General features: G+C 51.1%; 57 protein-coding genes, 2 tRNA genes and 1 other RNA gene (1 of these 60 running past the window's edge). 17 read left to right on the top strand and 43 right to left on the bottom strand.

Annotated elements, in window-relative coordinates; all coding sequences use genetic code 11:
- Window positions 1-46 carry the start of a hypothetical protein gene (locus tag HPY52_07685; GenBank protein ID NPV80146.1) on the bottom strand. Its footprint begins 233 nt before the window's first position, so the window shows 46 of its 279 coding nt (coding positions 1-46); its start codon is at window positions 44-46; its stop codon lies beyond the left edge, outside the window.
- 107 nt (window positions 47-153) lie between these two features.
- Between HPY52_07685 and HPY52_07680 the strand changes: the two genes are divergently transcribed.
- From HPY52_07680 to HPY52_07670, 3 genes are all read left to right on the top strand, one after another.
- Entirely contained in the window at window positions 154-558 is a 405-nt protein-coding gene (locus HPY52_07680) for a NusG domain II-containing protein (protein ID NPV80145.1), read from the top strand.
- Between the two features lie 65 nt (window positions 559-623).
- Window positions 624-1,229 carry a Gx transporter family protein gene (locus HPY52_07675; protein ID NPV80144.1) on the top strand — a complete coding sequence of 202 codons (606 nt, stop codon included), beginning with the start codon at window positions 624-626 and terminating at the stop codon, window positions 1,227-1,229.
- A 2-nt stretch (window positions 1,230-1,231) separates the two neighbouring features.
- A complete protein-coding gene (locus tag HPY52_07670) occupies window positions 1,232-2,041 on the top strand; it encodes a tRNA 2-thiocytidine biosynthesis protein TtcA (GenBank protein ID NPV80143.1) in 810 nt (269 codons plus the stop codon).
- A gap of 40 nt (window positions 2,042-2,081) precedes the next feature.
- Here HPY52_07670 and rnpB read toward each other — a convergent pair.
- From rnpB to ruvC, 18 genes are all read right to left on the bottom strand, one after another.
- Window positions 2,082-2,433: RNase P RNA component class A (rnpB, locus tag HPY52_07665), an RNA gene on the bottom strand.
- A gap of 104 nt (window positions 2,434-2,537) precedes the next feature.
- On the bottom strand, window positions 2,538-2,720 hold the full coding sequence (locus tag HPY52_07660) for a hypothetical protein (GenBank protein NPV80142.1): 183 nt from the start codon (window positions 2,718-2,720) through the stop codon (window positions 2,538-2,540).
- A gap of 182 nt (window positions 2,721-2,902) precedes the next feature.
- A complete protein-coding gene (locus HPY52_07655) occupies window positions 2,903-3,229 on the bottom strand; it encodes a hypothetical protein (GenBank protein ID NPV80141.1) in 327 nt (108 codons plus the stop codon).
- Window positions 3,230-3,474: 245 nt separating this feature from the next.
- A tRNA-Ile gene (locus HPY52_07650) sits at window positions 3,475-3,549 on the bottom strand.
- Between the two features lie 7 nt (window positions 3,550-3,556).
- Window positions 3,557-3,631: transfer RNA gene (locus HPY52_07645), tRNA-Asn, on the bottom strand.
- Between the two features lie 65 nt (window positions 3,632-3,696).
- Window positions 3,697-4,854, bottom strand: a complete 1,158-nt coding sequence (gene rpoD, locus HPY52_07640; protein NPV80140.1) for an RNA polymerase sigma factor RpoD — start codon at window positions 4,852-4,854, stop codon at window positions 3,697-3,699.
- Between the two features lie 52 nt (window positions 4,855-4,906).
- The gene (locus HPY52_07635; protein NPV80139.1) at window positions 4,907-6,757 is read right to left on the bottom strand and encodes a DNA primase; all 1,851 of its coding nucleotides are present in this window, start codon (window positions 6,755-6,757) and stop codon (window positions 4,907-4,909) included.
- A gap of 476 nt (window positions 6,758-7,233) precedes the next feature.
- The gene (locus tag HPY52_07630; GenBank protein ID NPV80138.1) at window positions 7,234-9,936 is read right to left on the bottom strand and encodes a pyruvate, phosphate dikinase; all 2,703 of its coding nucleotides are present in this window, start codon (window positions 9,934-9,936) and stop codon (window positions 7,234-7,236) included.
- 188 nt (window positions 9,937-10,124) lie between these two features.
- Complete coding sequence (locus tag HPY52_07625) at window positions 10,125-12,209, bottom strand: glycine--tRNA ligase subunit beta (protein ID NPV80137.1); 2,085 nt, start codon at window positions 12,207-12,209, stop codon at window positions 10,125-10,127.
- Window positions 12,210-12,234: 25 nt separating this feature from the next.
- Complete coding sequence (gene glyQ, locus HPY52_07620) at window positions 12,235-13,107, bottom strand: glycine--tRNA ligase subunit alpha (GenBank protein ID NPV80136.1); 873 nt, start codon at window positions 13,105-13,107, stop codon at window positions 12,235-12,237.
- Between the two features lie 23 nt (window positions 13,108-13,130).
- Window positions 13,131-13,787, bottom strand: coding sequence for a stage II sporulation protein M (locus tag HPY52_07615; protein ID NPV80135.1), 657 nt, complete (start codon window positions 13,785-13,787; stop codon window positions 13,131-13,133).
- 96 nt (window positions 13,788-13,883) lie between these two features.
- Complete coding sequence (locus HPY52_07610; protein NPV80134.1) at window positions 13,884-14,312, bottom strand: DUF4342 domain-containing protein; 429 nt, start codon at window positions 14,310-14,312, stop codon at window positions 13,884-13,886.
- Window positions 14,313-14,327: 15 nt separating this feature from the next.
- Entirely contained in the window at window positions 14,328-15,101 is a 774-nt protein-coding gene (gene recO / locus HPY52_07605; GenBank protein NPV80133.1) for a DNA repair protein RecO, read from the bottom strand.
- A gap of 92 nt (window positions 15,102-15,193) precedes the next feature.
- Complete coding sequence (locus tag HPY52_07600; GenBank protein ID NPV80132.1) at window positions 15,194-15,418, bottom strand: DUF2905 domain-containing protein; 225 nt, start codon at window positions 15,416-15,418, stop codon at window positions 15,194-15,196.
- Window positions 15,419-15,447: 29 nt separating this feature from the next.
- On the bottom strand, window positions 15,448-15,987 hold the full coding sequence (locus HPY52_07595) for an epoxyqueuosine reductase QueH (GenBank protein ID NPV80131.1): 540 nt from the start codon (window positions 15,985-15,987) through the stop codon (window positions 15,448-15,450).
- Entirely contained in the window at window positions 15,984-17,069 is a 1,086-nt protein-coding gene (gene ruvB / locus HPY52_07590) for a Holliday junction branch migration DNA helicase RuvB (protein NPV80130.1), read from the bottom strand. The genes HPY52_07595 and ruvB overlap by 4 nt, the downstream gene beginning before the upstream one ends.
- Window positions 17,070-17,149: 80 nt before the next feature.
- Window positions 17,150-17,764, bottom strand: coding sequence for a Holliday junction branch migration protein RuvA (gene ruvA / locus HPY52_07585; GenBank protein ID NPV80129.1), 615 nt, complete (start codon window positions 17,762-17,764; stop codon window positions 17,150-17,152).
- Entirely contained in the window at window positions 17,761-18,336 is a 576-nt protein-coding gene (gene ruvC / locus HPY52_07580; GenBank protein NPV80128.1) for a crossover junction endodeoxyribonuclease RuvC, read from the bottom strand. The genes ruvA and ruvC overlap by 4 nt, the downstream gene beginning before the upstream one ends.
- 242 nt (window positions 18,337-18,578) lie before the next feature.
- Between ruvC and HPY52_07575 the strand changes: the two genes are divergently transcribed.
- From HPY52_07575 to groL, 5 genes are all read left to right on the top strand, one after another.
- Window positions 18,579-19,274: a PrsW family intramembrane metalloprotease gene (locus tag HPY52_07575; GenBank protein ID NPV80127.1), complete on the top strand. Its 696-nt coding sequence runs from the start codon at window positions 18,579-18,581 to the stop codon at window positions 19,272-19,274.
- A 77-nt stretch (window positions 19,275-19,351) separates the two neighbouring features.
- Window positions 19,352-20,113, top strand: a complete 762-nt coding sequence (locus HPY52_07570; GenBank protein ID NPV80126.1) for a YebC/PmpR family DNA-binding transcriptional regulator — start codon at window positions 19,352-19,354, stop codon at window positions 20,111-20,113.
- A gap of 137 nt (window positions 20,114-20,250) precedes the next feature.
- Window positions 20,251-20,877 carry a hypothetical protein gene (locus tag HPY52_07565; protein NPV80125.1) on the top strand — a complete coding sequence of 209 codons (627 nt, stop codon included), beginning with the start codon at window positions 20,251-20,253 and terminating at the stop codon, window positions 20,875-20,877.
- 154 nt (window positions 20,878-21,031) lie between these two features.
- Complete coding sequence (gene groES, locus HPY52_07560) at window positions 21,032-21,313, top strand: co-chaperone GroES (protein ID NPV80124.1); 282 nt, start codon at window positions 21,032-21,034, stop codon at window positions 21,311-21,313.
- 103 nt (window positions 21,314-21,416) lie between these two features.
- Window positions 21,417-23,042 (top strand): chaperonin GroEL, encoded by a 1,626-nt coding sequence (gene groL, locus HPY52_07555; GenBank protein NPV80123.1) that lies wholly within the window; start codon window positions 21,417-21,419, stop codon window positions 23,040-23,042.
- 133 nt (window positions 23,043-23,175) lie between these two features.
- Here the strand turns inward: groL and yunB are convergent, their stop codons facing one another.
- Together yunB and HPY52_07545 are read right to left on the bottom strand one after the other, a co-directional pair.
- Window positions 23,176-23,913 carry a sporulation protein YunB gene (gene yunB, locus HPY52_07550; protein ID NPV80122.1) on the bottom strand — a complete coding sequence of 246 codons (738 nt, stop codon included), beginning with the start codon at window positions 23,911-23,913 and terminating at the stop codon, window positions 23,176-23,178.
- Between the two features lie 161 nt (window positions 23,914-24,074).
- A complete protein-coding gene (locus HPY52_07545; protein NPV80121.1) occupies window positions 24,075-25,304 on the bottom strand; it encodes a tyrosine--tRNA ligase in 1,230 nt (409 codons plus the stop codon).
- Window positions 25,305-25,430: 126 nt separating this feature from the next.
- Between HPY52_07545 and HPY52_07540 the strand changes: the two genes are divergently transcribed.
- On the top strand, window positions 25,431-27,818 hold the full coding sequence (locus HPY52_07540) for a penicillin-binding protein 1A (protein NPV80120.1): 2,388 nt from the start codon (window positions 25,431-25,433) through the stop codon (window positions 27,816-27,818).
- Here the strand turns inward: HPY52_07540 and HPY52_07535 are convergent.
- From HPY52_07535 to HPY52_07460, 16 genes are all read right to left on the bottom strand, one after another.
- A complete protein-coding gene (locus HPY52_07535) occupies window positions 27,796-30,237 on the bottom strand; it encodes an endonuclease MutS2 (GenBank protein NPV80119.1) in 2,442 nt (813 codons plus the stop codon). The two genes, HPY52_07540 and HPY52_07535, sit on opposite strands and share 23 nt — an antisense overlap.
- Window positions 30,238-30,344: 107 nt before the next feature.
- Complete coding sequence (locus tag HPY52_07530) at window positions 30,345-30,977, bottom strand: hypothetical protein (GenBank protein ID NPV80118.1); 633 nt, start codon at window positions 30,975-30,977, stop codon at window positions 30,345-30,347.
- Between the two features lie 102 nt (window positions 30,978-31,079).
- Window positions 31,080-31,757: a DUF421 domain-containing protein gene (locus HPY52_07525; GenBank protein ID NPV80117.1), complete on the bottom strand. Its 678-nt coding sequence runs from the start codon at window positions 31,755-31,757 to the stop codon at window positions 31,080-31,082.
- 86 nt (window positions 31,758-31,843) lie between these two features.
- Entirely contained in the window at window positions 31,844-33,571 is a 1,728-nt protein-coding gene (gene polX / locus HPY52_07520; GenBank protein NPV80116.1) for a DNA polymerase/3'-5' exonuclease PolX, read from the bottom strand.
- Between the two features lie 12 nt (window positions 33,572-33,583).
- A complete protein-coding gene (locus HPY52_07515; GenBank protein NPV80115.1) occupies window positions 33,584-33,766 on the bottom strand; it encodes a hypothetical protein in 183 nt (60 codons plus the stop codon).
- A gap of 18 nt (window positions 33,767-33,784) precedes the next feature.
- Window positions 33,785-34,615, bottom strand: a complete 831-nt coding sequence (locus tag HPY52_07510; protein NPV80114.1) for a CvpA family protein — start codon at window positions 34,613-34,615, stop codon at window positions 33,785-33,787.
- Between the two features lie 53 nt (window positions 34,616-34,668).
- On the bottom strand, window positions 34,669-34,971 hold the full coding sequence (locus HPY52_07505) for a cell division protein ZapA (protein ID NPV80113.1): 303 nt from the start codon (window positions 34,969-34,971) through the stop codon (window positions 34,669-34,671).
- Between the two features lie 41 nt (window positions 34,972-35,012).
- Entirely contained in the window at window positions 35,013-37,082 is a 2,070-nt protein-coding gene (locus HPY52_07500; GenBank protein ID NPV80112.1) for a phenylalanine--tRNA ligase subunit beta, read from the bottom strand.
- A gap of 34 nt (window positions 37,083-37,116) precedes the next feature.
- Entirely contained in the window at window positions 37,117-38,136 is a 1,020-nt protein-coding gene (gene pheS / locus HPY52_07495; GenBank protein NPV80111.1) for a phenylalanine--tRNA ligase subunit alpha, read from the bottom strand.
- A gap of 148 nt (window positions 38,137-38,284) precedes the next feature.
- Window positions 38,285-38,374, bottom strand: coding sequence for a YqzL family protein (locus HPY52_07490; GenBank protein NPV80110.1), 90 nt, complete (start codon window positions 38,372-38,374; stop codon window positions 38,285-38,287).
- Between the two features lie 40 nt (window positions 38,375-38,414).
- Entirely contained in the window at window positions 38,415-39,284 is an 870-nt protein-coding gene (locus HPY52_07485) for an RNA methyltransferase (GenBank protein ID NPV80109.1), read from the bottom strand.
- The gene (gene rplT / locus HPY52_07480) at window positions 39,259-39,618 is read right to left on the bottom strand and encodes a 50S ribosomal protein L20 (GenBank protein NPV80108.1); all 360 of its coding nucleotides are present in this window, start codon (window positions 39,616-39,618) and stop codon (window positions 39,259-39,261) included. The genes HPY52_07485 and rplT overlap by 26 nt, the downstream gene beginning before the upstream one ends.
- A 97-nt stretch (window positions 39,619-39,715) precedes the next feature.
- Window positions 39,716-39,913 carry a 50S ribosomal protein L35 gene (gene rpmI, locus HPY52_07475; protein ID NPV80107.1) on the bottom strand — a complete coding sequence of 66 codons (198 nt, stop codon included), beginning with the start codon at window positions 39,911-39,913 and terminating at the stop codon, window positions 39,716-39,718.
- A gap of 69 nt (window positions 39,914-39,982) precedes the next feature.
- Window positions 39,983-40,555, bottom strand: a complete 573-nt coding sequence (locus HPY52_07470) for a translation initiation factor IF-3 (protein ID NPV80106.1) — start codon at window positions 40,553-40,555, stop codon at window positions 39,983-39,985.
- A 314-nt stretch (window positions 40,556-40,869) separates the two neighbouring features.
- Window positions 40,870-42,678 carry a threonine--tRNA ligase gene (gene thrS, locus HPY52_07465; protein ID NPV80105.1) on the bottom strand — a complete coding sequence of 603 codons (1,809 nt, stop codon included), beginning with the start codon at window positions 42,676-42,678 and terminating at the stop codon, window positions 40,870-40,872.
- Between the two features lie 162 nt (window positions 42,679-42,840).
- Window positions 42,841-43,743 carry a hypothetical protein gene (locus tag HPY52_07460; GenBank protein ID NPV80104.1) on the bottom strand — a complete coding sequence of 301 codons (903 nt, stop codon included), beginning with the start codon at window positions 43,741-43,743 and terminating at the stop codon, window positions 42,841-42,843.
- Between the two features lie 173 nt (window positions 43,744-43,916).
- On the opposite strand from HPY52_07460, the gene HPY52_07455 reads away from it, so the two are divergent.
- The 5 genes from HPY52_07455 to HPY52_07435 all read left to right on the top strand — a co-directional run bounded on the left by HPY52_07455 (window position 43,917) and on the right by HPY52_07435 (window position 51,146).
- The gene (locus tag HPY52_07455) at window positions 43,917-46,625 is read left to right on the top strand and encodes a UPF0182 family protein (protein ID NPV80103.1); all 2,709 of its coding nucleotides are present in this window, start codon (window positions 43,917-43,919) and stop codon (window positions 46,623-46,625) included.
- A 32-nt stretch (window positions 46,626-46,657) separates the two neighbouring features.
- On the top strand, window positions 46,658-47,608 hold the full coding sequence (locus HPY52_07450; GenBank protein NPV80102.1) for an 8-oxoguanine DNA glycosylase: 951 nt from the start codon (window positions 46,658-46,660) through the stop codon (window positions 47,606-47,608).
- 425 nt (window positions 47,609-48,033) lie between these two features.
- Window positions 48,034-49,251 carry a homocitrate synthase gene (gene nifV / locus HPY52_07445; GenBank protein ID NPV80101.1) on the top strand — a complete coding sequence of 406 codons (1,218 nt, stop codon included), beginning with the start codon at window positions 48,034-48,036 and terminating at the stop codon, window positions 49,249-49,251.
- A 103-nt stretch (window positions 49,252-49,354) separates the two neighbouring features.
- Window positions 49,355-50,611 carry a 3-isopropylmalate dehydratase large subunit gene (locus HPY52_07440; GenBank protein ID NPV80100.1) on the top strand — a complete coding sequence of 419 codons (1,257 nt, stop codon included), beginning with the start codon at window positions 49,355-49,357 and terminating at the stop codon, window positions 50,609-50,611.
- 34 nt (window positions 50,612-50,645) lie between these two features.
- Window positions 50,646-51,146, top strand: a complete 501-nt coding sequence (locus tag HPY52_07435; protein NPV80099.1) for a 3-isopropylmalate dehydratase small subunit — start codon at window positions 50,646-50,648, stop codon at window positions 51,144-51,146.
- An 83-nt stretch (window positions 51,147-51,229) separates the two neighbouring features.
- On the opposite strand, the gene HPY52_07430 is transcribed toward HPY52_07435, so the two are convergent.
- Window positions 51,230-51,415 carry a hypothetical protein gene (locus HPY52_07430; GenBank protein NPV80098.1) on the bottom strand — a complete coding sequence of 62 codons (186 nt, stop codon included), beginning with the start codon at window positions 51,413-51,415 and terminating at the stop codon, window positions 51,230-51,232.
- Between the two features lie 197 nt (window positions 51,416-51,612).
- Between HPY52_07430 and HPY52_07425 the strand changes: the two genes are divergently transcribed.
- The 3 genes from HPY52_07425 to HPY52_07415 are packed head-to-tail and all read left to right on the top strand — an operon-like array spanning window position 51,613 to window position 52,501.
- Window positions 51,613-51,864 (top strand): hypothetical protein, encoded by a 252-nt coding sequence (locus tag HPY52_07425; protein ID NPV80097.1) that lies wholly within the window; start codon window positions 51,613-51,615, stop codon window positions 51,862-51,864.
- 19 nt (window positions 51,865-51,883) lie between these two features.
- Window positions 51,884-52,216 (top strand): hypothetical protein, encoded by a 333-nt coding sequence (locus HPY52_07420; protein ID NPV80096.1) that lies wholly within the window; start codon window positions 51,884-51,886, stop codon window positions 52,214-52,216.
- Window positions 52,217-52,219: 3 nt separating this feature from the next.
- A complete protein-coding gene (locus tag HPY52_07415; protein ID NPV80095.1) occupies window positions 52,220-52,501 on the top strand; it encodes a hypothetical protein in 282 nt (93 codons plus the stop codon).
- On the opposite strand, the gene yajC is transcribed toward HPY52_07415, so the two are convergent.
- The 5 genes from yajC to sigI form a co-directional block, all read right to left on the bottom strand.
- A complete protein-coding gene (gene yajC / locus HPY52_07410) occupies window positions 52,493-52,735 on the bottom strand; it encodes a preprotein translocase subunit YajC (protein NPV80094.1) in 243 nt (80 codons plus the stop codon). The two genes, HPY52_07415 and yajC, sit on opposite strands and share 9 nt — an antisense overlap.
- 68 nt (window positions 52,736-52,803) lie before the next feature.
- Window positions 52,804-54,012, bottom strand: a complete 1,209-nt coding sequence (gene tgt, locus HPY52_07405) for a tRNA guanosine(34) transglycosylase Tgt (protein NPV80093.1) — start codon at window positions 54,010-54,012, stop codon at window positions 52,804-52,806.
- Window positions 54,009-55,046, bottom strand: a complete 1,038-nt coding sequence (queA, locus tag HPY52_07400) for a tRNA preQ1(34) S-adenosylmethionine ribosyltransferase-isomerase QueA (protein ID NPV80092.1) — start codon at window positions 55,044-55,046, stop codon at window positions 54,009-54,011. The genes tgt and queA overlap by 4 nt, the downstream gene beginning before the upstream one ends.
- Window positions 55,047-55,246: 200 nt before the next feature.
- Window positions 55,247-56,575, bottom strand: coding sequence for a hypothetical protein (locus tag HPY52_07395; protein ID NPV80091.1), 1,329 nt, complete (start codon window positions 56,573-56,575; stop codon window positions 55,247-55,249).
- A gap of 34 nt (window positions 56,576-56,609) precedes the next feature.
- The gene (gene sigI, locus HPY52_07390; GenBank protein ID NPV80090.1) at window positions 56,610-57,368 is read right to left on the bottom strand and encodes an RNA polymerase sigma-I factor; all 759 of its coding nucleotides are present in this window, start codon (window positions 57,366-57,368) and stop codon (window positions 56,610-56,612) included.
- Between the last annotated feature and the right edge of the window lie 303 nt (window positions 57,369-57,671).

The raw sequence follows: 57,671 nt of genomic DNA, 5'->3' as shown, positions 1-57,671 counted from the left end.
CCAAGCCCTCGATTCCCCCATGCTTTATGTCTATTATCTCCCTCATAAGGTTCCTCTCTTGCCCTTCCCTTATGGATATAAAAGAAGTAAAATTATAGCATGGTCTCATTCTCGTAGCGAAGCGTTCTGTTTTCCGGGGAGGAATTCGAGCTCGTGCTGAAAAAGGGCGACATCATACTTATTTCGATATTCATTATTCTAGCCTTGTGCGGATTTGCCCTTTCATCCATAAAAACGGCTAGCGGCCGGGGGAACCGAGTGGTGATAAAAGTCGATGGCAAGGAATATGCTAGGCTATCTCTAAGTTATCCATCGCAGTCCAAGACTCTGCTGGTGAAGACCCGTGATTCCCATGGCAAAGATTCGTATAACCTGGTGGAGATCCAAAATCAGCGTGTCCGGATAAAGGATGCAGACTGTCCAGGCAAGATGTGTGTCAAAACGGGATGGATCTCAAAGCCGGGGCAGACTATAGTATGTGCGCCACACAAGGTGGTTGTCATGGTAGAATCTGATTTCATCCAACAGAGGGATGAGCCTGACCTTGTGGCCTATTGACCATCCACTCTGCTATGGCGTCGTGGCCATTGATATTCATCATCGTCTAAGGAGGTTATTGATCATTGGCGCTTTCAGGAGATCATAATCAGATAAAACGCCTTACATCTATAGCCATACTCATATCCTGTAGTCTGATCCTCTACCTGGTAGAGGCCATGATTCCGGTCCCACTGCCGGTTCCTGGCGCGAAACTCGGGCTTGCCAATGTGGTCACTTTGATCTCTATAGTGCTGCTCAGGCCATACGATGCATTGCTGGTAGTCGCCGTCCGCTGCCTCCTTGGCTCACTTTTGAGCGGCAATCTTGCCAGCTTTTGGTTCAGTATAGCTGGCTCCACCCTGGCCACCATCGTGATGAGCATAGCATTTTCACGCTTCAACTCTTATTTGAGCCTTGCCGGGATAAGCGTCCTGGGCGGGGTATTTCACAATATAGGACAGCTGTTTGTTGCTGCCATAATGGTACAGAGCTTTGGTATATACTTCTACCTGCCTTTCCTGATCATAGCCGGTGTAATCTCAGGATATCTGGTTGGTCTCATAGCCCAGATGACACTGCGAGGACTCGCAAAGGCAGGTGCATGGCTCGGACCTGTGAAAATTATGGGGCCCGCCCGAGTCGAAATAGCGGGAAAGGACCCTCAAGGAGCGCGTAGTACTGGACTGTAACCATGAAGATCGAACCTATAAAGGAAGGCAGACAGAGCCTGCCGAAACGATATGTGCGGCGACTCTGGAGAGCCATCGTGGAGTTTGAACTACTCAAGCCTGGTGACCGTATACTCGTGGGTTTCTCCGGGGGGAAAGACAGCGCATTTCTGCTTTATGCGCTGTCCGTGATCCGGAATTCGGGCCCCATCCCCTTCGACTTGGGCGCCCTTACCGTTGACCTTGGATTTGACGAGCCTTTTGATAGAGATCGCCTGCATGAATTCTGCACAAGGCTCGATGTGCCTTTTAATATCGAAATGACGCAGATCTCACGGGCCGCCCTTTCGCCCGAGAGCAAACAAAATCCATGTTCACTGTGTGCGCACTTAAGGCGCGGCGCAATCAACGGCTTCGCCAAGATGCAGGGATATAATAAAGTAGCCCTCGCTCATCATCATGACGATGCGGTAGTGACATTTCTCATGAGCATAATCTATTCCGGCCAGATTCAGACATTCAGTCCTGCCACTTATTTAAGTGACACAGGGCTGACTGTCATAAGGCCTCTCGTTTACTTCCGCGAATATGAGATCCAGAAGGCTGTAGCCCTTACGGGTTTTGAACCTCTCACGAGCCCCTGTCCAGTCACAAAAGTAAACAAACGAAGAGAGATATCCGATCTCATCAGAAATCTCGTGAGAAAGGATGCCTCGATATATCAGAAACTTTCCAGGGCTATAAGGCGCGACGCCGTCAAGGAACTCTGGCCGCCGGTTCCATCGCGGGAACAGATGAGACTGCTTCATCTCAAACTTTTTGGGACACTTTGAGGATGGTCTGAAACGCTTTGAGGATCGCTTGACGAAAGCAGGAACAAGCAGGTCTGTAAGCCGAGTTCTGTCGAGGATGACCATCTATCTAGGACGCCGGTCACCCGGCGCCTCCAGCGACCATACCCGAGGGAAAAGCGGGCCACTTTATCTCCCTCCTATTTGGTCTTGCTCCAGGTGGGGTTTGCCTAGCCAACCAGTCGCCTAGTTGCTGGTGCGCTCTTACCGCACCGTTTCAGCCTTACCGGACGGATGATTCATGCCGGCGGTTTGATTTCTGTTGCACTTTCCTTGGGGTCGCCCCCACTGGGTGTTACCCAGCACCCTGCCCTGTGGAGCTCGGACTTTCCTCAGGCCGGCGTCAGCCAGCCCGCGGCCATCCGGCCTGCTTGTTCCACCAAAAAACCAGCGAATCTCCCTGGATGATTATATACCTGAAAACCCTCATGATCAATGGAAACTCTGAACTCGTGATCCAGGAGCATCCCAAAGGAGCTCAGCTTCTCATGGCCCCGAGGAGATCCTTATAGGTATCTATATCCATGCCAACATCGGTCTTTCTGGCGTGGATATCTGTCCCGTTCTTTCGAGCGCACTCAACACATCGCTTGGTGCTCGGCAGGATCTCGAGCCGCTCCTTAGGAATCGCTCTTCCACATATCTCGCACTTACGCTCCATTCTCCCCTACCCCACCTATCCAAACAAATGACAGGCAATCCTGGGTGAGTCCGCCATGCCTCCCCCTACACTCACATAGATATATTATTTCGGCGCCGTAAGGGGAGTTCCTTCCATTTGCCGGAATCAAATATCGAGACCTTGCCAGGAAAAACTGACAAGGCCTCCCATTATGAATTGCCCTAGAGTTTGATCTTATCTGCTAGATCTGCGATGAGAGGTATCCTCCAGTAGCGCCCAAGTAGGGCCTGGACTATCCCGATGATGGCTATTATCACGATGATGGGTTCGAGGATGACCCATCCAATCACCGGTATTATGCCCGCGATTAGGCTTGCTATGAATAACAGAAAAGCCTGTTTCGCATGAAAGATGGCGAATTTGTTCTCCCTTTGTGTCATGAAAGTAACAATCCAGAGTATCCAAAGGTAACTTGTTGCCGCCCAAACTTTTCCTTCTTCAACGATCTGCTCGTCGGTCTTTGTGACATCAGTTCCTGGTTCCGCCAAGATGCCTTCACCCTCCTTTCAAAAATCCAGCCTCATGCCCACGGGAGAACCCCGGCATAAGTTCTATTATTTACCTTATATTCGCCAAAACGGAGGGTATTCCTTTGCAGGTGCCGATGAGCGATCAAAATTTTCAGACTTGGCAGCTCTAATTGCAGCAAGACAAAAAAAACAACGCAATCACATACTGGACTGCGTTGCCACTTCACCGTATTGGTATTGACGCTGCTACCGCTCGATCGACCTGGTGGGCCCACCCGGATTCGAACCAGGGACCAACCGGTTATGAGCCGGTCGCTCTACCGCTGAGCTATGGGCCCATAAAGATGGCTCCCTGGGCAGGTCTCGAACCTGCAACCTACCGGTTAACAGCCGGTTGCTCTACCGTTGAGCTACCAGGGAACTCAGCGTTACACAATTTATTATAGTCTGTGCATCCCGGCAAGTCAACCCCCTAGAGCGAAATTTTATTCGAGGAAGTCCTTGAGTTTCTTGCTCCTGCTGGGGTGTCTCAACTTCCGCAATGCCTTCGCCTCGATCTGCCTTATGCGTTCACGGGTAACGCCAAACACCTGCCCTACCTCTTCGAGGGTCCTCGATCTCCCGTCATCTAGGCCGAACCTCAGGCGGAGGACTCTCTCCTCCCTGGGGGTGAGGCTATCTAAGACACCTTCGAGCTGTTCCCGCAACAGAAGGTGCGATGCAGCCTCAGCGGGGGCAGGCGCATCCTCGTCTTCAATAAAATCTCCCAGATGGCTGTCTTCTTCTTCCCCGATGGGAGTCTCGAGGGAGACAGGTTCCTGCGCGACTTTTGTGATCTCCCTCACCCTATCGGCACTAATTCCCATCTCGGCAGCGATCTCCTCTGGGGTGGGTTCCCGGCCGAGTTCCTGCAGGAGTTGACGCTGCACGCGAATTAGCTTGTTTATGGTCTCCACCATGTGAACCGGAATACGAATGGTGCGAGCCTGGTCCGCGATGGCGCGGGTAATGGCCTGCCTGATCCACCATGTAGCATAAGTACTAAACTTATACCCTTTCCGGTAATCGAATTTTTCGACAGCCTTGATCAACCCTAAATTTCCTTCCTGGATGAGGTCCAAAAAAAGCATCCCGCGCCCCACATAACGTTTGGCGATACTTACCACCAACCTGAGATTTGCCTCGGCAAGCTTACGCTTGGCCTCCTCATCCCCTTTTTCGATCCTCTTTGCAAGCTCGATTTCCTCCTCAGGCGTAAGGAGAGGAACTCTCCCGATTTCCTTGAGGTACATCCGGACGGGGTCATCGGTGGCGATACCTTCAGGCGCAGTCAAGTCAATCTCTATAGGTTCATGCGCCCCTCCATCCTGGTGCTCTATAGCTTCTATCTCTGCAGCATCGGGTTCGACAACCTCACCAGGTTCATTTGGCTCAGGCACTATATCTATGCCCTTTTCTGCCAGCAACTCATATATATCATCAATCTGTTCGGGCGTAAGATCAACCTTATGCAATGAATCCATGACCTCTTGGTAAGTGAGGCTGCCTTTCTTCAATCCTGTCTCTAACAGTTGCTTTACCTCGGGAATATCGCGTTCTGGATGCTTCGCCACTTTTCTCCCCCCTTCCTCTGACACCGAAATTGCAGCATTTCAAAAAAACAACACTGACTGGTGTTCCTGCCGTTCTCCCCGATCAGGTATGCGGCAATTCCCGGCTTAGTCTCTCGGCTAATTGCTGAAGTTCTAGCAAAAGTTCGTTTGATTTCTCAGTCTCCCCCTTTTTCTCTGCCAGACGCATCTTTTCTTCGAGAGACGCGATCTTCAACCGCAACTGCCTCTCGCGCACGAGACGTATACAATCCTTCATGACACGTTCCCTGAGCCCTGGTTCCTCGCAAGGCAGCTCCCTGGAGAAAATGTCTTGAGCGAGATTTCGCTCGCGGCCTTCCCCCAGGATTGCAAGGGCGCGCGCTGCATGGCCCGAGGCTTCGAGAATCGCGCTATATATCTTCTGGTGCTCAGGGTAATGAAAACCTTCTACGCCAATCTCCTCCTCGATCCTTGCGAGAATCTCAGGATCCTCGATGGCAAGATGAAGCAAGGTAGCTTCTGCTTCCCGGTAAGCTTTCCCCAGGTTATCTCGCCTGGAGATAGTATTTCCGTTTTCTCCATTTTTATCCTTTAGAGGGGCCATATACCTTCTGGGTCCTGCCCCTTCTTGTTGCCGGACAGCGCTTCCGGGCATTCTGTGCTGATAACCTAAGACATCGTTCCATAAAGAATCTTCTGCAAGGCCCAGTCTTGAAGCAACCATTGCTACATACTCTCTGCGAGCAACAACTCCGGGCAACGATGCCAGGACAGGTACCATCTCCCTGGCAATTGCCACACGATCCTCGGTGGAGTCCAGGCTTCTTTTTTCGAGCGAGACTCGCAGCCGATAATCTATATAACCTACGGCATTGTCAATGATCCCGGCGAAGAACTCTCTACCCTTATTGCGAATTACTTCATCTGGATCGAGGCCTTCTGGCAATTCCGCCACCTTGACGGTCAAGCCAGCCTGGAGGAGCAACTCAAGCCCCCGCAAAGTGGCCATCTTACCAGCTACATCGGGATCATAAGCTAAAACCACTTCCCTGGCCAACATCCCCAGCAGCTTCGCCTGTTCAGGAGTAAGGGCGGTCCCAAGCGATGCTACGGCGCAGTCAAAACCGGCCTGATGCAGCGCTAAAACGTCGGTATATCCTTCGACCAAAATAGCCCTGCCATGCTTAGAGATGGATTCATGAGCATGATATAGACCATAGAGATTATGCCTTTTATTGAAAACCGGCGACTCTGCTGAATTAAGGTACTTTGGCTGGGTATCATCCAGCACCCTACCGCCAAACCCAATAACTCGTCCCCGCCGGTCGCAAATAGCAAACATCACTCTGTCTCGAAACCTGTCATAGTATCCGGACCCATCCTTCCTCTTCACCACGAGACCGGCTTTCTCGGCGGCCGGGAGAGATATCCCCAGATGCGAGAAGCGCGAAGTCAGACGATCCCATTCCGGATATGCGTATCCAAGTCTGAATTTCTCAATGGTCTCCATGGTGATCCCGCGTGACTTGATGTAAAGGAGAGCCCTTTCTCCTGAGCCCTTTGAAAGCAATGCCTTCTTGAAAAAGTCCGCAGCCAGCTCATTGACCTTATAGAGTTGTTCCCTATCAACCTGAACATATCCCTTCCCCACCGGCATATCGCGAGGCTTTATTCCGGCCCTGTCGGCGAGGAATCGAACTGCCCCCGGAAAGTCGAGGTTCTCGATCTTCATGATGAATGTGAAGACATCCCCTCCGGCGCCGCAGCCAAAGCAGTGAAATAATTGCTTTTCGGGAGAGACCGTGAAAGACGGGGTACGTTCACTATGAAACGGGCAAAGAGCCTTATACCCCCTCCCAGACTCGCGGAGCGGGACATATTCGGATATTACCTCTATAATATCATTTCTAATTCTGATCTCCTCGAGCTCTGCGCTTGAGAATCGCGCTGACAATAGACATTCGCCTCGCTCATGATAAAGACCCTATCTCGAAATCTTGACAGTTTTATGCCACAGTTTCACATATCTCCCCTTACAGGATTTCGCGAAAGCCCCAGATTTTCCTCCCTCACATGGCCTGGTAGGGCTCAGCGAAGATCCCACAGTCAAAACAGCCTCGCTCCACCTAACAGAGGCCACGGAAGCGAGGCCGCGCGGAACATCTTAGTAATCGGCTTTACATATTCGACGGTCTGAAAGTTTCTCCTGCTTCAAAATAACATTTTGAAGCGAGAAATTCTCATCCTTTGCCCCTTTGGTCTATATTATGACTATTCTAAGGCAATGTATGCCCCAAGCGCCGCATTTGTGTCCATTTCATGGGAAATCCACTTTCAACTTATATCCCGGCTACTCAATAGAAAAGGGGCAGCCCCGGCCGGAACCGCCCCTCATGTAAGCATTATCTAGAGCTATTCCAGGAGTGGGATCTATACAGTCGAATACTCGGCCTTTACAGCTTCCTTCCTGGCTCTAGGATGCTTCAACTCTGCCTGTGCCGCGGCCAGGATGGCAATAGGCACTCTGTATGGAGAGCAGCTCACATAGTCAAGGCCCGCTATATGGCAGAATTCCACAGAGCTCGGCTCGCCACCATGTTCGCCGCAGATACCGACCTCGAGATCAGGGCGGGTTTTGCGTCCCTTTCCAACAGCTATTTCGATCAGGGCACCTACGCCCTTCCTATCTAGCACCTCAAATGGGTTGTGCTCTAGGATGTTATGCTCTAGATAGTATGGGAGGAACTTGCCCTCTGCATCATCGCGGCTAAACCCGAATGTCGTCTGGGTCAAGTCATTGGTGCCGAAAGAGAAGAACTCGGCCTGAGTTGCAATCTCGTCGGCTGTCATACATGCCCTTGGAAGCTCGATCATGGTCCCGATCTTGTAGTCGAGCTTGACGCCATATGAGGAGATTACCTCTTTGGCCACGCGTTCCACTATTTCTCTAGCGATAGAGATTTCATTCACATGCCCGACAACCGGTATCATGACCTCAGGGATAATCGTATATCCCTCCTTGGTGAGTTCGCATGCGGCCTCAAAAATGGCCCTGGCCTGCATCTCAGTGATCTCAGGATAAGTGATCCCTAGTCTACAGCCACGGTGGCCCAGCATGGGGTTGATCTCGTGGAGCTTGTCGACTCGAGCCAGGAGGGTCTCCTTCTGCTCGAGTTCCTCAGGCGAGCCACCTTGAATCTTGAGCTTCGTGACATCGACCAGGAGCTCCTCACGACTCGGCAAGAACTCATGCAAAGGCGGATCTAGAAGCCTAATTATTACAGGAAGCCCGTTCATCTCCTTGAGAATGGCCAAAAAGTCTGACTTCTGCATCGGGAGGAGCTTATCCAATGCCGCCTTACGAGCTTCAGTGGTATCGGCAAGGATCATCTGCTGTACTATTGGCACGCGCTCTTCGGCAAAGAACATATGCTCAGTACGGCAGAGACCGATGCCGCCAGCTCCGAATTTCCTTGCAGTGCTGGCATCGTGCGGAGTATCAGCATTGGCCCTCACGCCTAGCACGCGCACCTCATTTGCCCAGTTCATGAGCATCTCAAAATCACCGCTTATGCTCGGCTCGATGAGGGGGGCCTCACCAAGTATAACGCGCCCGTCAGTGCCATCTATGGTTATTATGTCGCCCTCTTTCACCACATGCCCGGCCACGGTAAACTGGCGGGCTGCTTCATTGACTGTTATGGCCTCGCAGCCTGAAACACATGGAGTCCCCATGCCTCTCGCGACTACAGCCGCATGGCTCGTCTTGCCACCGCGCGTCGTTAGAATGCCCTGCGCAGCCGCCATTCCATGAATATCATCCGGCGAGGTCTCTTTGCGGACGAGGATGACCTTTTCACCTTTTCCGCCTCTAGCCGCCGCGTCATCGGCAGTGAAGACGACAGCCCCTACCGCAGCTCCCGGAGATGCTGCGACGCCTTTAGCTACAACCTGCAATTTAGCCTTGGGGTCGATACGCTTATGGAGCAGCTGGTCAAGCTGAGCAGGCTCGACGCGTAAAAGCGCCTCTTCTTTCGTAATGAGCCCCTCTCTTACCATGTCACACGCGATCTTGACAGCCGCCTGCGCCGTGCGCTTAGCGTTTCGGGTCTGAAGCATGTAGAGTTTCCCTTGCTGAATGGTGAATTCCACATCCTGTACATCTCTGTAGTGCCTTTCCAGCTTCTCAAAGATCTCAGTAAGCTGCCGATATATCTCAGGCATCTCCTTTTCCAGCTCTGAAATAGGCTTGGGGGTCCTGATTCCGGCGACTACATCCTCACCCTGAGCGTTCCTGAGGTAGTCACCATAGTATTTCTTCTCACCGGTAGCAGGGTCGCGAGTGAAGGCAACGCCTGTTCCTGAATCATCGCCCATGTTACCGAAGACCATGGCCTGTACATTTACAGCAGTACCCCAATCTCCGGGGATTCCATGAATCTTGCGATATGTAATAGCTCTTGGGTTGTTCCACGAACGGAATACGGCATCCCGGGCCATGTCCAGCTGCTTTCTTGCATCCTCAGGGAAGTCTATGCCCTTCTTCTGTTTTATCATAGCCTTGAATTTCACTACTAGATCCTTGAGGGCCTCAGCGTCGAGCTCGGTATCAAGGGTGACACCCAGTTCCTTCTTCTTCTCATCGATTATTTCCTCAAAATCGTCATGGGAGAGTCCTAACACCACTGAACCAAACATCTGGATGAACCTGCGGTATGCATCATAGGCAAACCGCTCGTTATTTGTGTTCTTGATGAGCCCTTTGACCGTTTGATCATTGAGACCGAGGTTGAGGACCGTGTCCATCATGCCTGGCATTGAAACCCGTGCGCCTGAACGGACAGATACCAGGAGCGGATTATCGGGATCGCCCAATTTCCGCCCCATTAGATCTTCCAATTTCTTCAGATTTTCGTCGATCTGCCGTTCTATTTCCGGGGGATATTTGCCTCCGCTTTCATAGTAAATAGTGCACACCTCTGTGGAAATGGTATAGCCTGGCGGCACCGGGATCCCGAGATTCGTCATTTCAGCGATATTGGCGCCCTTACCTCCAAGGAGGTTTCTCATCGCCGCTGTACCTTCGGCCTTACCGCCGCCAAAGAAGTATACATACTTCTTCTCCTGTGGCATCGTGTCTTGCATCTCCTTCCATTTAGACTTTATGCCTATAATAAGTCCCATGTACGCCCGATGAAAGAATCTCAGCTCAAGCCTGGTTCAAATCTATATTTTGACCATGTTGGAAGATCCTCATCGCAAGACGGTACTGGAAACCCATATCAATCCTCGGTATATTCTACAAAAACATGCAGGATCCTTCATCCCGTCGTCGAATTTTTAGCTATTACAACTTTTGACATATCTGCTATGCCACCTACCAATGCCGCTATGGCAGAGAGAAGATTCAGGCGGTTAGCTTTCACCTTCTCATCTTCCGCCATGACGAGCACATTGGAAAAGAACTCATCTATGGGCTCTGCAAATTTAGCCACTGATAGAATCATCTTCTCAGGTTCTCCTGCCTCACGGTATCTCTCCACATCATCCTTCACATCGAGATAACATGAATACAACCTGCGCTCAGCATCCTCCATGAGAAGAGACTCATCCACAGGTCCTCTCAACTGTTTGCCGGCGATGTTGGCAGCACGGGTAAATCCGGTTGCCATCTTATAGAACTCGTCACGGGCTGAGACAGAATGAAGCGCCTGCGCTCTCTTCACCGTCCCCAGGACATCGTCAAAACCTGCGCCAATCACTGCATCCACCAGGTCATAGCGTATCCCCTTCTCGAGAAGGTAGGATTTCATGCGTCCTTCCATGAACGATAGGATTTGCGTCACGACTTTCTGTGATGCGCCTGCGTTCAACCCTTGTATGCCCCGCTGGACGAGTTTTTCCATGGACAATTTTAGATTGTGCTTGACAATGATCGCTATGATCCCTGAACTCTGCCGTCTGAGAGCATATGGATCCTGCGAACCTGTAGGTTCGAGACCAGCCATGAAGCATGCGCCAATCGTATCGATCTTGTCAGCTATGCCGACTACCGCCCCTGGCAGAGTCTCGGGAAGGATATCTTCGGCAAAACGTGGAAGATAATGCTCAAAGATCGCCATCGCTACTTCAGGGTCTTCTCCGGATGATAGAGCATAGTCCCGGCCCATTACTCCCTGGAGCTCTGTAAATTCCCGCACCATATTGGTGGCAAGGTCAGCCTTACAGAGAAATGCCGAACGTTCAGTGACTTTCCGGATGTGTTCGTCAAGGTCCAGTTCGCTGGTAAGGTAACCAGAAAGCTCTACAAGCCTATCCGTCTTGTCCCTGATTGTACCTAGACCTTCAATGAACGTCATCCCTCCGAGCCGCTCCACATAATCCGCTAGCGGTATCTTTCGGTCTTCATCATAGAAGAACCGGGCATCTGCGAGTCTCGCCCTGAGGACGCGCTCATTTCCCCGTCTAACTTCATCTATGCCATAGTCGCCGCCATCGCGGAAGGCGATAAAATATGGCATAAGGCGGCCATCGGGTCCCTCGATGGGGATGTATCTCTGGTGTTTCTCCATGGTGGTGATCAGGACATCCCTGGGTATATCGAGGAATTGGGAAGGGAATTCCCCGCGAAAGCCTCTAGGATGCTCGCAAAGAAATATAATCTCCTCTAAAAGACCAGGGTTGATCAATGGCCTGCCGGATACCTCCTGGGCAAGCTCTAGTGCCTGTGCCAGGATGATCTCCCGCCTTTCATTCTGGTCCAGGACTACGCTGCCTTCCTGTATGGCGCTGTGGTATCCTTCCGCTCGCTTTACGGCAATCGGACCCCGGGATAAAAACCTATGGCCGAAGGTGACACTGCCGGAGTGGATGCCATCGATCTCGAAATCCACCAATTCGTCTCCGTACAAAGCCAGGAGCCACCTGATTGGCCTGACGAACCTAAGTGAATGGTCCCCCCATCTCATTGTCTTTGGAAAAGGAAGCGAGGTTATGATCCTGGGAAATATCCGTGAAAGCGCCGATATTGCGGGTTCCCCTTTTGATCTTATCTCCGCGAAGACATATTCGCCCTTTTCATCAGATTTTACAACGAGGTCCTCCACCCTTACGCCCTGAGCCTTCGCAAAGCCCATGGCCGCCCTTGTAGGTTGGCCTGATTCATCAAAAGCGACACGCTTTGCGGGCCCCCTGACCTCCCTGACTGTCTCTTTCTGCAGCTCTTCCAGCTCAGAGATGTATAACACAAGCCGCCTGGGAGCGCCAAATGCAGATACTCGCTCAAATTGGAGATGTGCAGACTCGAGGAGATTCTTCCCTATCTCCTGAAGAGCCTGAATGGCACTAGGCATGAAGCGCGCAGGAATTTCTTCGCATCCTATTTCAAGTATAGCATCTCGATACACGGTAGGTTCTCCCTCCGGCAATGGTCTAATCTCTATGCAGTAGAGGAAACCCGATCTTCTCTCGATTTTCGATGAATTTCGCCGCACACTGTCCAGCTAATGCACGTATCTTAGACATCATGCCAGTCCTCTCTGCAACACTCAGAGCGCCACGCGCGTCCAGAAGATTGAATACATGGGAGCACTTGAGCACATAGTCATATGCCGGCAAGACGAGACCGGCCTCCAGAACCCGCATCGCTTCTGATTCATAAATCTGATAGAGGGAATTGAGTGCCTGGATTTCTGCGAGGTCAAATCCATATGTGGAGTTTTCAAACTCAAACTGGCGGAAAACCTCCCCATATTTTATCCCCTCAGAAAACCATATATCAAAGACATTATCCACGTTTTGCCGGTACATTGCGATTCTCTCAAGACCATAGGTGATCTCGCAGGAAACGGGTCTTACATCAATCCCGCCCATCTGCTGGAAATAGGTAAACTGAGTGATCTCCATCCCGTCCAGCCAAACTTCCCAGCCTGTCCCCCAGGCGCCCAAAGTCGGAGATTCCCAATTATCTTCGACGAACCGGATGTCGTGCTGGGCAGGTGAGATGCCGATGGCCTCGAGACTATTGATATATGTCTCCTGAACATCATCAGGCGATGGCTTCAGTATTACCTGATATTGATGATGCTGAAACAGCCTGTTCGGGTTCTCTCCATATCTCCCGTCTGCTGGTCGTCTGGAAGGCTGAACATATGCAACCTTCCAGGGCTCCGGACCAAGGGCCCTGAGAAAGGTGGACGGGCTCATGGTACCGGCTCCAACCTCAACATCATAGGGCTGCATTATCAGGCATCCCTGAGCATGCCAGAAGTCCTCCAACGCGCTTATGATCTCTTGAAAAGTCACAGAAAAACACCTTCCCGATCTCATCAGAAAGTCCCGAGTCCGGGCGCGATCACATGAGTGACGATATGACGGGTGACGGTCATCTCTATAGAAGCTGCCACGGCCAGGAGCGGCGCAATTACCAGAACCATGATCATAACGGCATCAGCCAATACCCGTAAGACCCCCGCGATCGTCTGCCTCGAACGAAAGAGCGCCAGTATATTGAAGCCAATCCTCATGCCGATGACCCCGCCCAGGATGACCGCCGGAACCTCGAAGATCCCATGCGGGGCTACACTCCCAAGCAGGAGCAGCGGGACATTCAGTCCCTTGGATGATGCATGGCTTGCAGCAACCCCTATGAAAAAACCATTTGAAAATACCGCGAAAACCGGCAAGATGCCGAACAAGAGCCCAGAGGCTACGCACGTCAAGACGACCTTGAAATTCTTCCAGAAAATCATGCAGATAGCTCCAGGAAGGCTGGCCGCCTCGACAGCTCTGGTCAATTCCGCAAGTCTTGCAGTAATATCTGAGACGAGTAGAGTTATTTCATCAGGAAAGAACTTATACAAAAAGAAGCCGGATATCGCGCCCAGGAGGAATGTGAAAGCGATAAAGGTTATGTAGCGCCTGGACTGGCGCAAGATACGCCTCAGATCCTCCAGGTAAGAAAACCCACCCGGGCGCACCCTCATCCCTCCATGAAAAACCCCTCGTCCGGGCAAAAACCCCAGGGGCGAGGGGCATACCTCAAGAGCACACAGTAACTATAACAAAGGGAGGTTTCTCTGTCAATGCAGATCTACCTGATGCACCTGACCGCCCGCCTCCCCGGGCGCATACTCTGCGGACGACGCCCGCCCTTCAATGGCGATGGAACATCGCGTGGCCAGCGCGGTAAGGGCCCCAAGCACGGCCACCTGGGGGGCCAATACGGCACCCACTATTCCTGCGGTAACAGGAACCTCCGCCACTGTCCTGTCATTCTGCTTTATCCTTATCTTCGTTTCATTGCCGGCGCGAATCAAATCCTTGAGCCTCGTGAGGACTTCCGTGCCTTTCGCCATTAGCTTCTGGCGTCCTTCTCTCGCCTCCCGTTCAATGAGCACCAAAGCCTGCACCAGGTCTCCATCCGCCTGTTTGAGATAGTCTACGGCCTCTTCATAGGAGAGACCAGCGCGCTCACGCAGACAGTCTACCTTATCTATGGTGATATCCATCATGCATTCCTCCTTTCAGCCCAGGAAATGCTCCAAGAAATTTCGAGACTTCAACGGCACTTCCAACCTGAAATCTATATGCGACCTTAGAACCTGCTGCAACTCAACCTTCGTGGACCGGGACATCCTGAAATTCCGCAATTTCCCGGGATCGCAGTTCAAAAGATACTTGAGTGTCTCGATGGTCCCCTTTGACACCTTTATCCCGGGGCTCTCAGGGCGCGTTCCCTTATCCCTGCAGGCATCACAAAGAACTCCGCCCAGGCTTGGATAGAATGTATAAGCGCGCGCATCAAGTGGCGCGTGGCAGCCCACGCACCCGTCCAGCAAAGGCGCATATCCCAAAAACTTCAGCAATTGAGCCTCATAGAGACAAAGGACGCTATCCGGGTCCACGCTCGGCGAATTCTTGGCTTCCAGCAAAAGATAGTAACAGGCCACCAGAAGTTTGTAGATCTCTGGATTCGCCTCTTCCTCTTCCATAACCTGGCATAGAAGTTCTGCAAGATATGAGGCGCGCGCCATGAGCCCTAAATCATTGCGGAGTTCCGCGAAAGATTCCTTGATCTCTATCTGGCTTATATTGTCAAGACCCTTATTGTCAAATATCAGAAAGTCCGCAAGGGTAAAGGGCTGGCTGCTCCCGACAAATCTGTTCCGTGGCCTCCTCGCGCCTCTAGCTACGGCCCTGACCTTTCCCCGTTCACGGGTATAAATGGTGACAATCCTATCAGCTTCACCAAGAAGCTGATTCCTCAGGATCACACCCTCAGTCCTGTACAATGCCATCGACTGGACTCCTTCTCAAATCTATGCTGCCCCTCTCCCTCTATGGCTATTCCGCCGGTAGCTTCATGCCATGAGCGCCATCGCCTAGACGCTTATCTCCGGGAAAACAGGCTAAATATCAAGGTCAAGAGCACACTCACGATGATACATGTAACAACTGGAAAATAGAAAGAGAAATTCCCTTTCTTGATATATATATCACCTGGTAGATGCCCTATCCACGGAATCTTGCCAAAGGCCAGCATAAGAAGACCGATGAGGACGAAGAGCCCTCCGACCGCCACGAGAAGCTTGCCAAAGGATCCGAAATCCCCCAAAAACCATCACCCCAATGAAATATGAAATATCATTTATTCTTTTGCCCCAGATAGCGTTCCTTTTCGCTGTATATACATCCGCAATAGGGCTGCCGATATAATCCCAATTCCCTTGACATCCTCACGCTGTCCCTGTAACCTTGCCGGAAATCGCGATATATGAATGGAATGGACGATTCTTCAGAGACCCGCTCGGCCACCTCCCGTATGAGTTCATGCTTCTGGTATGGACTGATGAGAAGGGTTGTGGAGAACCCCTCAAATCCGCCGGATTTAGCTGCATAAGCCGCTTTTTTCAATCTCATATAATAGCAGAATCGGCATCTCTCGTCCTCACGAAATACTACATTTCGGATGAAATCCTCCATCTCGTAGACATCATAATATATCACATCGAACCCGGTTTTAGCAGCATACTCTTTCATGGTGTCACGGCGTCTCTCAAATTCCTTGTACGGATGGATATTAGGGTTATAAAAGTAACCAGTTACACCTATGCCTTCTTCTTCAAGCACCTTTCGACAATAAGTAGTGCATGGAGCACAACAAGTGTGCAGCAATATCTTCAAAAGTTGAAGACCTCCTGTCTGGCATTTGGCCTGTCATCTTCACTCGTGTTCCCATTGTCCCTGCCGCCGTCAGAAAAACGATCACCCGGAAATTCGAATCCCAGGTGAGAATATGCGAGCGGCGTCACGACCCGGCCCCGTGGGGTTCTTTCGAGGAAACCAATCTTGAGCAAATATGGCTCATAAAGATCCTCTATGGTATCTCTTTCCTCATTGATGGAGGCGGCGATAGTATCTATACCCACAGGCCTGCCGCCGAATTTCTGGATTATAGATGTAAGCAACAACCGGTCCGTGTCATCAAGTCCCATTTCATCCACGCCAAGAAGCCCAAGAGCAGCCCTGGCCACCTCTCCGGTTATGACCCCATCGGCCTTGACCTGCGCATAATCTCTAACCCTCTTGAGCAGCCTGATAGCTACCCTTGGAGTTCCGCGAGAACGTCGGGCCACCTCCCGGGCGGCATCCGGGGAGAGCTCGATGGAGAGCTGCGCAGCAGCCCTGTTGAGGATTCCCCCGAGTTCTTCTGGCGAATAGAATTCCAGCCTGTGGATCATCCCAAATCTATCACGAAGAGGAGAGGTCAAAAGCCCCGCGCGAGTCGTGGCGCCTACCAGGGTAAACTTGGGAAGATCGATCCTTATTGATCGGGCGGATGGACCTTTGCCTATGACTATATCCAGGGCAAAATCCTCCATGGCAGGATAGAGGATTTCCTCGACCGTCCGATTGAGTCGGTGAATCTCATCTATGAACAGCACATCCCCGGGGCTGAGATTTGTGAGAATGGCAGCCATATCCCCCGGCCGCTCGATCGCAGGTCCCGAAGTCACCCTTATGCCGACCGCCAGTTCATGAGCGATGATATGGGCCATAGTGGTCTTGCCCAGCCCAGGCGGGCCATATAGCAAAACATGGTCTAGGGGCTCCCCACGTTCACGTGCTGCCTGGATATAGATCGAAAGGTTCTCTTTGAGAGAATTCTGACCTATATATTCGCTTAACCATCGCGGCCTCAAACTCTGGTCCGCCGCAAGATCTTCGTCCCTGGCTAATGGGGAAATCACCCGTTCCTCTGCCATTATAAGCTATATCCTCCTCAAAAGATGTCGATCAAGTATATATGAGTGTAAATGCAAAATAGATCCGACCTCATAAGATATCAATGTCTTGAAAGGGCGCGTAGAGCCAGTTTCACCAGTTCCCCGGTATCCGCCGGGAGATTGTTTTCGGAAATGGCTGAGATTACGGCGCCTCGAGCTTCTGAATATTGATATCCCAAGGAGACGAGGGCTTGAATAGCTTCATTCTCTATCTCCAGCCGGGTAGCCTGTCCCTCTCCCGTCTCTCCAGACCCCCCTGCCTTGGCGCCAATGCGCGACAGGCGTTCTTTCAATTCAAGAATGAGCCGCTTGGCAGTCTTGGCGCCAATGCCAGATATCCTAGTCAATGCCGGGGTATCCTCTCGTGATATCGCAACCTTGAAGGATTCGACATCCATGGCTGAGAGGATATTCATTGCCGCCTTGGGGCCTACACCGCTAACTGAAATGAGTTCTCTGAAGAGCTTTTCTTCCTCCCTCGAAGGGAAACCGTATAGCACGATGCTTTCGTCACGAATCATGAGACATACGAAAAGCCTCATGTCGTACCCCTGGCGCTGTTCCGAAATGGGTACCGTAGCAGGGACCTCTATATGATAGCCGATCCCTCCGGTCTCAAGAACTACATATCCGGGACCAGACTCCACGACCTTACCCTTGATGTATGATATCATCCCTGATTCTCTCCACTCTTCAGCATGCCCGTCAATTCCCGGCCATCACCCAAGCATCCCTCTCTCCTGTCGGCCTCCAACGCCCGATCCAAATTCCCAAGCCTGCTATCAGAGTGAATGTGACAGATGGCGCAAGCCAGGGCATCTGCAGTGTCGTCGGGCGAAGGAACAGACTCCAGATTTAAGAGCAGCTTTATCATCCTTTGTATCTGGCTTTTGGACGCCCGACCATATCCTGTTATAGCCTGCTTTATCTGGAGAGGCGTATATTCTGCCACACGGATACTATGTCTTACAGCGGCGAGTATCACAACCCCCCGCGACTCTCCTACTTTCAGCGCGGTCTTTGCATTCCTGTTGAAGAACAATTCCTCAACCGCGATCACCTCCGGTGAGTAACTGGATATCAATCGCGAAACCGCAGCGTAAATGGTTTCCAGCCGGCGGGACGAGGACATATTCGAGCCGGTGCGAATGCATCCATAGTCCAAACAGGCCAAGCGCCCCCCGAAGCTTTCTATAACCCCATAGCCGGTCGAGGCTGTACCTGGATCAATGCCCATCACAATCATGTCTCCACCTGCCCGGACGTGATCGATGACAAGATAAGGTTCTTCTGCATCTAATGATTATTGTATCATTTCCATGATCCAAAGCAAAGCTAAGTAGGAGCCCGAAAATGGATCATACTTCCCGGATCAAGTGATTGCCAGTGCCGCATCTCTCAGAGAGATGGCTACCATACTCTCCTGAGTAGACAGCTTGGAGCTCCGCTCAGTTACTTGGAAGAGAGCATTTGAATAGCTAGGAGTGAATGGAATTGTCAGATCCTAATCCTGACCTTTTTGCATTAACCTTGGTATCACTTGTGCCAGGCATCCTATGGGTAACGTATTTCTATCGCCAGGATAAATATGAACCTGAACCCAAGTCCCTCATCCTGAAGTCTTTCATATACGGGGCGATAGCGGTTTTCCCCGCGATCTTGATAGAGATGCCATTTAGAAGATTTACCCAGATGGGACCTGCGAACCTATTCAGTCTCGCCCTTGTGACCATTTTTGTCGTGGGTGTCGCCGAAGAATCGGTGAAGCTATTGGCCGTGAAATTGGCAGCTTACGACTCCCATGAATTCAATGAACTGATGGATGGAATAGTCTATTCGGTCTCCTCCGGTCTAGGCTTTGCTGCGGCGGAAAACCTTCTGTATGCTGCCTCATTCGGTATCACAGTGGGTTTGATCAGAGCCTTCGTTACCTGCCTTGCCCATGCTTCATTTTCCGGTATTTCCGGTTATTACCTGGCCAGAGCCAAATTCCAGGCTGATATGGCTCCTGCTTTACTGACGCGCGGGCTCGGCACGGCGGTCCTTCTGCACGGGTTATACGATTTTCTTATAATTGGAAAGATAGTGCCCGGGTGGTTCTCCATTTTCATCATTGCCGGAGTCTACAGGTATCTCACTAGCAAGATCGCCAAATCCCAGGAAAATTCCCCATTTAAGAAATGACCTCTTAAGAAATGATCTCCCTTCAAATTCGCCCGTTATTGTGCTAAAATTTAAAGACGGGCGAGGAGGGGATGACTATGTCGGGACATTCAAAGTGGGCGAATATCAAGCATAAGAAGGCCAAGGCTGATGCCGAAAAGGGGAAGATATTCACCAAAGTAGCCAGGGAGATCATAGTGGCCGCAAGACAGGGCGGTGGGGATCCGGAGGCTAACTTCAAGCTCCGCATGGCGATCGAAAAGGCCCGGTCTGTCAATATGTCAAATGACAGCATCATGCGGGCCATCAAGAGAGGAGCCGGAGCATCAGGGGAAGACCAGAATTACGAGCAACTCAGCTACGAGGGCTATGGTCCGGGGGGCGTAGCTATAATGTTGGACGTCCTCACCGACAACAAAAATCGCTCCGCTTCTGACATAAGACACATCTTTGCGCGCCACGGGGGAAACCTGGGTGAATCTGGCTGTGTTGCATGGCTCTTCGATAGAGTCGGGGTTATCTCCATTGATCTCGCTTCTTCTGGGAAGACCGAGGATGAGCTCATGGCACACGCCATCGAGGCGGGAGCCCTCGACCTCAAGGTGGAAGACGGCATAGCGGAGATCACTACTCAGCCCGATGATCTCAATGAAGTATGTGAATATCTCAAGAGAAACGGTATCCCCTTTGATAAGGCAGAGATCACCATGGTGCCCAAGACTACCGTAAGGACCACAGGTAAAGAGGCCCAGCAGGTGCTGGCCCTTGTGGAGGATCTAGAGGATCATGATGATGTAAGCAAGGTCTATGCAAACTTCGACATACCCGACGAAGAGATGGAACAACTGGCCGGAGCCTGATATGGTCTTTGCCACGGCTACGAAGGATATACCAGGAGTTTCATAAAGAGGGTATATTTTGTCGCGATCAGGGTAATCTATATTTGATTCATCAGACATGAACTGGTTTCCTGATTTCACCAGAGGAGGATTACCCTGTGCTTTCGCGGTTCAAGACTATTTTACTTTTGGCGCTGGTCGCCCTTGTATCCGCCAGTCTTTCGTATTCATGGCTGAGCTACCAGCAGCAACAGACGGTTCAGAGTGCCAGGGACCGGATAACTCAGTATCTGAAGGCCGGGAAATCATCAAATACCAAGGCAGCGACTCCGCTCGATGGAGCGGCCGGGAAGGCAGCGACTGGCGCCACGATAGGCAAAGACACCATTGTGGTAACCAGAGTCATATATGAATGTGGCCATGAGGAAGTAGAAAGCCGCGATGCCCCACCCGAGATGATAGGGCTCGACCGAGAAGGATTGAAAACAGAATGTAAGGATTGGAATATTGTCGAGTTTTCCCCCGGGCGCGTGATCCTTGAGTCTCATCGTCCGGGCATGTCTCCCAAATGTCGCCGGACCATGTATGTCGGTGTCAAAGATGGGTTTGTAGCCGTCTTTTATGGCACTCCCGCCGCCAGGTGCCAGGTCAAGTCCATCACACAGATCCCAGTCTCCGGCCTCCCTCCAGCAGAACGAGAAGATTTGGAGAAGGGCATTGTCGTGTCGGGGGAAGAAGAGCTCTTGAAATTGCTGGAGGGGCTGTCTGAATCGCGCATCCCGTAGAGTTTTTTCAAAGATTTTATGTGCTGTCCTATTGACAAGAGAATTCTCCATGGATATTATTGTGTACGGATTGTTAGCACTCACCTAAGGCGAGTGCTAACAAGAGTCACCAAAAGGTCCCCTACATTTCCAGGTAAAGGAGGTACAAAAAGTAATGATAAAACCACTGGAGGATAGAGTGGTAGTCAAGGCAAAGACCGAAGAAGAGCGATCCAAGGGCGGTATTGTTCTTCCAGATACTGCCAAAGAAAGGCCTCAAGAAGGTGAGGTTATCGCCGTGGGTCCCGGCAAACTTCTTGATAATGGCCAGAGGGCGCCCATGGACGTAAAACCTGGCGACAAAATCATCTTCGCCAAGTATGGCGGAACCGAGGTCAAGATCGATGGCGAGGAGTATATCATCCTGAGGCAAAGTGACATTCTCGCCATAAAATAGATGGGGATCTCGTCCAGCGTATTTGATCTCTCTATAGAGTCTCATTCCATGTCATCGAATCATTGAGTTTCTAGATCAAGGAGAAAAGGGAGGTACTACATAAATGGGTGCTAAGCAATTAGCTTTCGATGAGGAAGCCCGGCGTGCCCTTGAAAGAGGAGTCAACACCGTAGCATCTGCCGTCAAGGTCACCCTCGGCCCTAAGGGCAGGAATGTGGTGCTCGAGCGGAAGTTTGGGTCACCCGTCATAACCAAGGATGGCGTGACAGTGGCCAAGGAGATAGAATTGGAAGATCCTTATGAGAACATGGGAGCCCAGCTTTGCCGTGAGGTCGCATCCAAGACGAACGATGTGGCAGGAGATGGAACAACCACTGCCACGGTCCTGGCTCAGGCCATAATGGTTGAGGGTCTCAAGAATGTAGCCGCGGGCGCCAATCCCATGTTTGTAAAGAAGGGGATCGACAAAGCCGTTGACGTGGCTGTAGAGGAACTCAAAAAACTGGCGATTCCCGTTGAGGGCAAACAAGACATCGCCCATGTGGCTTCCATTGCAGGCAATGATCCGGCCATTGGCGAAAAAATAGCCGAAGCAATGGAAATGGTGGGCAAAGACGGTGTCATCACCGTGGAGGAGTCCAAAGGTATTGAGATCACCGTAGAAAAAGTCGAGGGTATGGAGTTCGATAAAGGCTATATTTCTCCATACTTCGTGACCAACTCCGAGGCTATGGAGGCGGTCCTGGAAGACCCCTATATCCTGATTCACGAGAAGAAGATCAGCAATATAACAGATATGCTCCCACTCCTCGAGAAAGTAGCGCGGACAGGCAAGCCCCTCCTTATCATCGCGGAGGACGTTGAGGGCGAAGCCCTGGCTACCCTGGTAGTCAACAAGCTGCGTGGCGTGCTATCCTGCGCTGCTGTGAAGGCTCCTGGCTTTGGCGACAGGCGAAAGGAGATGCTCCAGGATATTGCAATACTGACGGGAGGCACTTTCATCTCTGAAGATCTCGGCGTAAAACTTGAAAAGATCGATCTAGACATGCTCGGCCAGGCCAAGACGGTCAAGGTCACCCGTGAGAAGACCACAATCGTTGAGGGCAGAGGCGACACCGACAAGATAAAAGGCCGCATCGCCCAGATCAAGAAACAGATAGAAGAGACAGATTCTGATTATGACCGCGAGAAACTGCAGGAACGCCTTGCCAAGCTGGCGGGAGGCGTAGCCATCATCAGGGTTGGAGCCTCTACTGAGACCGAGCTCAAGGAGAAGAAGCATCGTATCGAAGATGCCCTGGCTGCCACCAGAGCGGCCGTAGAGGAAGGTATCGTCGCTGGTGGAGGAACAACCCTCGTAAATATCGCCCCGGCCCTGGATAAGATCGATGTTACCGGCGATGAGAGGGTCGGCGTGATGATCGTAAAGAAAGCGCTGGAGGAGCCCCTCAAGACGATTGCCAACAACGCCGGTCTTGAAGGCTCTGTAGTAGTGGAGCGCATCAGAAATGAAAAGAAGCCCGGGTTCGGCCTGAACGCCATCACAGAGGAATATGTAGACCTTGTCAAGGCAGGTATCGTGGATCCTGTGAAGGTGACACGATCTGCCCTCCAGAATGCGGCCAGCATAGCCTCCATGCTGCTCACCACCGAGGCTATCATAGCGGACATCCCCAAGAAGGAGACGCCCGCTCCGCCATATCCTCCGGGAGGCGGCATGGACTATTAATGAATAAGGAAAACGGCCAGATCAGATGGTCAATCTGGTGTGAGGGGGCGTCTCGCCCCCTCATATGTGTCAAATTGGGCTCCCGCACAGCGCCCAAATTCAGCCATGCAGCCATGACGGCTAATCTGAGTTCTCAATCTGATTTCTGATTTTGATCTTGCCCGCCTGAAATCGACCCTGAGCCCAATCCATCCCTCACATAGACCATGGGCACCTCGCCATTGATGATTACCTCGGTCAGTGGAGCCTGATTCGTCACCTCAACGATGGTGCTGACAAGCGGGACCACGACCTGAATGGTACTCGATACATTGACGTATATGAGATGCCTTATCTGATTTATCCCCGCTTCCTCAAATCTGCTCAGGATGCTTGTTTTCACGCTGCCTATCAAAGCTATCCTGATGGGGATTCTGGGCCCCATGTTTGCTAGAATCTGACTGCCAAGGGCCTGACCGAGAGGAATGCGGATGACATCCTCAGTAGCCTTCTTCAGGTTTTCCTGCACAGCAATGGATACATCGGAAGTCAGGCGGCTGAGTTCAGCTGTATTAGGCTGCACGAGAACTACACGGCCGCGGCTGTCGGGCCTCAAGGCATAGAGATCCTCCCATTTGATGGTGCCAGCGATTTTCTTGCTTATAGCGTCATTGATAGCCTCCGTCGCAACAACTCTAGCTCGCACCTCGGCAATCTGGTGCAGAGTCGGCATCAGACGACGATCCACTATCATGAAGATTATAAGACCAATGAATACAATAAGGCTCAAGACTATAACAAGACGAATTCCGCGCAGCGCTATCCTCTCGGCCCGCGACATGGTGACCGAAAAACCGTTTCGCCCTGGAACAGGCGCATATCTTGATGCCAACGGCGGCCGCCCGGAGAATAGACTCGAGATCCCATAAAAGCCACAGGACCGGAGCCAACGCGTGATGTACCAGCGAAGATCTGACATCATGGCCTTCACCGCTCGTCGGAAATTGCCTATCACATCATCTTATGCGGCTGCAGACCAGGATGTGAAGAAAGTCAACCCCCGCTCGGAAATATCCGGGCGAACCTTCTCTTTCCGACCTTCAACAGCAGCCCATCTCTTCCTATGGATACCTCCGCCATAGGGTCCGAGAGTTTCTCTCCGTCAATAGAGACAGCCCCTTGCGCTATCAAGCGCTTCCCCTCGCTGTTGCTTGGTGCAAGGCCAGCCAAAGCAAGAAGCCTTGCCACCCAGATCCTCCCGTCCTTGGACTCGCTAGATGGCACTCTGACCTCGGGTATCTCCTCCGGAACATCCCCCTGCCTAAATACAAGGTCAAACTGTTCCTGGGCCTTCTCTGCTGCGGCCTTGCCATGATAGAGAGCAGTTATGGTGAAAGCGAGATACCTTTTGGCATCTCTTGGGTGAATCTCCGCTTTGGATAATGATCGGGTTATATGATGCACATCCTCATGCGGAAGACCACTTGCGAGTTCAAAATAATCGGCCATGACATCATCTGGCAACGACATGACTTTTCCGTAGATCTCCTCGGGTGCTTCAGATACCCCGATATAATTCCCCAGGCTCTTACTCATCTTTTGTTTACCATCGATGCCAACTAGGATCGGCATGAGCATCGCTACTTGAGGCTCCTGGCCATATTCCTTCTGAAGATGTCTGCCCATAAGTATGTTGAACTTCTGCTCCGTGGCCCCCAGTTCCACGTCAGCATTCAGGGCGACAGAATCATATGCCTGCATGAAAGGATAGAAAAATTCATGAATATATATAGGCTTCTCTTGCTGGAACCTCATAGAGAATTCTTCACGCTCCAGCATTCTGGCGACAGTATAGGTTGAAGCCATCTTTATGATATCTTCAAAAGTCAATCTAGCAAGCCATTCACTGTTAAAGACGATCCTGGTCCTTTCCGGGTCCAGTATCTTAAAAGCTTGCTCCTGATATGTCCTCGCATTCCTGGCCACTTCTTCAGATGAGAGCTGGCGCCTTGTCTCAGACTTTCCAGTGGGATCCCCGATCCGACCGGTAAAATCCCCCACCACTAATATCGCTTCATGTCCGAGATCCTGAAATTGCCTCATCTTGCGCAGTACCACAGCGTGACCTAGGTGGATATCAGGAGCAGACGGATCCAACCCAAGCTTCACCCTGAGCGGGCGACCACTCTTCTCCGAATCCTTGAGTTTTGTCAGCAAATCCTCTTCGTTGATTATTTCAGCAGCTCCTTGTTTCAAGATGCCGAGTTGCTTTTCCGGACTCATCTATTTCGCCTCTTCCTTGTATTCTCGCGAAGAGTATAACATGTAAATTCTTCAAGGGTCAATTGCCCCACATAGGTAAAGGCTGTTATGTATGATATAATTGTATAAGAAACAAGGGGATAAGAGGTGTTAGGCGTCAAAGCCGCCGCTACCATGGTAAGACTCATCAGAAACCTGGTTCTAGGTATTTCTATAGTCGCCTTTCTAACGGTATCATTCACGATAGGCAGTGCCATAGGAATCGTAGCCGGGGCGCTCAAAAATATGCCCAGACCGGAGGACATAGAGTATCGCCCTAGTGAATCAACCATGATATATGATATAAACGGCAGGCTTATAACCCGCCTCTATGTAGAAAATCGTACCTGGGTGCCTCTATCTGAAATACCGAAGAACCTCAGGAATGCCATCATTGCTACAGAGGATTCCCGTTTTTACGAGCACCATGGTATAGACGTCATAGCTGTGGCAAGGGCCATTGTCGCGGACATTCGCCATGCCGGGCTGGTGCAGGGGGCGAGCACCATAACCATGCAATTGGCTAGAAACGCCTTCTTGACCCTAAATAAGACATTTACACGAAAGCTCCAAGAGGTACTGTATGCAATCCAGCTTGAAAGAAGATATACCAAAGACCAAATCCTGGAACTCTATCTGAACGAGATCTATCTGGGCCACGGGGCCTATGGGGTTGAGGCTGCAAGCCAGCTTTATTTCGGAAAACACGTTCGTGATCTTACATTGCCTGAATGCGCTCTCCTGGCGGGGTTACCACGGGGTCCAAACTATTATTCCCCGTACGAAAACCTAGAAGCCGCCAGGAATCGTCGTGACACGGTGCTGGCCAAGATGAGAGAACAGGGGTATATAACAGCCCAAGATGAAGCAGATGCGAGCAGGGCGCCCATAAGGCTGGCTGGGCTCAAGCCCAACAAGAGACATGCCGCCTACTTCATAGACTACATACTCCAGCACCTTCTCGAACAATATGGACAAGACAGAGTGTATAAAGGTGGGCTCAAAGTCTATACCACCCTTGATCTTGACATGCAAAAAGTTGCGGAGAAGGCCTTAAATGATAACCTGCCATCGGGCAGGAAGGACTCAAAAGGCCTGACCCAGCCACAAGGAGCGCTAGTTGCCATCGATCCTTCAACAGGTTACATAAAGGCTATGGTAGGAGGTCGCGGGGAGGACAAATTCAACAGAGCTGTCCAATCCTATCGGCAACCTGGTTCAGCATTCAAGCCATTCATCTATACCGCTGCCATCGACAAGGGTTATACCCCTGCCACCATCATGATAGATTCACCAGTTGAATATGCTGTATCTGGTTCTTCCACGCCATGGAAACCGAAGAACTACGACAACAAATTCCGCGGGCCCATTCCTTTACGACAGGCCCTTGAACAATCGGTAAACGTCGTGGCAGTGAAGCTCCTCGATGAAATAGGCGTATCCACTGGCATCGAATATGCCAAACGTATGGGCATTACAAGCCTCGTTGAGTCAGGAAGCCACAATGATCGGAATCTTTCTCTAGTGCTCGGCGGGCTCACCCGGGGCGTGACTCCTCTTGAAATGGCCAGGGCGTACGCGGTCCTTGCCTCAGGCGGCATACTGGCGGAACCAATCTCTATCCTGAAAGTGCAGGACCCGGACGGAAATGTGCTGGAGGAATACCATCCGGTAAGGCGAGCGGTACTCGATGAGAAGACGGCCTATATAATGACTGATATGCTCAAGGGTGTCATCGAACGAGGGACGGGTAAGGCAGCCAACATTGACCGACCCGCGGCGGGCAAGACGGGTACAACTAGTGACAATACAAATGCCTGGTTTGTTGGATATACTCCAGATTTGGTGGCGGCAGTGTGGATAGGCAATGATATACAATCTAGACCTCTGATCTATAGAGGCACCGCAATCGGCAGTTCAAGGGCGGCACAAATCTGGGGGATATTCATGAAATCCGCGCTAAGGAAAACCCCACCCCGGGACTTTCCAGTGCCCGCGGGGATCGATGTGGGTGTATCTATATGCAAAGATTCAGGGCTCCTGGCCACGCCACAATGTCCGAATGTGACAAAAGAGGTCTTCATCAAGGGCACGGAGCCAACCACCTTTTGTAACATCCACGGCGCCTTCATCACGGCTAGGATATGTACAGAATCAGGCAAGCTGGCGACCGGTGCCTGCCCGGAAGACAAGGTCGTGACAAAAACCTACCTCAAAGAATCAGGTGCCGAGATGCTGCCGGATGGAACCATAGATATATCTAGCAAGATTCCAAGGGAATACTGTGATATACATCAAGGCGCAAGACCGGCTGGCGCCACCGGGCCAACAGCCGAGGGAGGAGGTAACCATGAGCCGCCGCAGGCCGCGGAGATGCTGCCAACAAATGGGTCGCAATCGCCATCTGACGGATCCCAGGCGGCGCGTTATGGGCCCCAGGTGCCGCCCGGTGGGTCATATCCAGCAGACCAGTCTAGCCAATCGTCACAACAGTGACCCCATCCCCGCCCTCGCCCTGTTCTCCGAATCTAAAGTCCGTGACGTGGGGCAGGGTTTTCAATTTTTCCCTCACGGCTTGTCTCAAAGCCCCTGTGCCCTTGCCATGGATTATCCTCGCTTTCGTAAGCCCAGCCAGCAAAAGGTCATCCAAGTATTTCTCTAACTTCAATAAGGCTTCATCTGCCGTAAGGCCTCGGAGATCAAGCTCTGTCGGTATAGTCCTGGCTTTTTCGAGAGACACCCGGTCCAGCATTTTCGCTCCCTGTTTGCCTCCCGTATCCATATCACGCGGAATTTTGTCATCCCGCCAGACTTTGAGGTCGGATACGAGAACAGAGGTCCTTATCACTCCGACCTGGATCTCCACCCTGCCGTCATCGTCTGGTGAACGCAATACAAGGCCCTTCTTTCCGAATCTTGGGATGAACACCAGAGCGCCAGGCTTCAGAGACTCGGCATCTGCTGGAGCTGTAGCCTGTGACAAATCCTCATATCCTTCTTCCGATTCGATAGTGTCACTTATCTGTCTCAGGCTCTTGACATTCTCACGGGCACGACGAATGGCATCATCGAGAGAATGCTGGGCAGTTCCCCCTGAACTAATCTGTTTGCGCATGGACTTCAATTCATCTATGACTTGCTCGGCCTCGAGACGCGCCTTCCGCAAGAGCCTATTTGCCTCATCTCTTGCCTTCTCGAGGATCTCAGATCTCTCCTGCCGCGCTCGGGTCAATTCGCGTCTGGCTGATTCTATAGTCCTGAACGCATCACTAAACATGGCTTCACTCTCTTGCCTCAGGAGCTCGGCCTTGCGTCTATCTTCCAGCAGCTCAGATATTATGGAATCCTGCTTAACACCTTCTTCACCCATGAGTTCTCCAGCTCTAGCAGTGACCCTCTCAGGGAGGCCAAGACGCCGCGCTATAGCAATGGCGCTGCTCCGCCCCGGCACACCAACCAGAAGCCTGAAAGTGGGCCTCAACGTTTCCTCATCAAATTCTGTCGATGCATTGATGACCCCCGGGGTCTTATAGGCAAAGACCTTCAGTTCCCCATAATGGGTAGTGGCCACAGTCCTGCATCCCTTCTCATGAAGATATTCAAGGATAGCGCGGCCAAGATTGGCCCCTTCGGCAGGATCAGTGCCAGCGCCGAGTTCATCCAGCAAGACTAGAGTATTTTCATCCGCTTCCCTGAGGATATTGGATATATGCACCATATGGCCGGAAAACGTGCTCAGATTTTGCTCGATGCTTTGCTCGTCGCCGATGTCGGCAAAGATCCTCTTCCATACAGCGATCTCTGTCCCTGAACTCGCTGGCACATGAAGGCCCGCCTGGGCCATCAAGTGAAGAAGCCCTATCGTTTTCAATGTGACAGTCTTCCCGCCTGTATTCGGCCCGGTTATGACCATTGTCCTGAAATCTCGGCCAAGGTGGGGGCTTACAGGGACCGCGTCTTTGCCAAGCAGTGGATGCCTTGCCTTCACTAAATTAAAATGGCCGCCTATATTCAAGGAGGGCGGGGTAGCAGCCATCTTGCTGGAAAGGCGCCCTCTAGCGAAAATGAAATCCAGCTGCGCAAGAGTTTCCACAGTTGCTCCTATGTCTTCTGCCTGGCCACCAACTCTGGTGGAGAGTTCACTCAGTATTTTGTCGATCTCGTCCCGTTCCTTACCATCGAGTTCGCGAAGATGGTTGTTGAGCGCCACGATCTCCATGGGTTCTATAAACAAAGTAGCGCCACTTGCCGACTGATCATGAATTATGCCCGGAATCTGGGACTTGAATTCCTGGCGCACCGGAAGCACGAATCTCCCGTCCCGCATCGTGACTATGGGTTCCTGCAAATATCTTTGCGTGTCAGTAGATCTCACCATTGAATCAAGCCTGTCACGGATACGCCATTCGGTAGATCGTATCTCCGCCCTGATGCGGCGGAGTTCAGGGGATGCAGAGTCAAGTATCTCTCCATTTTCAGAAATGGCGCCGTATATTCTATTCTCAAGTTCCCTGAATCTCATGATTTTTCTGCCATACTCCTTGAGGATTTGAAATTCCTCAGGCAGATCTTCGAGATAATCTTTGAGGCGTGCGCCCCCTTCAATGGTGCTCAAGATATCTAGGAGACTGCGGGGATCCAAAATAGCGCCAGTTTTTGCGCGGCCGAGTGAAGAGCGGATATCATGTATGCCGCCGAGCGGAGGCTCCCCCGCTTCTTCCATGGCCCTTCTCGCCTCAGTAGTCTCTCTTTGAAGAAGCTGAACCTCTTCAAGCCTCGCGCGGGGAGTCAGAGACATGGCCAGCTCTTTCCCCAGGGAAGATGCAGCCTCTGCAGCAAGCATGGAAAGGATCTTTCTAAATTCAAGGACTTCAATGGTCCTTGAGTCCATTATTGTCTCGCCCTGCCTATCCACATTCATCCCCCCTTGATGACAAGAGTAATCTAATTCAGAATTAGCTCGCTGTCAAGGGAAGGAACACGGCGTGGCCTGGCGACACCGTCACGGGCGGGGTTGGGAGGTTACTGAGGAAATTGATCTCGGGAATCCTCGTGAATAAGTTCATGCGGGGCATGTGCCGCACGGCCTCTCAATTTTTCTATATCATCTTCAGGCTCATTTGGCCTATTTGACAGCAGGTCCCTTGCTGCCTTTCGCACGATCTCATCCCTAGCATTATCTCTCAACCATTCAATATAGCCACGATCCATATCCAGGATCTGGCCGAGAGTTTTCTTGGCATATTTGCCAAATCCGATCACAATTTCTTCGGGTCTGGGCGGTGAAGGAATATCATCTTCCGGCAAAGCATCGCCAAGCTCCTCGAGAGCCACCAGGTCCACCCCGACAGCGTCCCTCAGCGCTCGAGCCTTAGCCCTTGTGGCCGCCATGCGCAGGATATGAGGCAGGATGGTCCTATTCACACTGGAAGGAGAGGCATCGCCTACCTCCTTGAAAACGCCATTTCCTGTCTCCACTTCTGCCTCGACAACAGCATACATCCCATTTTCAGCGTTAGGGATCTGGACGATGTTTGTGGTTATCCTCCTGAGACCAGCATGGCGGGCCAGGTCAAGAAGACCTCCATAGACAATGAATTCCCGCCCCTGTAAAGTTTTTACATATCGTTCCTTGAAATCTTTTGACAGCTCCACAGATAGACCTCCTTTCCATTCATGAGCCTCCTCTATGGCACTAATCAGAGGAACATCCGCCCCCAATGCCTCCTTCTATAGAACCGATGCTCCCTTTTCTTCCTAGCGCTGGTCCAGTTGCGCCCTCCTGAACTCCGCTGATTGCTTCAACGAAACATAAAGGTTCCCCTGGCTGTCCATGGAGGCATAAAGTACATCCCGTGGGGAGTCACAGCCGTGTTTGTGCAATTCATCTTGAAGCCATTTTATCGTTAGATTCAGCCGATTTAGGTTCTCATAGTTGATCTCCCCGTCTACAATGAGGGGAAACGGCACTCCTTCATAGGAAGTGGGTATCTTGAGATCTTCAGGAGTCACTGGCCGCTTTTGCGATTTTTTGAGGACCGACAACTTACCGGACGTCTCCAGGATGGCATATTCCACATCAGCTATATTATGAACATCCTTTTCCCTCAACTGCGCCAGGAGATCGTTGAGGTTATACCTGAGCTTCTTCAGATTCCCTTCCAGGATCCGCCCATTCTCGATGACCACCGTCGGCTCACCGACGATTATGTTGCGAGCTCGACTGCTCTTAAGACTGGTATATGCCATCCCTACCTCAAGAACAGTGAGCACAATGATTGGTATTACTGCTTCACTGATCTTGATATGCCGTTCTTCTAAAGGAAGCGCTGCCAGGTCAGCGATCATTATTGCGACCACGAGGTCAAAGGGCGAAAGCTGCCCCACCTCACGCTTTCCCATGAGACGTATTATCAGAAGGACGAAGAGGTACATGAAAATTGCTTTTCCGACTATTGCCAAATCGACTTTTCACCCGCAAGGTATAGATTCTAACATAGTATTGGGTGTAAGAGGAGGCTTTATTCGGAGATGGTTTTGTCAAGGTAGGTCTTGAGCTTTTCATAGGGCCAGGAATTTACCACATTTTCAATTGTGAGCCAGGCCCGCCTTGCTACGCTGACACCGAAGGCAATGTAGGACAGTTGATCAGGGGCGTGAGCATCTGTATCTATGGAGATTTTTATTCCGTAGCCGGCAGCCCTTCTCGCCCATATATCTGAGAGGTCGAGGCGATCGGGGTAGGAATTGATCTCGAGAATGGTGCCCGAAGCGGCGGCTTCGCGAAGCACGGCTTCCATATCAACATCATACGGCTCGCGTCTTCCCAGAAGCCTGCCTGTAGGATGAGCCAGGATATCTACATTCTTGTTGCGAATCGCGGTGATTATCCTCTGTGTCATGATATCCTTCTCCTGCCGGAAGCCAGAATGAATCGACGCCACCACGATATCTAGCTGTGACAAGATTTCATCGGGGTAGTCGAGGGTGCCATCTTTTCTAATATCAACCTCAATCCCGGCAAGGACCCGGATCCCATGGATCCGATCATTCAAGCGACGAATGTAATCCGCCTGCTTCATGATGTCCTCATCACTCAATCCCCGGGCTATTCCCAGAGATTTGGAATGATCACAAATGGCGAGATAGGAATAGCCGCGCCTTCGGGCAGCCTCTACCATCTCTTCGATGGTAGAGATGCCGTCACTCCAGTTGGTATGCATGTGCAGATCTCCCTTTATATCCAGGGGGTCTATCGCAATTGGCAAGGAGTGATCGAGAGCGGCTTCAATTTCTCCAGAGTCTTCCCTCATCTCGGGGATTATATATTCTAAGCCTAGGATCTCGTAAATATCCTCTTCGTGGTTTATAGATATCTTGGCGCCATCTTCACGAAAAAGGCCATATTCGTTCAATTTCAGCCCATGCTCATGCGCCAGGGTCCGCAGCCTCACGTTGTGCGCTTTTGAGCCGGTAGCATGATGAAGCGCGGCATAAAACTCAGCCGGTTTCACAGCCCAGAGGTCGGCCTCGATGCCTTCTCGGGTCATCACCCTGGCCCTCGTATCTCCGAGGGATAATGTTTCGCGAATAGGCTCCAGTTGGACGATGGATTGCAAAATAGCAGCGGGGTCAGTAGTAGCGATAACTACATCTATATCCCCGGCGGTTTCCTTCATACGCCTGATACTTCCGGCGACTCTGGCCTCTTCCACCCCATGGAGTTTCTTGATCGCCTCTTCAAGACCCACTGCCGCAGGGAGTGCCATACCGATTGGAATTCGCCCGGTCTTTCCCCTGAGAAGCTGTATCCCATGGAGGATATTTTGCTCCGTCTTCACCCCCATCCCAGGCAGATGCCTGATTTTGCCCGCCTTTGCCGCAGCCTCGAGGGCATCGATACCTGAGATGCCCAGCGAAAGATGGATCTTCCGGGCTGTCCTCGGACCGACCCCCGGGATGTCAAGGATTTCAAGTAATCCAGGTGGGACCTCGGCCTTGAGATTTTCGTAATAGGCTAACCGGCCCGTAGAGACAAATTCCTCTATCTTTTTTGCGATCGCCTCACCTATCCCGTCCAGCTGCCTCAACTTACCCTGAGGAATGAGAGCTGAGACCGGCTCAGAAAGCCCTTCCAGTCTATCCGCGGCCCGGCGATATGCCCTGGCCTTGAACGGGTTTTCACCTTTAATCTCCAAAAGGTCTGCAATGGTACGAAAAATGGCCGCGATCTGAAGATTTTCTGTCATCGCCCTTCAATCCTAACGCCCCGGACGCCGCGGCTTTTGCGCGGGCATGCCCCGGCGAGCCCCTTCTTTCTCCCTTTCTCTAGCTTCAGATTCCTTTTGCGCCTTTACCAGCTTGTCTACCTTGTTGGCAAAATAGATCCCTGCAATCAAAACGGCAAACATGAGTATTCCGACAACCAGTGTTTCTGTATCCATACATCGCACCATCCTTTTCTACCTAAGGTCACGCCTGTCTAATGTCGCGCCGCATACGGGGCATGGCCCCCGCGGTGAAACGAATCTATTGTTTGGCCATACTTTGCAGTCGATGCGAAATCCTTTCTTTGCCTCATCTACAGGGCATTTGTCATATATAAGATGAAAACCTTGGTATGTCTGGCACCCGTCGCTAGTCCGGCCGCATCTTGTACATACAAACTTAGGGGCGCTAAGGTATCCTCTCTGGACTATCCCCACAAATCTCACTTTACCACCGCAGGCCACGCATGTGGCCCCATCAAGTTTCTGAAAGTCTATGCGTCGCAGCCTGATTCCCTCGGGTGTGATCATGAGTCTAGGCGCGTCAGCAGGCAAGGATCTTTCAATCCGGCTGTACAGGGTTGGAGCATAGGAGAGGATGCCGGAGGCAATGGCAGATCCATCTATCGCAGAGCGAATACCTGAGAAAGGCAATGCCGAGATCAAAACAAGGGTGATACATACCAGAATGAGGCCCTTCAACAAGCCAAAGGCCGCTCCGCCCACGGCATCCAGCATCGAAAGCGGAGTCATGCGCGCAAGACGCGACCAAAGGTGACCTATCAGGGAGGCGATCACCAATACTGCAAGGATGATGACGGCAAATCCCACAACCCCTGAAATCCCGGCAGAGATTGGCACATACTGAGCCACTATGCTTCCGACATCGTCGAAATAACGAAAGGCCAAAAGAAGGGCAAGCACTATGCCGAAAATGTGGATTACCTGCCTGATGAGTCCTTGCCTCAATCCGCTGGCAGCATAGAAGATCAAGATGACCAATATGAGAATGCTTATCCAATCCAAGGTTGCCTCACCGTCCCGGTCCTCAGAAAACGCTGGTCAAGAATGATAAAAGGCTACCTTTTGCCTTCTATGAGCTGAACCAGCTCTTCATACTGAGCCTTGAGCTTGTGCAGTTCATCAGCCATGTTTAGACAGGTAAGGATCGCAGCCTGAGCGCGAGCAAGCTTTCGGTTAGCTTCAAGAGCCTGGCGGATTCGTGAATCTACCTCAGCGGCCAACTCTTTTATATATTCAGGATCGGCATCGCCCACGATGGTATACTCATCTGACATTATCCTCACGGCAACCCTGGACTTTTTCACAGGAGCAACCTCGGGACCACCGGCCGGAGTCTGGGCGCTTGAAGACTTGGCCACCGACCTCACCTCCCACGGATAATCCCTGGCACTCAATATGCTCATGCCCTTATTTCTGCCCCACATTCCCCCTGAAGCCTCTTTGATACCATTGCACGAATCTCATTAGCCTCTTCATCTGTGAGCGTTCTATCTTTGGCCCTTAAGACCATCCTGATGGCAAGGCTCCGATATCCCTTGGGGATCTGCGCCCCTGTATAGACATCGAAGAGCCTGAGATCCTCCAATAAATCCGTGGCGGCCTCTCTAATTATATTGTCAATACGCGCGTATGGCACATCTTCCTTCACGATGAAGGCAATATCCCTGCTCACCTCAGGGAACTTGGAGACCTCCCTGGCTGTGACCCTGGCTACAATGGACTGAGCTATCAGGTCAAAATCGAACTCAAAGACATATGCTCGATGGGGGAGATGGCATTCCTCGCGGATCTGAGGGTGCAATTCCCCGAATACTCCCACTGATTTCCCACCGATCATGAGAGCTGCAGTCCTGCCGGGATGAAGCGCCGGATGCTGAGTCCTCTCAAAGGAGTATCCCTCTACCCCCATCTCATCAAGGTACTCTTCAACTATCCCCTTGAGATCATAGAAATCAAAATCACGTTCGGAAACGCCCCACGTTGGCGGGCTTACAAGTCCCATTATGCCCCCAGCCACAGACCTCTTCTCTTTTGGCAATGTCTTTCCTTCTTCAGGAAGATAAACTTTGCCATGCTCAAACAGACGCACATCTGATACGTCCTTGGCCGCATTGCCCTTCAAGACCGCGATCACATTGGGAAGCAACGTCGTTCTGAGCATGCTCTGTTCTTCCACGAGTGGGTTCTCCAGCCTAACTCCTTCCCTCAGCGGATGATTTTCAGGCAGGCGAATCAAGTCAAGGGCCCACTGGCCTACCAGGCTCGACGTGACGGCTTCGGTCAGCCCCAGCCTTAACAGGATCTCTCTAGAGATATCCTCGGGATCTTGCTTGAATCCCCTGATCCTCTCGGGAATCGATCCAGACAGCATGGTGAGAGGAAAGCGCTCATATCCATAGATACGCGCAATCTCTTCCACGAAATCTGCCTCTATCGCCAGGTCGCGCCTGAAGCTAGGAATCTGTATCTCGATACTTCCTGACCGGGATTCGGATGCAGGTATCTCGAGTCTTGATAAGATATCTATCATCTCTTTGGAGGCTAGCTGGGTCCCCAGGAGGTGGTTGACGCGATCAACGCTGAGAGAGAAGAATCTCTTCTTCTCAGGCGCTGGATATACATCCACCAGGCCCCGAGCCACCTCCCCAACTCCCAATTTCTCGAAGAGCTCGCACGCCATATTCTGAGCCATCATCGCGAGTTCAGGATCAAGTCCCTTGTCAAATCTCAGCGAAGCTTCAGTACGGAGCTTCATCTTTTTGGATGTCCTGTATATGTTGCGCCCAAGGAAATTAGCAGATTCTAGGAGAATGATAGATGTATCATCGGTGATCTCAGAATCCATCCCGCCTATTATCCCTGCCAAGGCTATCGGCCTTTCAGCATCAGCTATTACAAGATTCTCTCCATTTAATTCCCTGGTCTCACCGTCAAGGGTGACAATGCTTTCCCCGGGCCTCGCCCGCCTCACTATGATCTTGCGACCCTTCACCATGTTGTAATCAAAAGCATGGAGCGGCTGACCACAGGCCAACATGACATAGTTGGTCACATCGACCGCATTGCATATGGGTCGGATTCCACATGCCTCGAGACGACGCTGAAGCCATAGCGGAGATGGTCCGATCTTTACATTTCTTATTATCCTTGCTATGTAGCGCAGCGCCAAATCGGGATCCTGGATCTCTACAGAAATGTAATCCTCGACGCTATCACCCTTGCCAGCGACCTCAGGAATCTCGACCTTGAGTGGTTTCGCAAGCCCGGCTGCAACTTCGCGTGCAACCCCTATGACTGACAGACAATCAGGCCTGTTAGGCGTTATCTCAAGATCATATACGATATTGCCCGAGTCATCGCGCTCAAGGGATTCCACCTTGGTGCCAGTCATGGTCATGAGCTCTGCGATTTCGTCAGGATCCCTGTCACACTCAACATATTCCATCAGCCAATCATGGGGAACCCGCATTCCTCTACCTCCTAAGATCTAGCCACGAGGCGCGTTAAAAACTCTGCAAGAAGCGCATATCGTTTTCAAGAAGAGAACGAATATCGCTGATCCCATATTTCAGCATCACAAGACGATCTACTCCCATGCCAAAAGCAAATCCGCTGACCTCTCCCGGGTCATATCCAACGTTTTCAAGGACCTTTGGGTGCACCATGCCTGCCCCCATTACTTCCAACCATCCGCTTCCCTTACAGAGCCGGCAACCAGAACCGCCGCACATTACACATGTTACATCCACCTCCGCGCTTGGCTCGGTAAATGGGAAGAAATGCGGCCGGAAGCGCGTACGAGTCTCGGGGCCGAAAAACTCCACCGCCCAGGCGGCAAGTGTGCCACGGAGATCCGAAAACTTTATGCCACGATCAACGGCCAATCCCTCAAGTTGGTGAAAAACCGGCGAATGAGAAGCATCGGTGGCATCGGCCCTGTACGCCCTGCCCGGAACGATGACACGGATCGGAGGCTTTCGAGACTCCATGGTTCTGATTTGGACTGGTGAGGTATGGGTCCTGAGAACGACCTTCGGGGACACGTAAAATGTATCCTGGATGTCACGGGAAGGGTGATCAGGCGGGGTATTCAACGCCTCAAAATTATAATAGTCTAGCTCTACTTCTGGTCCTTTGACAACCTCAAATCCCATTCTGCTGAAGATCCTGGCGAGTTCATCGAAGCCTCTGGTAAGTGGGTGCTTCCTTCCAACCCAGACCCGTCTACCGGGCATAGATATGTCAAGGGTTTCCTTCTTAAGGGCCTCTTGCGCCTCCCGCGACTTGATCTCTTGCTCACGTTTGGCGAGCTCGGCCTCACATAGATCCTTGAGCTCATTGACAAGGCGCCCCACCAAAGGTCTCTCGCCGGGGTCGATCTGACCCAGGCCTCTTAGTAGCTGAGTTATAATTCCCTTCTTACCGAGATATGAGCGTCTAACCTCCTCTAAGTGGGATGCCGAACCAGCAGCTTCTATGTCACGGATCATCCTATCCTTGATCTCAGCTACCTTCTGTTGCATTCTGGAAAACCTCCTGCATGAATATCAAACGACATGTAAACATCGCGACAAACCCCAATCATACTAAAAAGGTCACAACCGGACGTCAAGGGACGAGGCTGTGACCCTGGGCCCGTCGCGGGCCAGCACGCATTCTAAACCATATCTTCTACTGCGTTCTGAGACGCCGGTATATGAGATATGCCCTTATCGATCCGGTCACCTCGAAGATTCTCCAGAAAAAATCTGCTGTAAACATAGGGACCAACACCCCTTTACTGGTGATACGGCCGCCCCTGTCAAACTGAATTATAGCACAGCCTCTCGCCCCTTACAAGACGCTGTTTCGCGGCCTCATAGAGAACTATCGAGGTAGCCACAGCTACATTCAATGATTCGCTGCCGCCCGGCATAGGGATCGCGACGATGTCGTCGGAAGCCTCTGCTATTTCCTGGGAGATTCCCCAGGCCTCGTTTCCTAACACAATCGCGACAGGACGCACGAAATCATATTGATGGCAATATCGCCTGGCATGGGGGCTCGATGCCAGGATGGCTATACCGTGAGCCCTGAGCCATCTTATCGCTTCAATGGTAGATTTCTCAAAAATAGCAACGGGGACATGAAAAATGGCCCCCATGGCCGACCGGACAACCTTTGGATTGTAGAGATCGACACAACCCTCCGGCAGCACCACAAGGGACACGCCAAATCCCCACGCACTTCTCAAGATCGTACCCAGATTACCTGGGTCCTTTATTTCGTCACAGACCAGGATCAGCGGCAATTCGCCGATAGAACACCCTATGAGGGTTTCAGCATCCTGCATGGTGATTCTAGCAACCGCTAGTATCCCCTGTGATGTGACAGTGTCGGCGAGACGGCTTAGAATTCCTTGCGCTACCGGGATCAGAGGCACACCGCTATCCCGTACCTTTTGAAGGAGCCTCCGGCCCGGCTCCCTTTCCTCAAAATCCAGAGCAAATAGGACAAATTCAAGATCAATAGACGCAGCTATAGCCTCATCCACAAGCCGCGCGCCCTCTATGACATATGCCCCATACTCATATCTGAAGCCCCTGTTTTCGAGGAGGCGCCGGACAAGCTTGATCTTGGGATTATGAGGAGAGCTTATAGGTTCTCTATCTGACCGTTGACTCCCTTGCAACCCGGACCAGCTCCTCAAAGCCGGCAGCATCATTAACAGCCATATCGGCTATCATCTTTCTATTGATTTCCACCCCTGCCTTCTTGAGCCCGTCCATGAGCCTGCTGTAAGAGATGCCATTTGCCCTAGCAGCGGCATTAATTCGGGCAATCCAGAGACTTCTGATTTCGCGCTTTCTATTGCGTCTATCCCGATATGCATAAGCTAGCGACTTAAGAATGGCTTCATTGGCCCTTCTGAATATCTTACTCCTGGCTCCGGTGAAACCCTTGGCCATCTTGAGGATCTTCTTGTGCCTTCGTCGTGTGACAATTCCGCCCTTGACCCTGGGCATTTCCATCATCTCCCCGCAACTTATCAGGTAATGCTATGAATCAAAATAAAGCATGGAATGATAAACATAGGAGCACAAAAATCATGGAAGAACAGGATCAAAGAAATGGAATGAGCTTTCTGATTCTCCCTGAGTCTCCCTTTTCCATAACTACATCCTTACGGAGATGTCTCTTTTGTTTTTTTGTCTTAGCTGACAAAAGGTGGCTTCTATATGCCTTGAACCTGATGATCTTTCCGGTGCCGCTCACCTTGAACCTCTTAGCTGCTCCCCGATGTGTCTTTAGCTTTGGCACGCTGTAATTCCTCCCCGTAGATTCATCTGTAACCTCTAAATCATCCAATATGCCGGAGTAAGACCTTATCTATTTGGCGTCTGTTTCAGCCACATCATCTGTCTTACTGGGCTTATCAACCCTATCCAACTTATCGGATTTGGCCATTTGCTTCGGCGCAAGGACCATTATCATCATCTTTCCTTCCATCCTGGGCGCTTTTTCCACAATCCCTATGTCCTTCAGCTCTGAAGCAAGATCCTCAAGCAAAGCCTTTCCGATATCGGCGTGAACGATTTCCCGCCCCCTGAAACGCACAGAGGCTTTGACTTTATCTCCATCCAGCAGGAACTTCTGGGCACTGCGTACCTTCACCTGGAAATCATGCCCCTCGATGTTGGGCGTCATGCGGACTTCCTTGACGTCTATGATCCGCTGTTTCTTTTTCGCTTCCCGCTCCCGCTTCGCCTGCTCGTATTTATACTTACCATAATCAATGAGCCTACACACAGGGGGCTTCGCCAGCGCAGAAACTTCGACCAGGTCGAGGTTTCTTTCGTAAGCGATCCTAAGAGCATCCCTAGGAGACATTATACCCAGCTGTTCCCCATTCTCATCGATGAGCCTTATCTCCTTCGCCCGGATCTTTTCGTTCACCCTCAAGTCTTTGCTGATGGTTGGTCACCTCCTGAATTATTGTCGCAGAACACATAAATACGTCAAATGGGCGAGCTGAACCACCCGCCCATCTTGATCCTAGAGATCAGCGCCAGATATCACCTGCGCATAGATAGTCACACAAGCAATAGACCATGCTAGCAACCGCGGGCAGCAAGCCCGTGATGCACCACCGGCGCCGCATGGTGAGAAGCGGATGGCTTCTGCTTCAGTCTCTTAATATAGCAGCACTTAGTATATCATACCAGTATTCGAGGGTCAACCAGCATTTGGCCGGCTCCGCTGCATTTGGCCGTTTATCAGGATTTAGCTGCGACCTCTGAGAGCAGCCTTTCTCTAAATGCTGAAAGGGTCATGCTCCCTAGATCCCCATCTCTCCTTGAACGGACTGAAACATACTCATTCTTTTGTTCTTTGTCCCCGACTATGAGCATGTATGGCACCTTTTCCAGCTGAGACTCGCGAATCTTATAGCCTATCTTCTCGTTTCTATCGTCGATCTCCACCCTCAAGTCGTGAACCACCAGGTCATCCCGCACACGCTTCGCATAATCCACATGCTTTTCAGCGATGGGCAATATCTTCACCTGGACAGGACTGAGCCAAGCAGGAAAAGCGCCGGCGTAGTGCTCAACTAGCCCCGCGAAGAATCTTTCCATAGCTCCCAACACAGTCCTGTGAATCATCACCGGGTGATGCGGAGCATTGTCCTCCCCAATATACTGCAGATCAAAACGTGCAGGAAGATTGAAATCCACCTGTATCGTAGGCCCCTGCCAACCTCTGCCCATGGCATCCTTTATCTTCACATCGATGGCAGGTCCATAAAACTTGGCCTCGCCCTCCATCCGGCGATACTTGAAGCCTTTCTTTTCAAGGGCGCTGACGAGAGCTCCCTCAGCCTGTTCCCAAATCTCATCAGATCCGACATATTTCTCCTTTTGGGCCGGATCTCTGACCGAAAGCTCGACATCATATTCTTTGTAACCGAACGATCTCAACATAAACTGCATCAGATCGAGGACACCTATAAGCTCATCTTCCAGCTGGTCGGGACGAACGAAGAGATGAGCGTCATCCTGAGTGAAACCCCTCACCCTCAGAAGACCATGCAGCACCCCACTACGTTCATATCTGTAAACTGTCCCGAGCTCCGCCCATCTTATTGGTAAATCTCGATAAGATCTGGTCCGGGACTTGTACATCAGGATATGGAAGGGACAATTCATAGGTTTGAGCAGGTATTCAACATCATCTATGATTATGGGTGAATACATATTCTCCCGATACCAGCTCCAGTGCCCGGATATTTCCCAAAGGTCACGCCTCGCGATATGAGGGGTATAAACCAGCTCGTAGCCCCTCCTCAGATGCTCCTGTTTCCAGAAGTCCTCTATGATTCGCCTGACTGTGGCGCCCTTTGGGTGCCAGTATACAAGTCCGGCCCCGCCTTCTTCATGTATACTGAAAAGGTCAAGCTCACGCCCGAGCTTCCGGTGATCTCGCCTTTCAGCCTCCTCTACTAATCGTAGATACTTATCGAGCTCCTCCTGTGTCGGAAAGGCGGTGCCATAAATGCGCTGGAGCATCTCGCGTTTCTCGTCGCCTCTCCAATATGCTCCGGCCACATTCAATAGTTTGAAAGCCTTGACCCATCCGGTCGACGGAAGGTGCGGGCCCCGACAGAGATCCACGAATTCTCCCTGGCGGTAAATGCTCACGGTGTCCTCTGGGATACCATCCAGGAGTTCCAGCTTATAGTTCTCTCCCAGTTCCCGGAACATCTTCAAAGCGTCTTCCTTGGAGATTTCCTGGCGGACGATTGGAAGATCCTCGCGGATTATCTTTCTCATCTCTTCTTCGATTCTCTCAAGGTCCTGAGGGGTAAATGGGGAAGATCTCGCGAAGTCATAATAAAATCCATTTTCAATGGCAGGGCCAATAGCGAGTTTGACTTCCGGGAAGAGCCTCTTTACTGCCTGGGCCAGAATATGCGCAGTAGAATGCCTGTAAATCTCCATGCCTTCTTCTGAATTGAGGGCAACAGATTCTTCATTTGGAATCGGTATAGCTTCTGGTATGCTGTGTTGACCCCCGACCTTAGCCATCATATCATCGTTCCTTCCTGGAAATATACATAAGGCCCCCTGTCGGGGCCTCAATGAGCTCATTGAATTAATAACATCTCCATATGATTTCCATGTACCAAAGTATAATTAAGCAGATATCACATGTCAATAGAGGTCGCCAAGTGGGCCCAAGAATGACAATCATTGAGTGCACCAGGGACATCCTGGGCAGAATTCTACTCTCCCCTCAAATATGGTCATTATATTGGCAGCTATATCCCGGTCTCTTGCCAGATGGAGGATTATCTTTGACGGGGCTAGGGTGATCAGAGTACTCAATAAGAGATCCTCTTTTAGTGTTCCATCCCCACCACCTTTCACTTCCATTCCATCCAGATATTCATTGTGAAGCTCATTTCCCCGCGAATCCATGAGCTTAAGCCTGGCTTCCCCTGAATCCATCACATGAATCACTGATGTCTTCGGCTCCTGGATTTCAACGAAATATTTCAGTAAAGACAGGAACTCCCGATACTCTCGTTCCACGAGATAATCCTCTACTACTTGATTTAGTGCCTCACTCATGATCTTGACATGATCTTTGAGACGAAACATTACAAAACCATCGACTATGAATTCGGCATTGTCCTTTAGATAATCAAAAGTCCGTTCAAATACGGCATTTTTGACGGATTTACGTCCCGCCTCCATGATATCCCCCACCAAGACCTCGGTTGTCAAATATCTCGAAGATGCAGCGCCTATCCAAAAGGCCTTTATCACCTGTTCGCCGAGCCTTTGGATCTCTTCCTCATTTAGACCGGGATAATTACTGCTTGCCATTTTCTTCAACATAAGGGGGTAGACATCCTCTGTTACCAAGTCGGTGAGCACATTGGCAGTAGGGCGAATGACATGCTCCATCTTTTCAGAAGGGGAGGCGAATTGTCGTGGCACCTCCAGCGACATAAATATGATATTGCCATCTCTTTCTTGAGAAACACATATTCCTGGAATATCAATTTGGAAGTCCGGGATTTTTGAATAAAACCTATTGCAAAGATATGCGGCATATGCCTTGGTGCCGATTCTGATTGCATGCACGAAATTCACCCCCTTTGCCCAGGTGTATTACCAGGTGTATTATGTGTGTACCCGGACCGGGGGTATACAACCCAGTCGTTCCATATATCGCCGCATACAAGAACAAAACTGAAGGATACTCAAAATCATGATATAATGGGTTATGCTATTGAAAGAAAGGGGCTGAAAAACCCATGAACCGCTTGGCTCGCACCGCCATCACCTTTGCAGTCGTCGTATTTCTCCTCGTGATATTATTCGGCGGAATCGTAGCCCGAGTATACACTGACTGGCTGTGGTTCCTTAGCGAAGGATATCCTCAAGCTTTCTGGACCGGAATCATCTCCCGAATAGAACTTGGCATACTGGCCGGCGCGACCTATTTCATTTTCATCTATTTCAATCTCGCCATAACAAGGACAAGCATCAGAAGGCTTGAATGGACATCGGGCATGAGATTGCCAGGGTTCATCACGGCCAGAAGGGTAAATCTCGTTTTTCTCCTTCTGAGCCTTTTTGTTTCTTCATTGGCAGGACTCGGGGCTGCACAATACTGGTCATCGTTTCAGCTTTTCTTGCACCCAAGCCCATTTGGATACGCTGATCCCATATTCCACAATGATGTAGGCCTTTATGTTTTCAGATTGCCATTTCTTACATATGCATATTCCGCCGGGATGACCCTCGTCGTATTTTCGGCGATCCTGGTGGGCATTGTATACCTCCTCCTGGGAGAAATAGGATTCTCTCAAAGCACGTTCAGAATATCTGCTCTGCCGCGACGACATCTATCATTCCTCATCGGGAGCGGGTTCATACTCAAGGCCTTTGGGTACCTGATCAATGCCTACGGCATACTTTTTTCGCCGCGCGGCGTGGTCTTCGGCGCAGGATACACGGATGTTCACGCCAATTTGCTTGCATTTCGAGCCCTCAGTGTGATAGCCATTATTTGCGGGGTTCTGGTCCTGTTATATTCCCTATTCCAGACTCAAAAGCTGGCTATAGGCGGTGTCATAACCCTCGCTGCAGCTTCTTTTCTGTTGGGAAGCATCTATCCTCAAGTAGTTCAGAAACTGTCGGTTGAGCCCAACGAACTCGCGCGTGAAAGGCCTTTTATCGAGGCGAACATTGCTGGAACGCGAAGGGCATTTGGGCTTGATTCCATGGTAGTCCATGATTTAGATATAACTGATAATCTGAGCTATGGGGATCTGGCAAGACACAATGACACTCTATCAAACCTCCGGCTTTGGGATTGGCGCCCTCTGCTCGACACCTATTCGCAGCTGCAGGAAATCAGGCTTTACTACAATTTCCATGACGTGGATTTAGACAGATACACCATAAATGGCAAGCGTGTTCAAGTGGCATTATCACCGCGGGAGCTTCGAGTGAGCGACATCCCCCAGCAGGCTCGTACCTGGATCAACCAGCATCTTGTTTATACCCACGGCTATGGTCTGTGTATGAGCCATGTCAATAGAGTCACCCAGGAGGGACTGCCGGACTTAATAATTCGCGACATCCCCCCGAGGAGCATCGAAGGCCCAAAGATAACCAGACCGGAGATTTATTACGGGGAAGGGACAGACCAATATGTACTCGTGAACACTCGTACCAGGGAATTTGACTATCCCCTCGGAGAGCAAAATATTTACACGCAATACCGCGGCACCGGTGGAATCCCCATATCCTCCCCGATCAGGCGCCTGGCATTTGCGGTAAGATTCGCCAATGCAAAATTCCTGCTTTCTACAGAGATAACCCCTGAGAGCAAGATCCTGTTTTTCAGGAGCATAAAGGACAAGGTCTCCAGGATCGCGCCATTTTTGAGGTTTGACAATGACCCCTATATGGTGATAGATAATGGCCGTCTCTACTGGATCATCGACGCCTATACCACCACATCCTTCTTCCCATATTCCCAGCCTCATCGCGAGGGGTTCAACTATATCCGCAACCCGGTGAAGATCACCATCGATGCGTACAATGGCACTGTGGATTTTTATCTCTTTGATCCCGAAGAACCAATAGCAAGGTCATATTCAAGGATCTTCCCTGGGATGTTCCAGCCATATGAGAACATGCCGGAGGGACTCAAGGCGCATATCCGCTACCCTGAGTATATGTTCAGGATACAGGCTGAAACACTAGCCGCCTATCATATGACGGATCCCGATGTTTTCTATAACAGAGAGGATCTATGGGATATCCCCACTGAGGTCTATGCCGGGAGTGAGCAAAAGGTCCAGCCCTATTACATGCTGATGCGCCCGCCCGGAGAAGAAAAGCTCCAATATGTAATCACGATTCCTTTTACCCCATCCCGCAAGCCTAATATGATCTCATGGCTGTTTGCCGTCTCCGACCCCGAAGATTTTGGCAGGATGGTCCTGCTACGATTTTCCAAACAACATCTCGTCTATGGTCCGATGCAAGTCGAAGCTAGGATCAACCAATCTCCTGAGATTTCTCAATTGCTAACGCTTTGGAGCCAGCGCGGCTCAAGTGTGATACGGGGAAATCTGCTCACGATTCCCATTGAGAATTCTATGCTCTATGTTGAACCTCTTTATCTGCTGGCAGAGAAGAGCGGACTTCCAGAGCTCAAGAGAGTCATAGCTGTTTTCGGTGGCAACATTGTAATGGCGGAGACGCTGGAAAAAGCTTTGGCAGCCGCATTTGGAGCCACGCCGGCGCAGGCGCCGCAAGAAGCCAAACAACCGGGGCCAAGACTTGGAACCCCGCCCCCTGGTCTTACCATCCCTCGAGACCTCATAGAATCGGCCCTGAATCTCTACAGAGAAATGCAAGATAGGGCAAGGAGTGGGGATTGGGCCGGGTTCGGTGACAGGCTAAGGAAACTTGGGGAAACCCTCAATAAATTGAAAGGGTTTTAGAAGCCATAGTAGAAAGGACAGCGGAGCCAACAGTGAATATAAAAAAGGAGCCAGCGAGCAACAGGACCATTATTTCGGGGGTCAAACCATTCAACCTTCAATATACACTGGAATGCGGTCAGGCCTTCAGGTGGCGACCATATGAAGATACTGACCCTGATTGGAATGGCATCGGAAGGCATTCATATGTAGGAGTCGCAGGGGGGCGTATATTGAGGCTCTGGCAAGAGGCCGGCGATGTTGACAATCTCGTTGTGGAAGATGTCGACGGTGACATGGTGGACTTCGTGATCCGATATTTCGGGCTGGAAAAGGATCATCAGAGGATCGAGTCTGAGCTAAAGCAAATGGATCCCGTGCTCAGTAAAGCTGTAGAGTTTGCAAGCGGCCTGCGTCTTGCAAGTCAGGATCCATGGGAATGTCTCATCTCTTTCATTATTTCCGCGAGGAACAGCATACCTCTCATACAGAGGGCTGTTGAAAATCTATGCAAGACTTTCGGGCATGAGATACAGGATGGATTCTTCGCCTTTCCAGAACCCCGCGCTCTCGCATCTGCGCCTGTAGATGAGATCGAGAAGTGCGGAACGGGATTTCGCGCGCCATATGTGAAGCTGGCAGCCGAGACTGTAAGCTCGGGGGCCCTGAATTTTGAGGCGCTGCGAGAACTCTCATCCGATGAGATAAGAAAGGCGCTGCTATCTCTAAAGGGGGTTGGCCCCAAGATCGCAGATTGCGTGCTGCTGTTCGGGCTGGGCCGCTATGAAGCATTCCCCGTGGACATATGGATCGCCAGGATCATGAGTTTCTTTTATTTCGGTGGTAAGCAGGTCCCGCTCGAGCAAATCAGGGGATTCGCCGTAAGGCAATTTGGTCGCCTTGCCGGCTATGCTCAGGAGTACCTCTACTACTATGCCCGGACCTGTCTTGCCAGGCATTTACGTTCCTTTGCTAGAGACACTTCAAGAAGGAACAGCTACTAAAATGTAGAATAAATAAAATATGGGGTAGACAGAAAATGGGGGGATCACTATGGCAAGCAAGGTGCCACCGAAAAAGGAGAAAAAGAAGCCTAAGAAGGTGAAACCGCAGAGTGGTTCCAGCAAGGACAGTATCTCAGCCATTTTGAAGAAGTAGTGAACCGAACATCGCGTGAGAAAATCGTATATTCCGGGCCTGGTCAAAAAGGTGAGCGAGGAAATATCAAATTCTATTGACTGACCTTCCGGGTGTGTTATAATTATACAAATGCACCATACGCTCATCTGATAAAGGCAGTGCTATCCCGGAGAGGCAGGCTATGACGCCCATCTCGGGAGCGTTGTTTATACGCGCGAAAGGATGGGCGTCTTTTGTTAGATCCCCCAGGTGAAATATCAGGCAAGGATAATAGAGGGAGGCGAAAAGCATGTCAGATAGCTTGAAATCTGATACTGGTCAGGAGGTCCGCAAGGTTGATGTGAGGGATGCAGGGGCTAGCAAGGTTTTCATTGTTGATACCACATTAAGAGACGGAGAGCAGACAGCGGGGGTTGTATTTGCAAATACTGAAAAGCTCAGGATCGCGAAGCTTCTAGATGAAATAGGGGTCCACCAGATAGAAGCCGGGATTCCCGTAATGGGCGGAGAGGAGAAGCTGGCGATCAAGGCGATCGTAGACGCCGGCCTAAGGGCGAGTATAATGGGCTGGAACAGGGCCGTCATCGCGGATGTGCAGGAATCAATCGATTGCGGGGTAGATGCAGTCGCGATTTCAATTTCTACATCGGATATCCATATCCTGCACAAATTGAAGGCCACTCGCGCATGGGTGCTGGACAGCATGACTCGAGCCACTGAATTCGCCAAGAAACATGGTGTCTATGTATCAGTAAATGCCGAGGATGCCTCCCGCAGCGACATGGAGTTCCTCCTAGAGTTCGCGCGTGCCGCAAAGAATGCTGGGGCCGATCGCCTAAGGTATTGCGATACCGTTGGCATAATGGACCCGTTCAAAATTTATGATCATATCAAGACTATAGTCACCGAGGTAAAGATACCTGTAGAAATGCACACCCACAACGATTTTGGTATGGCTACGGCCAATGCGCTGGCCGGGATAAAGGCAGGCGCTACGTTTGTGGGCGTTACGGTAAATGGGCTTGGCGAAAGAGCGGGAAATGCCGCGCTAGAGGAAGTCGTCATGGCGCTCAAGCATATAGAAGGGATCGAGCTCAATATCAAAACCGAGAGATTTAGGGAGATCTCGGAATATGTCGCCAAAGCTTCCATGAGGGATCTCCCGGTCTGGAAGCCCATCGTGGGAAGCAACATGTTTGCTCATGAGTCGGGGATACATACAGATGGTGTCCTCAAAAATGCCTCTACCTATGAGGTGTTTTCCCCAGAGGAAGTCGGACTCCAGCGGCAAATCGTGATAGGGAAGCATTCCGGCTCTGCGGCCGTCATGGCGAAGTTCCGTGAATACGGTATACAATTAACAAAAGAAGAAGCTCATGCCCTAGTAGCGCGGATCCGGCAGGTTTCCGTGGATCTCAAGCGGGCTCTCTTCGATAAGGAACTTGTATATATATACGAAGATTTCAAGCGGGAACAGGCGAAGTCCCAAACAGGGGCTGGCAAATAGCTCCATCGCGCTTTCTCGAGGGCATTCTGCCACCAGCAGAGTGTACGGCAGGAGTATTATTTATTGTTGTTTTTGGGACGGGGGAACAACGGAGGTGTGATCCTTGGGTAAAACCATCGCCGAAAAGATCTTCAGCAGGCATTCTGGTCAAAACGTCAAGGCCTCTGATCTGGTCGTAGCAGATGTAGATTTTGTCATGGCGCAAGATGGCACATCGCCCCTTGCGATACGTTCATTCAAAGAGATGGGAGCCAGCAAGGTTTTTGATCCAAAACGTGTGGCGCTGGTGATAGATCATTGCAGCCCGAGCGCCTATGAAGGGACATCAAATCTGCACCAAATGATGAGGGATTTCGCCCGCGAGCAAGGCATTACCCTCTATGATGCAGGCGAGGGGGTCTGTCACCAGCTTATACCTGAGCGTGGTCATGTAGCGCCCGGGGATCTGGTGATTGGAGCGGATTCCCATACATGCACCTATGGTGCCATCAATGCCTTTTCCACTGGCGTCGGCTCAACTGACCTGGCATCGGCAATGATGTCCGGACAGCTATGGTTCAAAGTTCCCCACACCATCAAAGTCATCTTTGATGGTGAGATCCCCGACGGGGTTTTTGCAAAGGACCTGGCTCTCCACCTGGCAGGTATCTTGACGGCTGACGGGGCAACATATGCATCCATCGAATATTCCGGAAGCGCTATAAGCGCGCTCTCCATAGAATCCCGCTTCACTATATCTAATCTGGCAGTCGAGGTTGGCGCGAAGGCAGGAATAATGCCCTATGACGGGAAGACGGAGGCCTGGATTCGGAAATATAGTCCCCGCCCCGGGACCCCTGTCGCGCCAGATCCTGATGCCATATATGCTGATACCATAATGATAGATGTCTCGGCTATTCAGCCACAAATAGCCGTCCCGCACCAGGTGGATAATGTCAAGCCGATTTTTGACGTGATTGGAACGCCCATACAAGAGGCCGTCATAGGGACCTGCACAAATGGAAGATATGAAGACCTGGAGGTCGCAGCCAGGGTCCTATCAGGGCGTCACGTCCATCCAGACGTAGTCTTAATTGTAGCGCCGGCTTCGCGATGGGTATTACTGGAAGCCATGAGGAATGGGATATTGGAAACGCTGATCGAGGCGGGGGCAGTTGTTGTGGCGCCAGGTTGTGGCCCATGTGTCGGATTGCATAACGGCATCCCAGCAGATGGGCAAAACGTCATTTCCACAGCGAACCGGAACTTCAAAGGGCGGATGGGGAACAACAAGGCAAATATCTACCTGGCCTCCCCTGCTACCGCCGCTGCCAGCGCCATAAGGGGCAAGATATCAGACCCAAGGGAATTCTTGCGATAGGCACATGCCGACCTGGAAAAAGAGGTGTGATTTTATGCTGTCCGGAACTGCCCATAAATTCGGAGACAATATCAATACTGACTACATCATCTCTGGAAAGTACAAATTCAAGACTCTTGACATGGACGACCTTGCAAAACATATCATGGAGGATCTTATCCCCGATTTCTACCAGAGAATCAAGCCAGGGGACTTCCTGGTCGCGGGCCGGAACTTTGGTTGCGGCTCTTCACGAGAGCAGGCACCGCTAGTAATAAAGCATGCGCATATAGCGGGGGTCATCGCTATTTCATTTGCGCGCATCTTCTATCGTAATGCCATCAACATGGGACTCCCACTCCTGGAATGTGACACAACCTCTATTCAGGACGGAGATCAACTGCAGGTGGACATGGAAAATGGCATTATCCGGGATATTACAACTGGCAAGGAATTGAGGACAAATCCCCTTCCCAAGGTTATGCTGGATATTATGTCCACCGGCGGGCTCGTAAACTACATGAAAAAGTATGGCAAATTCACCATATCTGCATGAGGTGGAACTGCGCGAGGTTGAGGCTCCTCCTTGGATAAATGCCGCCGGGAGGAGCCCCACACTCCGTGGTACTACTTTTTAAGTTATTTCTTGCTTCCCCGCTTTTCGTTTTTGACACGTCTCGCCTGCTTATCAGTCTCTGTAAGTGGTCGATTTGCCTCGGTCTGGAGTCCCCCTTCATTTAGCCCCAAATCATCTGCTATCTCCATCTCATAACGCTTCACCGATTCATCCACTTTGGCAGCCCGCCGATGTCTTTTCTCGGCCATTTGGCGAACCTCCCCCCATTTTGATCTCGCTCTTTAGTATGAACGCTAACCGGCCCAAAAATACGACTTGATTAGCATAATTAGCCACATTGTGCCCGGGGGAGTGACCACCAGGTAGGCGCCCGAATACAATTACATAGGAGAAGACTTCCTAGGGTCGGGCCCTCGCCCAACTCTGCTCTCTGGAGGGGAGGAAGATGCAGTCTATAAGGGTCGGAGATCTTGTGATGAGAAAATCGTACGATGGCGATGTGGTCTTCAAGGTGGTTGCCCTGACCTCTAATTCTGCGCTCCTCCGAGGTGTTGACTATAGAGTTATGGCCGATGCGCCGTTGAATGATATAGTGGCCTGCGCTCTTCCGGATTGTCCGGAGGGCAAGACCAGCAAAGGGGCATCCCGGCCATTTGACACTAAGGCCCGAAGCATCAGAGCAGGAAAAGCCCAATAACCTCAAAGGAGTGACGATGATGTCTGATGAAAAGCTAAGAGGTATTGATTTCCATGACCTGGACAGTAAGATAACCAGATTGGACATCCCGGGGTTCACCCCATCTACTGATACGTCTACACCTCAACAGCTCACCTGGGTCCAGGCCAGGACTACATGGTTCAGGCAAACGGAAGCAACCAGCCCATCCGTGTTATGGATTGCCACCACTGATACTGCAACAGTCTACAGGGCAGTCGATCAGGCATGGCTGGCAAGCTGGCAAAACGTTCTCATGAACGCGCAGGTCTTGTGGCTGCAGGTTGACACAGATAATATCATCCGCGCCTGGCAGCCCGGTAGGGCATTCTAAAGGATGGGTAATTCCATCGTTTCGGATGTGGCGGTAACAACAGGGGCTCCTCCCGGCGGACGTAGCGTGGCCGGGGATGGCGATACCGTCCTGCCGGACGCGACCTGCAGCAAGGTCGCGTCCGATGGTGAGGAGCACCCACTCCACGATAGTGCTGCGTCACCGAGGGGAGTATCCACTCCCCGGGACTATCGCGTCCGCTGGGATGAGACCACCGTCTCCCGAAAGGTCGCACCCGACAGGGGGCACCGCAACCCCGAGTATACCGGCCTCGACTCACTTTGATTGCTTTGGATCCTTGCCCAGGACACTTCCTACGGCTGATTTCGTGGTCCTGACATTCACATTGTCAGCGATCTTCAGGATTAGTGCGTCTTCCTTGATATCCACGATCTCCCCATATATTCCTCCGACGGTTACCACATGGTTCCCTTTGCGGAGAGAGGCGAGCATTTCCTGACGCTTCTTCTGCTGGATCTGTTGTGGTCTTATCAACATGAAGTAGAAGACCACGATCATGACAACAAATGGTAACAAGAGTCCGATGGGAGAAGCAGGCTGTTGCGCACCCAAATCAACATAACCTCCTAATCTTGTCTTCCTGGCCCAACGCTGGCGTTTTCATTAGTTCCACAATAAGCGGCAAATTCCTTCCTTATATCATCGAAGTTTCCGGCCGAAATGGCCTCTCTTGCGCGTTTCATCAGGCTGATCAAGAAATATAGATTGTGATAAGTCGCGAGCCTGAAGCCGAGAATTTCTCCTGCCTTGAGGAGGTGCCTCAAATAAGCCCGGGAGAAATTACGGCATACATAGCAATCGCACTCTGGATCCAACGGACCGAAATCTTCCGCAAAGGCCGCATCCCTCACAATTATTCTTCCGCGTTTGGTAAATATAGATCCATGTCTTGCGATCCTAGTAGCCAATACGCAATCAAACATATCCACACCCCTGGAAATCCCTTCTATCAAGTCCCCTGGAGCCCCCACTCCCATGAGATATCTTGGCCGATCTTCCGGCAGAATGGCCGTAGTGACATCTAATATATCCAACATCAGGGATTTCGGCTCTCCTACGCTCAAACCTCCTATGGAATACCCCGGAAAATCCATCTCCATGAGGGCTTCGGCCGACCGCCTGCGAAGATCAGGGTACATCCCCCCTTGAACAATTCCAAATAAAGCCTGGTTGGCATTCTTGTGCTTATCCTTGCAGCGCCTGGCCCATCTCAAGGTGCGTTCCATGGACTCCCTCGCATAATCCCGGCTTGCGGGATATGGCGTGCACTCATCAAAGGCCATTATGATATCAGCGCCGAGGGCATTCTGTACTTCTATAGCCGTCTCCGGAGAAAGGAATTTCTGGGATCCATCTAAATGAGACCGGAATGTCACCCCATCATCGGTTATATTTCTGAGATCCGCCAGACTGAATACTTGATAACCTCCACTATCCGTCAATATGGACCTTCTCCAGTTCATGAAGGAGTGTAATCCCCCAGCCCTGGCAATTAGTTCATGGCCCGGCCTGAGAAAGAGGTGATATGTATTCGCCAGGATGATCTCTGCCCCGATTTCCTCTAATTCAAGGGGACTCATGGCCTTTACCGTCGCCTGGGTGCCAACCGGCATAAAAACGGGCGTCTTTATCTCCCCGTGAGGAGTGGTCAATACCCCCGCGCGGCTCCGTCCGCATTTTGCCACAACAGCGAAATGAAAACTCAATCGGCAACATCCTCCATTTTCCAGACAACCAAATGAACGAATTTCCAAGCAACCAAAAATAAGGGTCATGACAAGATCAGCATGGCATCTCCGAAGCTGTAGAATCTATAGCGCTCCTCTATAGCTATTTCATAGGCCTTTAGGATCTTTTCCCGCCCCGCGAATGCTGAAACTAGCATCAGCAAAGTGGAACGAGGCAGGTGGAAATTCGTGATTATGGCATCAACCATCTTAAACTGATATCCGGGGTAGATGAAAAGCCGCGTAGCCCCGGTCCCCGGCTCGATACACCCATTCTTCGCGCAGGTCTCAAGGACCCTGACACATGTGGTGCCCACAGCAAAAATACGGCCTCCAGCGGATTTTACTGCGTTTATGGCATCAGCCGCCTCCGAACTCACAAAATAATGCTCCTCATGCATCTTGTGTTCTTCGACCATTTCCACCTTGACTGGCCGGAATGTCCCGATGCCGATGTGCAATGTTATTGGAATGACCCGGCATCCCATCTTACGAATCCTCTCAAGGAGTTCGGGAGTAAAATGAAGGCCAGCCGTGGGAGCGGCCACTGATCCCTCATGCCGGGCATAGACGGTTTGGTACCGCTCACCATCTTCGAGGGGTCGCTTTATGTATGGAGGAAGAGGAACGCTGCCAAGCTTCTCAAGGACTTCATGGATTTTGGCCTTCTCTGAATCACTGCCTAGGGAGAATCTTATCTGTCGCCCCCCAGATTCAGTTTTTGCAATCACATGCCCTATGAGTTCCCCCTCGCCAAATGAAATCTCAACGCCGCTCTTGACCCGCCGGCCAGGACTCACCAATGCCTCCCAGACTGCAGGCTGTATCTCGGATAATAGCAAAACCTCGACTCGGCCATGAGTATCCTTCCGGCGTCCTATGAGCCTTGCCTTGATCACCCTGGTATCATTGATCACCAGAGCATCTCCGGGACTCAGATATTCCACTATATGGTGGAAAATCCGATGCTCAACCTTTCCATCAGGATGAAGCACCATGAGCCGGGAGAGATCCCGACGCTCTACCGGCACCTGAGCTATGAGCTCAGGTGGCAATTGATAGTCAAATTCCTCAACACGCATCCATGAAAACCCTCTCCATATCCGGACCTTGCCATCTTGCCATCCAGACTCGCTACAGGAATCCCTTAAAACATATTTTGCACTGGTTGCATGACGACTAATTATCATTCAATCATGCCTAAGCCGGCACAGGATTTCACTCATATAACAGCACTACCCCCAGCCGGCTTAAGGATTATCATCAATTTAGCTTCATCAGTTTAGTTTTTCTTCTTATTTCCGCTCTCTAACTCATCCCCCTTGGCTTCTTTGTCCTTTTTCTTATCGTCGTCTTTGCTGTCCCCTGAATCTTGAGTATCTTGGGGGACGCTTAACTGGTCGTCCTCACTTTGCTTAGAAGCCACATTCGCCATCAAAGATAGCGACTTTGATGGCGTCAGCGATGGCTCTGATGCTGACGGAGAAGGCGTCGATGACGATGACGACGATAGTGGCAATGCTGCTGGTGTTGCTACTGATGGTGATGGCGATGGTGTTGTTGTTGCTGTAGATGATGATCTAGATGTAGATGGTGAGTCAACCGACGTAGCCTTACTCCTATCAGCATTCCCGCCATCGATGGATCTTGCGGCAAGCGAAATCCCGTCGCTGGTATTCGAGGCGGCGGTCATGATATCACTGCCTTCCCTGTCTTGGCCCGTCCTAGCGATCTCCACAGCCTGAGTATTTGCATTTTCGCCTGCACCCACGCCTTCTCCTGGCTCGCCCATAGGACCAGGCTGGATCTCACGATGCCCGGACCCAACATTTTCAGAGAGGCCGGCCTGAATACCCATCGCCCCAATATCGCCGGACATATCACCTCGTCCGGATTTGATGGCTGATGACCGATATGCGGGTCCTGGCGCCTTTGGCTCGCCAGGACTAGAAGTCGCAGCAACAAAGTGCCTTCCTTGATCCGGACCTACCGCCACGCTGCCGTCTTTGCCGCCAGCGTGACCGGCATCATGCGGCTTGACTGAATTGACTTGGCCACCTGCGCTCCTTCGGGCGCTCGTATTCCCCGAAATACTATGGCTATTGGCTTTGGCCACCTTGAACGTCCTCTCCTCGCGAGAGCCCCCCACTCCGGAAGAAAGGCTGGGTATCGATGTGGCAGACGTCGCGCCGGGCATGATCTTCGCCTGTAAAGGTGCTCCAGTATCATTGGCACCGCCATCTGCATCAGGGTAGGCCTCTTCCCTGATGCCCGCACTTGGCATCTGAGTCGTTTTGGGCATGGTCAGGGAATCCTCTCGGTGCAGCGACGATGGCATGAAGGAAATGAAGCCAATGAGTATGGCCAGGAAAATCATTGATGCTGCAGCATAGATGGTCCCCTGAGCAAAGAATCCCGATAGAAATGCTGTGGGCCACTGACGTGAATGGGCATGAGCTATGGGAACAAGGTCACCTACATTAACCTCGGAAGCATTTCGGATCCTGATCTGCAAAAATGAGCCTTCAGAATCCAATACAATGGCCCTATGGCCATCCACCTCGAGAACAAGCCCCTGACGACATCTAGCGTCATTTACTAGCCTTACCAATGCTATCCCCCCTTCCCACTGGTAATCGGCTCATTCAAAACCTGTCGACATACTCTTTGAGGTATACAAATTCATCGAGCAGGATAATCGCTATCGCGATTATGTATTTCCGCTGCCTTTCTATCGTCTTGCGACTCACGGGAACGCATCTGGCGAGTTCGGCGAGCGGCAGGTTCTTTTTCTTTATGAGATACTCCCTTAGATCTGGCCTGGTTGCCACTAGCTTCGCCACTTGCATTGCTCGCATCCGAGCATCCTTATGCTTTGGAGAGGCCTCAACCAGGTCTGCGAATGAGATTCCATACTCCTCGAGCAAATTCTTGAATCTAGCTATCTCCTCCTTCCTTTCCTGGGCCTCTACATCAGATACATGATTCAAAATGGCCTGGCGTTCTCCGACAAATTCCGCCGGATCATCCTCATCTGCGTCCTCTTCCACTGCAAAGCTGCTAAATGGAATTTCACGCTGAGTCTGCGATTCACGGCGAAAATAATCCGCCAGTCTCCTTCTCATGACAGTCTCGGAGAATGAAAGAAAAGACTTTCCTTTTCGGGAATCATAGTGAGTTATTGCTTCATCAAATGCCATCAAACCGACGCTGACCTCATCATCAAGCCCAACTCTAAGGTATTTCCTTGTTACCTTGGAAGCCACTTTCAAAATGAAGGGCAAGTAAGCCTTAACGAGGCTTTCACGGGCCTCCGCGCTCCCATTCTGCGCCTCGGCAATAGTCCGGTCGAGCGTGGCGGTGCCATTTTCTACAGCTGCTTCCTTCCTCAGGATTGGCCTCATGGGCTTCACCGCCTGTCAAGAATAAGATTCGTTTGATCAAGAGGTTTCGCGGGATATAAAATCCAAGTCCCGCTCGAATTTTATAGATTTACAAATCAATGGTTGCGCCAGCTAACCGCTGACATAGGAAGGATTTCTTCACTCAGATTCCAAACTCCTGCTGGTGGATAATTTCAACCCATATTTCGCATGTAATAATTCCCAGCCGGGTATTTTGAGGGATTAGAAGGGCCTGATGGCGAATCCCTTCGGAAGTAAGATAGTCCGGAGGGATGGCCATGGACCCGAAGGTCATTTTAGAAG

Source organism: Bacillota bacterium (assembly GCA_013178415.1).
Lineage (GTDB): Bacteria > Bacillota > SHA-98 > Ch115 > Ch115 > Ch115.
Note: the sequence above shows the minus strand (reverse complement) of the source record. Positions and strands in the feature narration are given on the sequence as shown.

Excerpts from the sequence above, each read along its gene's own strand:
- HPY52_07670 (NPV80143.1), top strand. The coding sequence starts at position 1,232 with ATGAAGATCGAACCTATAAAGGAAGGCAGACAGAGCCTGCCGAAACGA.
- HPY52_07660 (NPV80142.1), bottom strand. The coding sequence starts at position 2,720 with ATGGAGCGTAAGTGCGAGATATGTGGAAGAGCGATTCCTAAGGAGCGG.
- HPY52_07630 (NPV80138.1), bottom strand. The coding sequence starts at position 9,936 with ATGCCACAGGAGAAGAAGTATGTATACTTCTTTGGCGGCGGTAAGGCC.
- HPY52_07615 (NPV80135.1), bottom strand. The coding sequence starts at position 13,787 with ATGAGGGTGCGCCCGGGTGGGTTTTCTTACCTGGAGGATCTGAGGCGT.
- HPY52_07610 (NPV80134.1), bottom strand. The coding sequence starts at position 14,312 with ATGGATATCACCATAGATAAGGTAGACTGTCTGCGTGAGCGCGCTGGT.
- recO (NPV80133.1), bottom strand. The coding sequence starts at position 15,101 with ATGGCATTGTACAGGACTGAGGGTGTGATCCTGAGGAATCAGCTTCTT.
- ruvB (NPV80130.1), bottom strand. The coding sequence starts at position 17,069 with ATGGCAGAGGAACGGGTGATTTCCCCATTAGCCAGGGACGAAGATCTT.
- ruvA (NPV80129.1), bottom strand. The coding sequence starts at position 17,764 with ATGATATCATACATCAAGGGTAAGGTCGTGGAGTCTGGTCCCGGATAT.
- ruvC (NPV80128.1), bottom strand. The coding sequence starts at position 18,336 with ATGATTGTGATGGGCATTGATCCAGGTACAGCCTCGACCGGCTATGGG.
- HPY52_07575 (NPV80127.1), top strand. The coding sequence starts at position 18,579 with ATGGAATTGTCAGATCCTAATCCTGACCTTTTTGCATTAACCTTGGTA.
- HPY52_07570 (NPV80126.1), top strand. The coding sequence starts at position 19,352 with ATGTCGGGACATTCAAAGTGGGCGAATATCAAGCATAAGAAGGCCAAG.
- groES (NPV80124.1), top strand. The coding sequence starts at position 21,032 with ATGATAAAACCACTGGAGGATAGAGTGGTAGTCAAGGCAAAGACCGAA.
- groL (NPV80123.1), top strand. The coding sequence starts at position 21,417 with ATGGGTGCTAAGCAATTAGCTTTCGATGAGGAAGCCCGGCGTGCCCTT.
- HPY52_07545 (NPV80121.1), bottom strand. The coding sequence starts at position 25,304 with ATGAGTCCGGAAAAGCAACTCGGCATCTTGAAACAAGGAGCTGCTGAA.
- HPY52_07525 (NPV80117.1), bottom strand. The coding sequence starts at position 31,757 with ATGTACCTCTTCGTCCTTCTGATAATACGTCTCATGGGAAAGCGTGAG.
- polX (NPV80116.1), bottom strand. The coding sequence starts at position 33,571 with ATGACAGAAAATCTTCAGATCGCGGCCATTTTTCGTACCATTGCAGAC.
- HPY52_07515 (NPV80115.1), bottom strand. The coding sequence starts at position 33,766 with ATGGATACAGAAACACTGGTTGTCGGAATACTCATGTTTGCCGTTTTG.
- HPY52_07500 (NPV80112.1), bottom strand. The coding sequence starts at position 37,082 with ATGCGGGTTCCCCATGATTGGCTGATGGAATATGTTGAGTGTGACAGG.
- pheS (NPV80111.1), bottom strand. The coding sequence starts at position 38,136 with ATGCAACAGAAGGTAGCTGAGATCAAGGATAGGATGATCCGTGACATA.
- HPY52_07490 (NPV80110.1), bottom strand. The coding sequence starts at position 38,374 with ATGTTTACAGCAGATTTTTTCTGGAGAATCTTCGAGGTGACCGGATCG.
- rplT (NPV80108.1), bottom strand. The coding sequence starts at position 39,618 with ATGCCCAGGGTCAAGGGCGGAATTGTCACACGACGAAGGCACAAGAAG.
- thrS (NPV80105.1), bottom strand. The coding sequence starts at position 42,678 with ATGGCTAAGGTCGGGGGTCAACACAGCATACCAGAAGCTATACCGATT.
- HPY52_07455 (NPV80103.1), top strand. The coding sequence starts at position 43,917 with ATGAACCGCTTGGCTCGCACCGCCATCACCTTTGCAGTCGTCGTATTT.
- nifV (NPV80101.1), top strand. The coding sequence starts at position 48,034 with ATGTCAGATAGCTTGAAATCTGATACTGGTCAGGAGGTCCGCAAGGTT.
- HPY52_07435 (NPV80099.1), top strand. The coding sequence starts at position 50,646 with ATGCTGTCCGGAACTGCCCATAAATTCGGAGACAATATCAATACTGAC.
- HPY52_07430 (NPV80098.1), bottom strand. The coding sequence starts at position 51,415 with ATGGCCGAGAAAAGACATCGGCGGGCTGCCAAAGTGGATGAATCGGTG.
- HPY52_07425 (NPV80097.1), top strand. The coding sequence starts at position 51,613 with ATGCAGTCTATAAGGGTCGGAGATCTTGTGATGAGAAAATCGTACGAT.
- HPY52_07420 (NPV80096.1), top strand. The coding sequence starts at position 51,884 with ATGTCTGATGAAAAGCTAAGAGGTATTGATTTCCATGACCTGGACAGT.
- HPY52_07415 (NPV80095.1), top strand. The coding sequence starts at position 52,220 with ATGGGTAATTCCATCGTTTCGGATGTGGCGGTAACAACAGGGGCTCCT.
- yajC (NPV80094.1), bottom strand. The coding sequence starts at position 52,735 with ATGATCGTGGTCTTCTACTTCATGTTGATAAGACCACAACAGATCCAG.
- tgt (NPV80093.1), bottom strand. The coding sequence starts at position 54,012 with ATGACCCTTATTTTTGGTTGCTTGGAAATTCGTTCATTTGGTTGTCTG.
- queA (NPV80092.1), bottom strand. The coding sequence starts at position 55,046 with ATGCGTGTTGAGGAATTTGACTATCAATTGCCACCTGAGCTCATAGCT.
- sigI (NPV80090.1), bottom strand. The coding sequence starts at position 57,368 with ATGAGGCCAATCCTGAGGAAGGAAGCAGCTGTAGAAAATGGCACCGCC.